The organism is Rhizobium sp. BT-226, from assembly GCF_025847085.2.
In the GTDB taxonomy this organism is placed as follows: Bacteria; Pseudomonadota; Alphaproteobacteria; order Rhizobiales; family Rhizobiaceae; genus Rhizobium; species Rhizobium sophorae.
In genome coordinates this window covers 1,792,271-1,848,946 of record NZ_JAOYTI010000002.1, presented here as the reverse complement: position 1 = coordinate 1,848,946, position 56,676 = coordinate 1,792,271, and the positions used below count along the sequence as shown (strand labels likewise).

The following is a 56,676-nucleotide window of genomic DNA, read 5'->3' as shown; positions in this document are numbered from 1 at the left end:
CGAGTTCGGCAAGCTGCACACCCTTGGCGCCGGCTTCCAGGCCATAGGGCCACGGCGCATCTTCGACGACATGGCGGATGAACATTTCCCACTGCGCCTTGAAGCCGTTGTCGAAGGCCTGCGTGTCCGGAACCTCGTCCCAGGTCTTGTAGAAGTCGATCGTCTGCGGTTGGTCCGGGTTCCACACCGGCTTCGGCGTGTTGACGCGGTGCTGGCTCCAGCATTTCGTCAGGCCGGCGACGGCCGAACCATGTGTGCCGTCGACCTGGAAGGTGACGAGGTCGTCGCGGCGGACGCGAACGGCCCAGGAGGAATTGATCTGCGCGATAGCGCCGCCTTCGAGCTCGAAGGTCGCATAGGCCGCATCGTCGGTGTCGCAATCATAGGGCTCGCCCTGCTCGTCGATGCGCCGGCCGATATGAGTGGCGCCGAGGCAGGAGACAGCCTTGACCTCCCCGAACAGATTGTCGAGCACGTAGCGCCAGTGGCAGAGCATGTCGAGGATGATGCCGCCGCCGTCGCCCTTGCGGTAGTTCCAGGACGGGCGCTGCGCGGGCACGCCCCAATCGCCTTCGAAAACCCAGTAGCCGAATTCGCCGCGCACCGAGAGGATCTTGCCGAAGAAGCCGGAATCCCTGAGCAGCGCCAGCTTACGCAGGCCGGGCAGGAAGAGTTTGTCCTGCACGACGCCATGCTTGAGGCCGGAGCCGCGCGCCTTGCGGGCAAGTTCGAGTGCCACCTGCAGATCGTCGGAAATCGGCTTCTCGCAATAGACATGCTTGCCGGCATCGAGCGCCTTGGACAGAAGTTCGGCGCGCATCAGCGTCGTGCCAGCGTCGAAGAAGATCGTGTCGTCGGGATTGGCGAGCGCGGCATCCAGATCGGTCGACCAGCGCTTGATGTTATGCTTCTTCGCCAGCTCTTCCATCTTGGCGCCGTTGCGGCCGACGATGATCGGGTCGATCTCGAGTTTCTCACCCGATTTCAGCGCGATGCCGCCTTGGTCGCGGAAGGCGAGAATCGAGCGCACCAGGTGTTGATTGTAACCCATGCGGCCCGTGACGCCGTGCAAGATGATCCCCAAGCGTGCCATTTTTTCCTCCCAGCAAATTTTTGCGGCGGGAGCGGGCATCCTCGTCCGGTCCTCCCGAGCCGGTAACTAAACAGTTACTTGATGGCAGAAGAGCGGCGCGGCTGTCAATAGTCAAATCCGATTTTAGAAATTCAGCGCTTGATCGAGGCGAGCGTGACGTGGACGATATGTCTTTCCCAGGCATTGAGATGGGTCGGCTCGATCAGGTCGCGGCCGAAGATCGTCGAAAGCGTGTACTGGTTGGACAGGTAGAAATAACCGAGCGAGGCGATCGTCAGGTAGACATGCAGGGGATCGGCGGTCTCGATGAAGACCCCCTGCTTCTTTCCCCGCTCGAGCACGTCGGAAAGCTCGCCGATCAGATGCGAATGCAATTCCTTGAGCCGGACGGACTGGCGCAGCCAGCGGGCGCGATGCAGATTTTCCGTGCCGAGCAGGCTGAGGAATTCCGGGTGCTGCAGAAAGTAACGCCATGTGAAGAGCGCCAGTTCGCCAATGCCTTCCTCGGGGCTGCGGTCGCCGATATGCAGCGCGCGTTCGGCGGTGCGGATGCCGACATAAGCCTCTTCGAGCACTTTGAGGTAGAGCTGCTCCTTGTCTCCGAAATAATGATAGAGCATCCGCTTGTTGGTGCCGGCGCGCTCTGCAATGGCGTCGACACGAGCTCCGCCCATGCCGTTTTCGGCAAATTCCCGGGTTGCCGCGTCAAGGATAGCGGCGCGCGTCCGCTCCGGATCGCGTTGGGTCGTCCGTTCCGCGGGTGGGCGCCGAGACCTTTTCTTGTCCCCGTTCTCGCCGCTGTCGTTCATTTCTCCGCCTCCGCCTTCATATGTTGCGCTCATAAGCCTTCGGTGCGAAATTGTAAAAACCGAATTTGAAAGCCCCGCGAGCGACACCGCTTGACACGCTCGCCGCTTTGCCCGTAGCTTGTAACCAATTAGTTATTTATGCAAGGGTAACTAGGTTTCGGAAGCGTGTGGAGGCGCTTCCCTTTGGAGGAGGAAAAAATGAGCCTACGTGTAAGCAGACGTAATTTCGTTGCGGGAGGAGCGACGCTTCTTTCGCTCTCGGCGTTGGGAACCAGCGCTTTGGCACAGGAAACGCGCCTGCGTCTCCTGTGGTGGGGCTCGCAGCCGCGCGCGGATCGCACCAATAAGGTCTCGGAACTTTACAAGGCGAAAAATGCCGGCACCACCATCAACGGTGAGTTTCTCGGATGGGCCGATTATTGGCCACGACTTGCGACTCAGGTCGCCGGCCGCAACGCCCCCGACATCATCCAGATGGACTACCGCTATATTGTCGAATATGCCCGGCGCGGCGCCCTTGCCCCTCTGGAATCCTATATGCCGTCGAAGCTGCAGCTCGAGGATTTCGATCCTGCGCAGATCGAAGGCGGCAAGGTCGATGGCCATTTGTATGGTGTCAGTCTCGGCGCCAACTCGGCCGCAACCGTGGTGAACGCCGCGGCCTTCAAGGAAGCCGGCATCGATATGCCGACGCAGAAGACGACCTGGGAAGAATTCGGCAAGATCGGTGCTGAGATGACCAAGGCCGGTAAACGCAAGGGTTACTTCGGTTTTGCCGACGGCAGCGGTGTCGAACCGGCCCTTGAAAACTACCTCCGCCAACGCGGCAAGGCGCTCTATACGGCGGACTCGAAGATCGCTTTCGGTCCTGAGGAAGCTTCTGAATGGTTCGATATGTGGGCTAAGTTCCGCGAAGCCGGCGCTTGCGTCACCCCTGATATCCAGGCCCTATACAAGGATACGATCGATACCAGCCCCCTCACCGTAGGCAAGGCTGCTTGCGACTACGCACACAGCAACCAGTTCGTAGGCTATCAAGCCATGGTCAAGGATAAGTTGGCCCTGACCAACTACATGCGCATCACGCCGGACTCAAAGGGCGGTCATTACCGGAAGCCATCGATGTTCTTCTCCGTCTCGGCGCAGTCGAAGGTGATGGATCTGGCGGTCGACTACGTCAACTTCTTCGTCAAGAATCCGGATGCCGCGGTGATCCTCGACGTCGAGCGCGGCATTCCGGAATCGAAGGCAATGCGCGATGTCGTCGCCACCAAGCTCGACGAAACCGGCAAAGTTCCGCTCGACTATGTCGCCGGCCTCGGTGATCTTGCCGGCCCACTGCCGCCCCCGCCGCCAACCGGCGCAGGCGAAGGCCAGCTCATTCTGCGCAACATCGCCGAACAGGTAGCCTTCGGACAGCTGACTCCTTCGGATGGCGGTAAGCAGCTTGTCACCGAAATTACGCAGATTCTCGCTCGAGGCTGATCCCGTATGAGCAATGCGATGCGCACGCCCGCAGGGGCCATCAATGTGGAAAGATATCAGGGGGCCGTGGCCGAAGGACGCTTCCGGCGCCTTTGGAATGCCAATGCTCCCGGTTATCTCTTCCTTCTGCCATGGCTCGTCGGCTTTTTCGGGTTGACGCTCGGGCCGGCCCTGATGTCGCTTTACCTCTCCTTCACCGACTTCGACATGCTCCAGTCGCCGCGGTGGGTGGGAATGGCGAATTACGTGCGCATCGCCACGGCGGATCCGAAATTTTCGGCCGCCATGCACGTCACTTTAACCTATGTCGTCTTCTCGGTGCCGTTCAAGCTGACCTTCGCATTGCTGGTCGCCATGGCGCTGAATCGCGGCCTGCGCGGGTTGCCGATCTACCGTGCCATCTTCTATCTGCCGTCATTGCTGGGCGGCAGCGTGGCGATTGCCGTGCTCTGGCGTCAGCTTTTCGCCAGCGATGGCCTCGTCAATGCCGCGCTCTCGCATTTCGGCATCGAAGGTCCGAGCTGGATCTCGCATCCGAGCTATTCGATCTATACGCTGGTGGCTCTGTCCGTCTGGCAGTTCGGCTCGCCGATGATTATTTTCCTGGCCGGCCTGCGACAGATCCCGCAGGATATGTATGAGGCGGCCAGCCTCGACGGCGCCTCCAAGTTCCGGCAATTCTACAAGATCACCCTGCCGCTTCTGACGCCGGTGATCTTCTTCAATGCCGTCGTCCAGACGATCGAAGCCTTCAAGGCCTTCACGCCGGCCTTCATCATATCAGGCGGAACCGGCGGTCCGATCAACTCGACGCTCTTCTACACGCTCTACCTCTATCAGGAAGCCTTCGGCAATTTCCGCATGGGCTACGCCTCGGCGCTCGCCTGGATCCTGGTGGTGATCATCGCGATCTTCACCGCCTTCTCCTTCCTGACCTCGCGTTACTGGGTGCACTACGATGACTGAGATGACCGCTTCCGTCACTGCTGCCAGGCCGCCATCTGATATCACCAAACGCAGCCTGCCGGCGTCGCTCATCATCCATGCGCTGCTGATCGCCGCTTCGCTTCTCATGCTTTATCCGCTGTTGTGGATGGTTTCGGCATCGGTCAGGCCGGAAAACGAGATCTTCTCGTCGACCTCGCTCATCCCGTCGTCGATCGATCTCTCCTCCTATGTCCGCGGCTGGAATGGCCTCGATATCAGCTTCGGCCGGTTCTTCTGGAATTCGCTCGTCATCTCGCTGCTGGTGGTGACCGGCAATGTCATCGCCTGTTCGCTGACGGCTTTCGCCTTTGCGCGGCTGCGTTTTGCCGGCCGGAATTTCTGGTTCGCGATCATGCTCGGCACGTTGATGATCCCCTATCACGTGACGCTGATCCCGCAATATGTGCTCTTTCTCGATCTCGGCTGGGTCAACACCATCCTGCCGCTTGTGGTGCCGAAGTTCCTGGCAAGCGATGCCTTCTTCATCTTCCTGATGGTGCAGTTCTTCCGCGGCATCCCGCGCGAACTCGACGAGGCGGCGATGATGGATGGCTGCAGCGCCTGGCGCATCTACTGGAAGATCATGCTGCCGCTGTCGCTGCCGGTGCTGGCGACGGCCGCCATCTTCTCCTTCATCTGGACTTGGGACGATTTCTTCGGCCCGCTGATCTACCTGAACGATATGAACACCTATACGATCCAGCTCGGCCTGCGCACCTTCGTGGATTCCACTAGCGCATCGGATTGGGGCGGTTTGTTCGCCATGTCGACCCTGACGCTCGTGCCGGTGTTCTTCTTCTTCCTGTTCTTCCAACGCCTGCTGATCGAGGGCATCGCCACGACGGGCATGAAGCGTTGATGGCGATGACGGGAAAGAGCGACATGAGCATCAGGACGGTCGCGATCGTTGGCTGCGGTATCGGCCGCTCCCATATCGTCGAGGGTTACCTGCCGCATTCCGACAAGTTCAAGGTCGTGGCGATTTGCGACCTGAACGAGCAGCGCATGGCAGCGGTCGGCGACGAGTTCGGCATCGAACGGCGCACCACTTCTTTTGCAGAACTGCTGGCTGACGACACGATCGACATCATCGATATCTGCACCCCTCCCGGCATTCATCTGGAACAGGTGGTCGCAGCACTTGCCGCCGGTAAACATGTCGTCTGCGAAAAGCCGCTGACGGGCTCGCTTGCGGCCGTCGATACCATCATGGCAGCAGAAAAGACCGCCAAGGGCGTGCTGATGCCGATCTTCCAGTACCGTTACGGCGACGGCATTCAGAAGGCCAAACGGATCATCGACGCCGGTATCGCCGGCAAGCCCTATACCGCTTCGGTCGAAACCTTCTGGCTGCGCAAGCCGGAATATTACGCCGTTCCTTGGCGCGGCAAATGGGCGACGGAACTCGGCGGCGTTCTCGTCACCCACGCGCTGCACCTGCACGACATGCTGATGCATCTGATGGGTCCGGCGGCAAGGGTCTTCGGCCGCGTCGCCACCCGCGTCAACGATATCGAGGTCGAGGATTGTGCCTCCGCCAGCCTGCTGATGGAAAGCGGCGCCTTTGTCTCGCTGTCCTGCACGCTTGGTTCGCAGGAACAGTTGAGCCGGCTCAGGCTGCACTTCGAGAATGTCACTTTCGAGAGCAGCCACGAGCCCTATACGCCCGGCAAGGATCCCTGGAAGATCATCGCCGCGAATGACGACGTGCGGGCGCAGATCGACAAAGTGGTTGGCGACTGGCAGCCGGTCGCGCCACGTTTCACCACGCAAATGGGCCAGTTCCATGCCTTTTTGAGCGGCCATGCGCCGCTGCCGGTAACGACCCGGGACGCGCGCCGCGCGCTGGAACTCGTCACCGCCATCTACCAGTCTTCCGACAGCGGCGCCGACGTGCCGCTGCCGGTCGGTCCCGATAGTCCGAAATACGCCGATTGGCGCGCAAGAACGAAGTAACCGATAAATAAAACGAGAGGGTTTTGAGAAGATGGCAACCAGTGTCGTTCTTCAGAAGGTCGAGAAGCGCTACGGCGCGATGGATGTGATCCATGGCATCGACCTGACGATCGATCCCGGCGAATTCGTCGTTTTCGTCGGCCCCTCCGGCTGCGGAAAATCGACCCTTCTGCGCATGATTGCCGGCCTCGAGGAGATTTCGGGCGGCGCGCTGCTGCTCGACAGCGAGCGCATGAACGAGGTGGCGCCGGCCAAGCGCGGCATCGCCATGGTTTTCCAGTCCTATGCGCTCTATCCGCATATGTCGGTCTACAAGAACCTCGCCTTCGGCCTGGAGACGGCCGGTTACAAGAAGGCCGAGATCCAGCCGAAGGTGAAGCGCGCCGCCGAGATCCTGCAGATCGAGAAGCTGTTGGAGCGCAAGCCGAAGGCGCTCTCCGGCGGCCAGCGCCAGCGTGTCGCCATCGGCCGGGCCATCGTGCGCGAGCCGCGGATCTTCCTGTTCGACGAGCCGCTGTCGAACCTCGATGCCGAACTGCGCGTGCAGATGCGCGTCGAGATCTCCCGCCTGCACCGCAGCCTTGGCAATACGATGATCTATGTCACCCATGACCAGGTCGAAGCCATGACGATGGCGGACAAGATCGTGGTGCTGAATTCGGGCCGCATCGAGCAGGTCGGCGCGCCGCTCGATCTTTACAACAACCCGGCCAACCGCTTCGTCGCCGGCTTCATCGGCAGCCCGAAGATGAATTTCCTGAAGGCGCGCATCGAGCAGGTCGGCGAGACCGAAACCAGCATCCATGTCTGCGGCAATTCTGTCCGCCTGCCGCGCCGGCTGAGAGGCGAGGCGGGACAGGAGGTCACCTTCGGTATCCGTCCCGAGCATCTTTCGCTGGCCGAAGGCGCAATCACGCTCTCGACCGTCAACGTCGATCTCGTCGAAAATCTCGGCGGCGCCACCATGCTCTACACCACGACGCCGGATAACCAGCTCCTGACCGTTGCGCTCGACGGCCAGCAGAAGGTGGAGCGCGGCGCCAATGTTAAGACCTTCTTTGATCCGGCCCGCTGCCACGTCTTCGATGCCGCCGGCAAGACGATCTAATCCCGCTGCTTGACAGCCGATCCCCCTCTGCCCCATCATTTCCAGATGGGCAAGGGGGATAGCATGACGCCTGAAGATAGGATTCATGCGCTTGGCATCTGGCAGGGCCCGATCGACATTTCGCCGCTAGCAGGCGGCATCACCAATCGGAACTATCTGGTCAGCGATGCCGTCGCGCGTTGCGTGGTGAGACTCGGCACCGATATCCCGATCCATCACATCAACAGGCAGAACGAGCTTGCTGCAAGCTGTGCGGCGCATGCCGCCGGCATTTCACCTGCCGTCATCCATCATTCGCCGGGCGTGCTGGTGCTCGAATATATCGAGGCGCGAGCGCTTTCGCCGCAGGATATCAGGACGCCGGAAACGCTGGCCCGGGTCGTGCCGCTGGTGCGTGCCTGCCACCGCGACATTGCCCGGCATTTCCGCGGCCAGGCGATGATCTTCTGGGTCTTCCACGTCATCCGCGATTACGCCGCCAATCTGAAGGCGTCTGAAAGCGCCTATCTTCCTCTGCTGCCGGGGCTCGTTGGCCGAGCAGGGACGCTGGAAGAGGCGGCAGGACCTTTCGAGATCGCCTTCGGCCACAACGACCTGCTGGCCGCCAACTTTCTCGATGACGGCAAGAGGCTCTGGCTGATCGACTGGGACTATGCCGGTTTCAACACGCCGCTTTTCGATCTTGGCGGATTGGCCTCCAACAATGAACTCTCGCAAGCGGCCGAGCGCACGATGCTGGAGACCTATTTCGACCGGCCACTGACCGATGATCTCGCCACGCGCTATGCCGCGATGAAATGTGCCTCGCTGCTGCGCGAGACGCTCTGGAGCATGATTTCGGAAATTCATTCCAGCATCGATTTCGATTACGCCGGCTACACGGCCGAAAATCTCGCGCGCTTCGAACGCGCCTATCACGCCTTTGAACAGGACCGATAAATGACGAAGGAATTACCGAAGACGGCGAAAGCCGTGGTCATCGGCGGCGGCATCATCGGCTGCTCGACAGCCTATCATCTCGGCAAGCTCGGCTGGACCGATACCGTGCTGCTGGAGCGCAAGAAGCTTACCTCGGGCACCACCTTCCATGCCGCCGGCCTCGTCGGCCAGCTGCGCACCAGCGCCAACATCACCCAGCTTCTCGGCTATTCCGTCGATCTCTACAAGCGGCTGGAAGAGGAAACTGGCCTCAGCACCGGCTGGAAGATGAATGGCGGCCTGCGCCTTGCCTGCAACGAGGAACGCTGGACCGAGGTCCGGCGCCAAGCGACCGCCGCCCAGTCCTTCGGCCTCGAAATGCAATTGCTGACCCCGCAGGAAGCCTTCGATCTCTGGCCGCTGATGACGGTTGACGATCTCGTCGGCGCCGCCTTCCTCCCGACCGATGGCCAGGCCAATCCCTCCGACATTACCCAGGCGCTGGCGAAAGGCGCCCGCATGTCGGGCGTTTCGATCTTCGAGGATACCGAGGTCATCGACCTTGAAATCGACAAGGGGAAGATCCGCGCCGTCATCACGGCGCGAGGGCGCATCGAATGCGAGCGCGTCGTCGTCTGCGCCGGCCAATGGACGCGCGCCTTTGCCGCCCGCTTCGGCGTCAACGTGCCGCTGGTCTCCGTCGAGCACCAATACATCATCACCGAATCCTTCGGCGTGCCCTCCAATCTGCCGACGCTGCGCGATCCCGATCGGCTGACCTATTACAAGGAAGAGGTCGGCGGCATCGTCATGGGCGGCTACGAGCCGAATCCCATTCCCTGGGCGAAAGACGGTATCCCCGATGGTTTCCACTACACGCTGCTGGACAGCAATTTCGACCATTTCGAACAGATCATGGAACAGGCGCTCGGCCGCGTTCCGGCGCTGGAAAATGTTGGCGTCAAGCAGCTGCTGAACGGCCCGGAAAGCTTCACGCCCGACGGCAACTTCATTCTCGGCGAGGCGCCGGAGCTGAGGAATTTCTTCGTCGGCGCCGGTTTCAACGCCTTCGGCATCGCTTCGGCCGGCGGAGCCGGCATGGCGCTGGCCGAATGGGTGACGAAGGGCGAGCCGCCCTATGATCTCTGGCCGGTCGATATCCGCCGTTTCGGCCGTCCGCATTTCGATACCGACTGGGTGCGGACACGCACGCTCGAAGCCTATGGCAAGCATTACGCCATGGCCTGGCCGTTCGAGGAACATTCGAGCGGCCGCCCTTGCCGCAAATCGCCGCTCTATGACCGGCTGAAGGCGCAGGGCGCCTGTTTCGGCGAAAAGCTCGGCTGGGAACGACCGAACTGGTTTGCCGATCTCTTCGCCAACGAGGAGCCGAAGGATATCTACAGCTACGGCCGCCAGAACTGGTTCGACGCCGTTGGCCGCGAACACAAGGCGGTGCGCGAAGCGGCCGTCATCTTCGACCAGACGTCCTTTGCCAAATTCGTGCTGAAGGGCGGGGATGCCGAGGCAGCCTTGTCCTGGATCGCCTCCAACGATGTCGCAAGGCCTGTGGGATCGCTCGTTTACACACAGATGCTCAACGACAAGGGCGGCATCGAATGTGATGTGACGGTCGCCCGCATCGCCGAGAACGAATATTACATCGTCACCGGTACCGGTTTCGCCACCCATGACTTCGACTGGATCGCACGCAATATACCGGCGGAGATGCATGCCGAGTTGGTCGACGTCACCTCCGCCTATTCCGTGCTGTCGCTGATGGGTCCGAATTCCCGCGCCGTGCTGGAAAAGGTGACGGGCAGCGACGTCTCGAATGCGGCCTTCCCCTTCGGCAAGGTCAGGACCATCGGCATTGCAGGCTGCCCCGTGCGGGCGCTGCGCATCACCTATGTCGGCGAACTCGGCTACGAACTGCATATTCCCATTGAATATGCGACCACGGTCTACGACGTGCTGATGGCATCAGGCGGCGAGCTCGGCCTCGTCAATGCCGGCTACCGCGCCATTGAGAGCTGCCGCCTGGAAAAAGGTTATCGCGCCTGGGGGTCGGATATCGGTCCCGACCATACGCCTGTTGAAGCCGGTCTCGGCTGGGCGGTGAAGATGCGGAAGAATATTCCGTTCCGCGGCCGTGAGGCGATCGACCAGCAGCTTTCGGGTGGGGTGAAGAAACGCCTCGCCTGCTTCATTCCGGAGGATGCCGATGCCGTCTTGCTCGGCCGTGAAACGATCTATCGCAACGGCAAGCGCGTCGGCTGGCTGTCGAGCGGCGGCTTCGGTTATACGCTGGGCAAGCCGATCGGTTACGGCTACGTCCGCAATCCCGACGGCGTGACGGAAGATTTCGTCCTCTCCGGCACCTATGAGCTTGATGTCGCGCGGGAACGCATCCCCTGCAAGGTATCGCTGTCGCCGCTCTACGATCCCGATATGGCGCGGGTGAGGGCCTGACAACACAGGTGACCCGGGAGAGGGCGTGCCGTGTGGTACCCCCCTCTGCCCTGCCGGGCATCTCCCCCACAGGTGGGGAGATCGGCAGGAGGTTGGATCATCGTTTCCTCTCTACCGTATTGGGAATCGTCCTACCTTCATTGTTTGGGGAAGCCATCTCGCCCATCCGATCTCCCCCCTTGTGGGGGGTACCGCATGGCACACCCTCTCTTTCGCCAGCAAGTTCCAAATCTCAAAACAGCGGCAACCGGTCATCCTGGATCAGGATCTCCAGCTTGTCAGCCACATCCTGCGTCCAGGCCCGGTGGCCTGTCAAAGCCGCCGGGAAAAGTCCGGGAAGGGTAAAGAGAGCCGCCGAGATCGCAAGGCCGGTGCGCGGGACTTCGGCGATGAGGGCGGCGATTTCGGCGGCGCGGGGATCGCGCAGCTCGAAGCGTTCGCCGTTGCCATGCTCGCCGATCGCATAGCGCATCCATGCCGCAACGGCGATTGCATAGGTCTCTGCCCTGTCGCCATGCGCCAGCGCCTCGCTTGCCGGTTCCAGCAGCCGCTGCGGCAGTTTCTGCGTGCCGTCCATGGCGATCTGATAGGTGCGATGTGCGATCGCCTTGTTTGCAAAGCGCGCTATCAATTCATTGGCGTAGGCATCGAGATCGATGCCGGGCACAGCGTCGAGCGTTCTGGCGGCCGCATGCATGTGGCGGTAGGCAAGTGCTGCCAGAGCTGCATCATCCATCACGTCGCGGATGAATTCATAGCCGCCGATATAACCGAGATAGGCAAGCAGCGAATGCGCGCCGTTCAGCATCCGTAGCTTCATCTTCTCGTAGGAGGAGACCTCCTCGACCATCAGTGCGCCGCGTACCTTTTCCCAGGCCGGCCGGCCATTGGCGAAATGGTCTTCGATGACCCATTGCGTAAAGGGTTCGGTCTCGATCGCCGCCATATCCGTGCGGCCCGTCAGCCGTTCGGCATCGGCATAGGTCGCCTCGGTGCTGGCCGGTGTGATGCGGTCGACCATCGTCGACGGGAAGGGCACATTCGCTTCGATCCAGCGATGCAGGTCGGGGTCGATGCGGGAGGTGAATTCGAGCACGAGGCGTTTTAGAACCGCGCCGTTGCTCGGCAGGTTGTCGCAGCTCAGCGGCGTAAAGGGTGCGATCCCCTTCTGCCGGCGGCGCGCAAGGCCTTCGACGAGGTAGCCGATGACGCCGCGCGGCGCATGCCGGCTGGCGAGATCGGCGAAGATATCGGGGTGCTTCAGGTCGAGGCCGCCGGTTGCCGGATCGAAACCATAGGCCTTTTCCGTCACCGTCATGCTGACGATGCGGATAGCGGGATCTTCGAGCCGCGCCAGCAGGCCAGCCGGATCGCGCGGCGCCACATGTGCCTTCAGGATCGAGCCGACCACCTCAGCCGTCGTGCCTGAGGTATCGCGGATCAACGTTGTATAGAGCCCGTTCTGGGCGCTCAGATTGTCGGCGACATCGGGCGTGCGCAGGCTTGCCACCTCGATGCCCCAGTCGCCGCCTGCGGCTGCGAGCGCGCCGTCCGTGAAGGGCGCGAAATGGGCGCGGAAGAAGGCGCCCGGGCCGAGATGCAGGATGCCGGCCTTCAGCGCATTCCTGTCATAGGCGGGAAGTTTCGCCGTCGGCGCGAGGCCGGTCAGGTTTTGTAGTCTGTCGCTCACAGCTTGTAGGCCTTCTTTGCATTGCCATAGGAGAGCTCGCCTGCGATGATCTCGGCTTCCCGCTTGGAAATCCGGTGCTCGGCGGCGAGCTGGGCAAGGAAGCGGCAGACTTCGCGGCGCCAGACGTCATGACGCGCCGGGATCGATAGCAGCGCCCGCGTATCGTCGTTGAAACCCGCCATATTGGCAAAACCCGCCGTCTCCACAACCTGGTCGAGGTAACGGCGGATGCCGAGCGGGCTGTCGTGGAACCACCAGGGCGGGCCGATCATCAGGCAGGGCCAATGGCCAGCCATCGGCGCCAGCTCGCGTGCATAGGTCGTCTCGTCGAGCGTGAAGAGCAGCACACGCAAACCCGGTGCGTGGCCATATTTTGATAGCAGGGCATTCAAGCCGCCGACCCAGTCCGTGCTTGTCGGGATATCGGCGCCCATATTGGGGCCGCGGGTCGAGAAAAGCCCGCGGTCGGTATTGCGCCTGGAGCCGGCATGGATCTGCATCACCATGCCGTCTTCGGCCGAAAGCCCGGCCATCTCGGTCATCATCTGGCCACGAAAGAACTCGGCCTCCTCGGCCGAAAGCGGCCCCTTCAGCGCCTTCTCGAGCAGCGCCTGTTTTTCCGCAAGCGGCAGGTCGGCAGTGAAAGCGGTGGGCACGCCGTGATCGGTCGCGGTGGCGCCGAACTGGCGGAAATAGGCGCGCCGGCGCCGATGCGCCTCGATAAGACCGTCCCAGCGTGTTACCTCAGTGCCGGTGATCTCTCCGAACTTGATGAGATTGTCGCGGAAGCCGACGGCATCGGGATCGGTGACGCTGTCCGGCCTGTAGGTGGTGCGCACGTTGCCGATCCAGCCGTCGGCCGCCATCTTCTGGTGATGCGCCAGAGGATCGAGCGCTCCATCCGTCGTCGCGATCGTTTCGATGCCGAATCGCTGATGCAGCGCCCGCGGGCGGAATTCCGGAAGGGCAAGCTGGGCATTGATATGATCGTAGAGCGCATCGGCATTGTCTGATGTCAGCGGCTCGGTGCAGCCGAGCACGGCCGACATGGCGTGGTCGACCCAGAGGCTCGAAGGCGTCCCGCGGAAAAGGCGGTAGTGTGCGGCAAAAGTCCGCCAGATCGCCCGTCCCGTTGCCACCGGCTTGCCGTCGAGCCGCGGCACGCCGAGCTCGTCCAATGTGACGCCGACGCTGTGCAGCATGCGGAAGAGATAGTGATCGGGAATGACCAGCAGCGAGGCCGCGTCTTCAAAGGGCTTGTCGTCGGCGAACCAGGAGGGTTCGGTATGCCCGTGCGGACTGACGATCGGAAGATTGCGCACCGTCTCGTAGAGGTCGCGCGCGATGGTCCGTGTTGCCGGATCAGCCGGAAAAAGCCGGTCCGGATGAAGAAAGCCGTTTCCTGCATCCATCAGTATTCCTCCCTGATGGATAACGGCCTACCCCACAACATCAGGCACGGCAAGGTCTTTTAGTAACCAAACGGTACAGTTTTGCGCATGGCCGCGCCGGGCATGGAAAGCATTGACGAGGCGACCTATTTCCGCTTTGCAGAACCATCTGTTCTGCCGGTTTCGGCAAAGGAGGATGTAGAGCCTTTCCGGGTTAGATTGTAGCATTCTGTTGGCTCAAACGGAGTCGGATGGTCGACCGGCCGGCGCGCGTCGTAGCCCGGTTCTACGGCCAAGCCGGCCGGTCGAGCAGGCGGCCCGTTTCAGCCAACCCGAAGGGCCGGGCATCTTTTCGCCAGGGCAAAGGCGATCGGCTCGGACGTACCAAGAGGTATGCCCTTCGCCAATCGCCTTTGCCCTGACGAAAATCTGCTCCGGCAGAATGCTGCAATCTAACCCGGAAAGGCTCTCATGTCCGACGAGACGAACCGCATCACCCGGCTGGAAGAAATGCTGGCCTACCAGGCAAAGACGATCGAAGAGCTTTCCGATCAGCTCGCCGAGCAATGGAAAACGGTCGAGCAGATGCGCACCAAGCTCGACCGGCTGACCGAACGCTTCCTGTCGCTGGAGGAGCAGTCGTTGGACGCGCCAGCGATCACCCGCCCGCCGCATTATTGACGACACGCGGCTGAATGCCGCGTGCCCTTCTCACTAGGATGGTGAATCAAACGCCGCCGATGCAGAGATATTTCATTTCCAGATAGTCGTTGGCGCCGTGCCGCGAGCCTTCGCGGCCGAGACCGGATTGCTTGATGCCGCCGAAGGGTGCCGTCTCGGATGACATCAGGCCGGTATTGATGCCGATCATGCCGTATTCCAGCGCTTCCGCCACCCGCCAGACCTTCTTCAGATCGCCGGCGTAGAAGTAGGCGGCGAGGCCGAACTCCGTGTCGTTGGCCTGTTGAATGACATCCTCGACCGTGTCGAAGCGAAAGAGCGGCGCCACCGGCCCGAAGGTCTCCTCGCGCGCCACCTTCATGCCGCGTGCAACGCCTGTCAGCACCGTCGGCGTGAAGAAGGTGCCGGCGCCGTCGATGCGCTTGCCGCCGGTCAGCACCTTGGCGCCCTTGGCAAGCGCGTCGCTGACATGATCTTCCACCTTGGCAAGGCCTTGCTCGTCGATCAGCGGCCCGATCACGACACCCGGCTTGAAACCGTCGCCGACCGACATCTCGGCGACCTTGCCGGCAAGCTTGGCCGCGAAGGCGTCATAGACGTTCGACTGGACATAGAGGCGGTTGGCGCAGACGCAGGTCTGACCGGCATTGCGGTATTTCGAAGCGATCGCGCCCTCGACGGCAGCGTCGAGATCGGCATCGTCGAAGACGATGAAGGGCGCGTTGCCGCCGAGCTCCAGGCTCACCTTCTTGATCTGGTCGGCGCACTGCCGCATCAGGATGCGGCCGACCTCCGTCGAACCGGTGAAGCTGATCTTGCGCACCTTTTCGTTGCCGCAGAGCTCGCGGCCGATTGCCGGACCGTCGACCCCGACGATGACGTTGAAGACGCCGGCCGGAATGCCGGCCTGCTCGGCGAGCACGGCAAGCGCGATCGCCGTCAGCGGCGTCTGCTCGGCGGGCTTCGAGACCACGGTGCAGCCGACGGCAAGCGCTGGGGCGATCTTGCGGGTGATCATCGCCGCCGGGAAATTCCACGGCGTAATCGTGCCGACGACGCCGACCGGCTGCTTGATGACGATCATCCGTTTATCGTCGGAAGGCGCGGGGATCGTCTCGCCGTAGATGCGCTTTGCTTCCTCCGCATACCATTCGATATAGGCCGCGGCGTAAAGGATCTCGCCGCGCGCTTCCGGGAACGGCTTGCCCATTTCGGCGGTCAGGATTGCCGCGAGTTCGTCAGCATTGGCAACCATCAGGTCGAACCATTTGCGCAGGATCGCGCTGCGCTCCTTGGCCGGGCGGGCAGCCCAGCCCGGCTGGGCGGCATGGGCTGCGTCGATCGCCGCCCGCGTCTCTGCCGCACCCATATCGGGCAGCGAGGCGAGCAATTCGCCGGTTGCCGGGTTCAGCACGTCGAAAGTCCTCGTGGCATCGCCTGATGTCCAGACGCCGTCGATATAGCCGGCATCGCGCAGCAAGGGCGAGGAGAAGGGAACGTGTCTGGTCAGTGCAGTGGTGAAAGCCATGTCATATCCTCCTTGGGAGTGCGGCTGCCGGTTGCCGGCAGCCATTGAAATCCGGTTCGGGTGCGCTTAACGGCCCGCGCTTGCTTCCAGCATCGAAGCTTCGAGGATATCGAGCGCTTCGCCGAGGATCTCGTCCTGGATGGTGATCGGCGCGAGGAAGCGGATGACGTTTCCGTGGACGCCGCAGGTGAGCAGGATCAGGCCCTTGTCGAGCGCGATCAGCCGCACCCGGTTGGCGAATTCCGCGCTCGGCAGTCCCGTCGTCCGGTCGTTGAATTCGACGGCGTTCATGAAGCCCGGTCCGCGGATATCGACGATCTCCGGCACCGTCTCGCGCAACGATTCCAGCCGCTGCTTCAGCCGTCCGCCAAGCTGGTTGGCGCGGTTGCAGAGATCTTCGTCAGCAATGACGTCGAGCACGGCGTGGGCAGCGGCGATCCCGAGCGGATTGCCGCCATAGGTGCCGCCGAGCCCGCCCGGTCCTGGCGCATCCATGATTGCGGCGCGGCCGGTGACGGCGGCGAGCGGAAAACCGCCGGCAAGGCTCTTTGCCATCGTCGTCAGGTCGGGCGCTACCTCGTGGTGATCCATTGCGAACATCCTGCCGGTGCGGGCAAAACCGGTCTGCACCTCGTCGGCGATCAGCAGGATGCCGTGCTGGTCGCAGAGCTCGCGCAGCGCCTTCATGAAGGCGGCGGGTGCGGAGTAGAATCCGCCTTCGCCTTGTACCGGCTCGATGATGATGGCCGCGACGCGCTGCGGATCGACATCGGCGGCGAAGAGCTTCTTCAGCGCCGCCAGCGACTGGTCGGCGGTGACGCCATGCAGCTCGACTGGGAAGGGAATATGGAAGACATCGCCGGGCATCGCGCCGAAACCGACTTTGTAGGGCACGACCTTGCCGGTCAGCGCCATGCCCATGAAGGTGCGGCCATGGAAGCCGCCGCCAAAGGCGATGACGGCCGAGCGGCCGGTTGCGGCGCGCGCGATCTTGACGGCGTTCTCGACAGCTTCGGCGCCCGTCGTGACGAAGATCGTCTTCTTCTCGAAATCACCAGGCAGCAGCGCGTTCAGCCGTTCGGCAAGGTGGACGTAGCTTTCGTAGGGCACCACCTGATGGCAGGTATGGGTGAAGCGGTCGAGCTGATCCTTGACCGCTGCGATGACCCGAGGATGGCGGTGGCCGGTGTTGAGAACGGCGATGCCGGCGGCAAAATCGATGTAACGGCGGCCTTCCTTGTCCCAGATCTCCGCATTCTCTGCACGATCGGCATAGATCTGAGTGGTCATGCCGACGCCGCGTGAAATAGCGGCGTTCTTCCGGTCGGTAAGGCTTGTCGCGTTCATTGGTGGCTCCTGCGCGGAAAGGGTTTGAAAGTTATCTTGTATAATTTCTGCAAGATGCATATAAAACTCCTACATTTTTCCTGCAAGAAAACAAGAGGCATTTTTTGCTTCAAACATCACGCTTTTTGATGGAGGCTCTGGGCGATTGGAATCGGGGATAGTTTCGGATGAATGATATTGGGCCTGTACGCTACAAGGTGGCGGAAGCCGCGCGGCTGGCGGGTGTTTCGGCCTCGACGCTGCGCCTCTGGGAAAGCCAGGGTCTGGTGGTTCCCGGTCGTTCGGAAACCGGCCATCGGCAATACAGCGCCGACGATGTGGCGCGGCTGAAGCGCATCTCCTGGTATCGTGTCGAGCGCGGCCTCAATCCCGCGGCAATCCGCGAGGCGCTGGAGAGTGAGGAACCTTCCGCCGACGGCGCCGAGGCAAGCCAGGATACCGGCCTCGGCCGCAAGCTGCGCAGCCTGCGCCATGCGAGCGGCAAGACACTCGATCAGGTGGCCGGCGACATCGGCGTCACCTCGTCGACGCTCTCGACGCTGGAGCGCACCTCGCAGGGCGTTAGCTTCAAGACGCTGCACGATCTGGCAGAGTATTACGGAACCACCGTCTCGCGCCTCTCAGGTGAGAAAAGCGGGGACGTGTCAGAGCTGGTGCGCGCCGGCGAATGGCGCGCTTGGCCGGAAACGACGCCGGGTGTCGCGGTGCAGCTCCTCGCCGAAGGCCGCCGGATGATGGATTGCCATCGTTTCGTGCTGGCGCCGGGTGCTGCCAGCGAGGGCGCTTATCGCCACGAGGGCGAGGAATTCATGCATGTTCTGTCCGGCCGGCTCGAACTGGTGCTCGACGGCGATCAATTCTTCGATCTCGGACCCGGCGATTCACTCTATTTCGAAAGCCGCCGCGATCATTCCTGGCGCAACCGCCACGATGGCGAAACCGTGCTTCTCTGGATCAATACGCCGCCGACATTCTGAACCGCAGCGCCTCGGCCCGAAAAAATCGAAATCGATTTCCGGAAAGCGCGATGCAGAGATTAAAAAAGGTAGAGCGTCCTTTGTGCGTCCAGAGGACACATGGCGCTCTACCGCAGCAAAGCGGTTTCGCACTCTGCGCCTTTGCGCTATAGCCCAAAGAGATGCATTCGTACGAAAGACAGTCTCATGGCAGCGACCATACGTTATCACGAAGGCGATATTTCCGCGGTCGATGCCGCCCGCTACACCGGCGCGATTGCGATCGACACCGAAACGCTCGGTCTGGTGCCGCGCCGCGATCGGCTCTGCGTCGTCCAGCTTTCGCCGGGTGACGGCACCGCCGATATCATCCGCATCGCCGCCGGTCAGAAAGAGGCGCCCAATCTCGTCGCCCTGCTTGAAGACCCCACCCATCAGAAGATCTTTCATTACGGCCGCTTCGATATTGCCGTGCTCTTCCATACCTTCGGCGTCACCACGACACCGGTATTCTGCACCAAGATCGCCTCGCGCCTGATCCGGACTTATACGGATCGCCACGGCCTCAAGGACAATCTCAAGGAGATGCTCGACGTCGATGTCTCCAAGGCGCAGCAATCTTCCGATTGGGCGGCCGAGACGCTGTCTCCGGCCCAGCTCGAATATGCCGCCTCCGACGTGCTCTATCTGCATGCGTTGCGCGATAAGCTGACGGAACGGTTGATCCGCGACGGCCGCTACGATCATGCGACGGCCTGCTTCGAATTCCTGCCGACCCGCGCCAAGCTCGACCTGCTCGGCTGGGAAGAGGCCGATATCTTCGCCCACAGCTGAGCGAATTGCTTTCATTCTACGGTTGCGAATAGCCGTGCGGCAGGCTTGCCGGCGGCCGTTAGCGATTCGTTAACGCCTGTTCATTAATATTCCTGTTAATTTTTATGCATTTCGATGACGCCGGAACTGCGTCATGCGGACAGGAGGATCTGCTGGGATGCAAGGGGACCGGATGAGCGCGGTCCTTTTCTAGAGCCTGCTTTCATCGTCACTTTGCGAAAGGAGCATGCCATGTTGACTCCCGTTCGTGCAGCGTCCAATGCAAGCTTTTCGTCCCAGGGTCAGACAGCGGCGATCGTCGCCGGTGGTATCGGCCACTCGGTGATCGCCCCAGCACCTGTCAACGCCGTCGAAGCAGCAGACCTCAATTCCGCCATTGCCGGCAAGCTCAATATTCTGCTCCTTGCCGCGCGCGAGCGCATGGTCGAAGCCCTTTTCGATGTCATCGATGCGGCAGGCCGCTCGATCTCGCTGGATCGTGGCGAGGACGAGAGCAATCTTGCTTTCGCCTCCCGGCTTGCCGATGCCATCCGGCGGCTGCCAGCAGCCAGGATCGACGAGGTCGAGCGCCAGCTCACCGAGCAGGGGCATAGCGTGCCGCTCCGGACGATCGCCGAGGCCCTGAAGAACCCGACAGGCCCTGAGGCCGCCCGCATCGTCGCCTATCTGGAAATCGTCCGCTACAAGGATCGCGATCTCGCCGCCCGCGCCGTCGTCCGCTCCTATGGCCAGAACGATGCATCGCCGATGCGCGCCGAAGCTCGCCCCGAGATCCAGCTACATGAGGACAGCCTGCCTGCCGCCATTCGCCACCCGGCAGACAAGCTGCCCATGCCGGCCGATTCGCTGATCGAGGTCGCAACACCGGTGATTGTCGAGGAAGCGGCCATCGCCGAAGCCGTGGAAGCTGCCGATCCGGAAACGCCGAAGGGTGAAAACCGGGCTCAATCCGCCCCGACGACGGCAAAGGAGATCGCCCCGGAAAAATCTGGGTCGCAGGAGATCGAAACCGGGCAACCCTTGTCGACGGAAGCCGCAGCGGCAGACGAAACGCCGGAGCCGCCTGCCATCCAACCCCGCGCGACGCCGGAAAAGGTCGATCCTGTCATTCCCAGGAACTGGGCAGGAATTGTCGCCTCCATGACGGAAGAAGTCTCCGAGATAATCGCCACCATCATCCGCGAGCAGGACGTCGAAACCGTGCTGGAGGATGTTCCCGTCGAGGCGGCGGTGGAGATCGATACGATCCTCGACGACGCCGTCATCAGCGATGCGACCGAGACCTTGACCAGGCAGCCGGCCGAATTCACCGCACCCGATGCGCGCCAGTCCGCAGCACTCCGCCCATCGCAGATGGATATCGAGACCGTGGCTGCGGCTGTCCGTCAGCCGAAAGAAATCTCTGCGCAACCGCAGATGATGCCGGTTCCCGAGACGGCCGAGGCTTCCTATGTGCCGCTGGCGGCAAGGATGCCGGAGGGACTTGCCTATACCCAGCTGCCTTACCAGTTCGCTAAGGATACGCCATCGAACGAGAAGGCAGGGGAAACGCACCACCAGCATCAGCACCACCGTGACGACGCGCCTGAGGATCAGCAGCAGGCGCAGTCAGGCGGCGAGGATGCCGAGCCCGACGCTGAAGAAACCGACGCGTCGCCCACGCGGTGGGCGCCGAGGATGATCGATACCGAACCGTCGGCTCATCAGCCCGGCGCGGCCACTGATCCGGTTTATGCGCTCTATCAGCGCATGGTCGGCTGGGAATAGAGCAATTCCAGGAAAAGTGCGAAGCGGTTTTCCCAGGCAAAGCGCCAGGCGGTTTTGCCGCGAATTACGTAAAAACAAGAGGATAGAGCGGTTCTGCGCTCCGTTAAAAGCTGAACCGCTCTAGGATTTTTCCACTGCCTGAAAATGAAGAACCCGCCGGATCGCTCCGGCGGGTTCTTCAATTCGAAGGCGGATGCGAGGATTATTCGCCGCCGCGGTTCTTCAGGGCTGCGCCCAGGATGTCGCCGAGCGAAGCGCCGCTGTCGGACGAACCGAACTGGGCAACGGCTTCCTTCTCTTCCGCAATCTCCAGAGCCTTGATGGACAGCATGATCTTGCGGTCCTTCTTGGAGAAGTTGGTGACGCGGGCGTCGAACACCTGGCCGACCGAGAAGCGCTCAGGGCGCTGCTCGTCGCGGTCGCGGGCGAGGTCGGCGCGACGGATGAAGGAAGTGATGTCTTCGTGGTTGACGAGCTTCACTTCGACGCCGCCGTCGTTGACCGCGATCACTTCGCAGGAAACGACTGCATTCTTGCGCAGGTCGCCAGAAGCAGCGGCGTCGCCGACTGCATCCTTGCCGAGCTGCTTGATGCCGAGCGAGATGCGTTCCTTCTCGACATCGACGTCGAGAACGACGGCCTTGACGACGTCACCCTTGTTGAACTCCTCGATGACCTGTTCGCCCGGACGGTTCCAGTCGAGGTCGGAGAGGTGCACCATGCCGTCGACATCGCCGTCGAGGCCGATGAACAGGCCGAATTCGGTCTTGTTCTTGACTTCGCCTTCGACTTCAGTGCCGGCCGGATGGCTGCGGGCGAATGCTGCCCACGGGTTTTCCAGCGTCTGCTTGAGGCCGAGCGAAATACGGCGCTTGGACGGATCGACTTCGAGAACGACGACTTCGACTTCCTGGCTCGTGGACAGGATCTTGCCGGGGTGAACGTTCTTCTTGGTCCAGGACATTTCCGAGATGTGGATCAGGCCTTCGATGCCCGGCTCCAGCTCGACGAATGCACCGTAGTCGGTGATGTTCGTAACGGTACCGGAAATCTTCTTGCCTTCCGGATACTTGGCCTGGATGCCATCCCACGGATCGCTCTCGAGCTGCTTCATGCCGAGCGAGATACGGTGGGTTTCCTGGTTGATGCGGATGATCTGAACCTTGACCTGCTGGCCGATGTTCAGGATTTCCGACGGGTGGTTCACACGGCGCCATGCCATATCGGTGACGTGCAGCAGGCCGTCGATGCCGCCGAGGTCAACGAACGCACCGTAATCGGTGATGTTCTTGACGACGCCGTCGACAACCTGGCCTTCTTCGAGGTTCTGAACGATTTCAGAACGCTGCTCGGCACGGGATTCTTCCAGAACCGTACGGCGCGAAACCACGATGTTGCCGCGGCGCTTGTCCATCTTGAGGATTTCGAAGGGCTGCGGGTTGTGCATCAGCGGGGTCACGTCGCGGATCGGGCGAATATCGACCTGAGAACGCGGCAGGAAGGCGATCGCACCGTCGAGGTCGACCGTGAAGCCGCCCTTGACCTGGTTGAAGATCACGCCTTCGACGCGCTCGCCAGCTTCGAACTTGGCTTCGAGCTTGACCCAGCTTTCTTCGCGGCGAGCCTTCTCGCGCGACAGAACGGCTTCGCCAAGCGCGTTTTCGATGCGCTCGACATAAACTTCGACTTCGTCGCCGACCTTCAACAGGCCGTCCTTGGCGCGCGCGCCGAATTCCTTGAGCGCGATGCGGCCTTCAACCTTCAGGCCGACGTCGACAACGGCGACGTCCTTCTCGATGCCCGTGACGATGCCCTTGGTGACATAGCCTTCGGCCAGGTCGTTCTTGGCAAAGGACTCTTCGAGAAGAGCCGCGAAATCCTCGCGGGAGGGGGTGGCTACTGACATAAAATCTCCTGCGTGTCCTGAAACGGAAGCGGACACGTATGCGCCGGTTGGTTTGCGTTGAACGGGCCTGAACCCAGTCCGCCCTCTCTGACGAAGGCAATCCGGCGCTTGGACGGAATTTCAGGCTTGCTGTATTAGAAGCGATCCATGCTCAGAGCACGCAAAATCGCTTGAATTTAGGCATTTCGGCTCAAGACCGCATCGATGATCGATTGAGCAGCTTGAAACGCGGCCTCTATACTCATTTCCGACGTATCAAGCAAGTGCGCATCGTCAGCTGGTTTCAAAGGGCTGTCGGCCCGTCCCATGTCGCGTTCGTCGCGCCGCTTGACGTCCTCGAAAATCGCATCGAAATCCGCCGTCAGGCCTTTGCCGAGGATCTCGTCATAACGGCGTCTTGCGCGGACCTCCGGCGACGCCGTTACATAGAGCTTCACCGGCGCATCCGGGCAGACAACCGTGCCGATATCGCGCCCGTCGAGCACGGTTCCCGGCGCTTTCGCCGAAAACCGGCGTTGCGCCTCGACCAGGGCCCGGCGCACCGCCGGCATGACGGCAATCTTCGAGGCAGCTTCGCCGATCTCATGTTTGGAAAGTATATCGCGATCCAATCCAGCGAGTTCAACCTCTCTTGCGATCTTTTCCGCCACCGCCTCGTCGTCGAGCGGCAGGCCGGCATCGAGCACCGCCTTGGCCGTGGCGCGATAGGTCAGGCCGGTATCCAGATGATGGAAGCCGTAGCGCTCTGCGATGAGGCGCGAGAGCGTGCCCTTGCCCGCTGCCGCCGGGCCGTCGATGGCGATGGTGAAGGTCTCGTTCGTCATCAAATCAATCCTGCGGCAGCGCACGATCGCGGCGAAGGAGATCGTCTTTGCGGAAACTCGGCAGCTGGTACCATTATTCCGGCACCTCTTCGATCCTTGCCCCGAGACCCTTCATCAACGTCATGAATTCGGGAAAGCTGGTCGCGATCATCGCCGCGTCGTCGATCGTGACAGCATGCTCCGAGGCAAGCCCCATGACAAGGAAGCTCATGGCGATGCGATGGTCGAGATGTGTGCTGACCCTGCCGTCGGCAGCGTTGCCGAGGCCCTTGCCGTCTGGCCGGCCGCGCACGATGAGAAAATCCTCGCCCTCGTCGCAATCGACACCATTGAGTTTTAGCCCGTCGGCGACGGCGGAAAGACGGTCGGACTCCTTGACGCGCAATTCCTCAAGCCCCTTCATGGTGGTCACGCCCTCGGCGAAACAGGCAGCGACGGCGAGAATAGGATATTCATCGATCATCGACGGCGCGCGGTCTTCGGGAACGGTCACGCCCCTGAGCTCGGAATGGCGCACGCGCAGATCCGCCACGTCCTCGCCGCCGGCAAGACGTGCATTCAGCACCTCGATATCGGCCCCCATCTCCTGCAGCGTCAGGATCAGCCCGGTGCGGGTCGGGTTCATCAGCACGTTGACGATGGTGATGTCGGAGCCGGGGACAAGCAGCGCTGCAACCAGCGGGAAGGCGGTGGAAGAGGGATCGCCCGGAACGTCGATCACCTGGCCCGTCAGCTTGCCGCGCCCTTCGAGCCGGATTGTGCGTACACCCTCGCTATCCGTCTCGACGGAAAGGGCAGCACCAAAGCCCTGCAGCATCTTTTCGGTATGGTCGCGTGTCATCACCGGCTCGATGACCGTGGTGACACCCGGCGTATTGAGGCCGGCAAGCAGCACGGCCGATTTCACCTGGGCGGATGCCATCGGCACGCGATAACGGATCGGGCTCGGTGTTCCCGGGCCTCTGAGCGTCACCGGCAGCCTGTCGCCCTCGGAGGCGCTGACCTGGACGCCCATTTCGCACAGCGGATTGAGCACGCGGCCCATCGGCCGTTTCGAAAGCGAGGCGTCGCCTGTGAAGATGGAGTGAAAGTCGTAGGTGCCGACCAGGCCCATGGTCAGCCGCACGCCGGTGCCGGCATTGCCGAAGTCGAGCGGCGCGTCGGGCGCAAGCAGCGCACCGTTGCCGGTGCCGTCGATCACCCACTGCGCGCCCTCCTTGCGAATCCTGGCGCCCATCGCCTGCATCGCCCGGCCGGTATTGATCACGTCCTCGCCTTCGAGCAGGCCGGTGATCCGCGTTTGCCCGGAAGCAAGCCCGCCGAACATGAAGGAACGATGCGAGATCGACTTGTCGCCCGGAATACGGACGCTGCCCGAAAGGCCGGCGGATTTGCGGGCGGTGGCGGGCCTGGGCGCAGAGCCGTGCAGCATGCGTAATCCTTTGCAAATGCAGTCTATTTTTGCCGCAAGACAGGCTTGGCCGGTCGCAACTCCCGTCCGCTTCTGCAGCTGTTGCGGCTCGTTAACATAAACCCGCTGGGCGGTCATCCGCCGGCTTGCCAAAAACCCTGCGCTCGGATCGCAAAGTTTGGCTTTGACATGGGAAGCCACAGCGATTAAGGGGACCGGCTTATAAATTCCGATGGAACGCCGGCTTGAACGGCATCTGCCGAATCTCATATTCGGCTATTCACACGAGGCTTATAGTGGCGAAAGCGGAACTTGGAACCAAGCGTACCGATCCGGAAACCGGCAAGAAGTTTTATGATCTGAACCGGGATCCGATCGTCTCTCCTTATACCGGCAAGTCCTACCCTCTGTCCTTCTTCGAAGAAACCTCGGCGATCGCCGAAGTTGCCGAGGAAGACGAGGTCGCGGAAGTCGATACTGAAAACACCGAAGTCGAACTGGTTTCGCTCGAGGATGCCGATGACGCCGCCTCTGGCGACGACATCCCCGATATCGGCGACGACGATGTTGAAATCGAAGGCGACGACGACGACGATACCTTCCTTACACCCGACGAAGACGATGACGACGACGACATGAGCGATATCATCGGCGTGACCGGCGACGAAGACGAAGTCTGAGACTGCATTTCGGCCCGGCGAGGAAAAAATTCTCCGGGCCGCATTTTTTTAGGCTTGCTATCTCCGGAATCCGGAAGTAATAAGCCGCCACTCCGAAGGGCACGCGCCTTGAGGAACATCCCAGGACCGGCCAGACCGGACCACCTTGATGGGGCTATAGCTCAGCTGGGAGAGCGCTTGCATGGCATGCAAGAGGTCAGCGGTTCGATCCCGCTTAGCTCCACCACGCTTTGCCCTTACGGGCTTCGCGTGGCGCAACCGCGAGAAACCGTTAGGCCGAAGCAGTGCCCGGCATAGCCTGGAGGGCGACGACGGGCTGAAGCGCTGATGTGGTACGTCTATATTCTCTGCAGCGCCGATTTTCCCGATCAGGAATACACCGGTTCTACCGCAGATCTGAAACAACGCTTTGCTGCTCACAATGCCGGAAAATCCGCCCACACTGCCAAATTCGCACCATGGAATTTGCTCTGGTACTGCGCCTTTCCCGACAAGCTCAAAGCCCTTGAATTCGAAACCTATCTGAAATCGCATTCCGGCAGCGCTTTTGCCAGCAAGAGATTGGTCCAGCCGAATCTGGATCCCGGTCGCCCGATCAATGGGAAGACCGATTCTGATTCTGGCTAAGCTCTACCATTCCACCTCTACTCCGGCAGATCGCGCCGCAGCCCGCCGGCGCCTCGCGCTCTTCACAGCTCGGCGATAACAGCCGTCAGTCGCGTTACCACCAGCAGCACCAACAGCAGGACGGGAAAGGCGATTGCCCAGGAGACCACCCATGCGGAGGGCCACGTGGCGCGTACAGGGGTGGTCAGGCCCTCATGCTGCCGGTCGCCGAGACGACGCAGGTCATGAGTATTGAAAGGGTAAGCGCTGCTCCCTTGTTTCCAACATTCGTTCCACTCTGTGCCGTCAAACGAAAGCTGAAAGGAAGGTACGACTCGTAGATACCGTGATTAAACATACTCCAATCCTAGTGACTCGACTCCGACGCGAAAGGGGTGCATGCTAGTTGCATTTTCTGGGGGTGTCTGTGATTAAGTTGTATTTTGTGTTCCTTTGTTCGCTTGTACTTGGGCTTCCATGTGCGCCACGCGCAGAAGATTCCGTCCTGTGGAAAGAAGTAAATGGATGGAGTGTACTCGCCGATCCTAGTCTCGGTAATGCCTGTTACATTGCTACGAGTTACCAGGAAGGCACGATGCTCCGACTGGGGTTTGATTTTTCTGGAAACCAGAAGAGCATTTACTTCGCCCTTGGAAATGCTCGTTGGAAATCATTGGAGGCGGGAAAGGAATACCCTATCAAGATTCAGTTTGACCACAGTCCAGTCTGGGATGCGACAGCAACCGCACGCGACCTTGGCACCTCCATGCTCCTTGTGGCGACAACAACGGATACCAACTTCGTACAGGAATTCGCAAAGAAGCTCACAGTCAGAGCTGAATTCAATGGTCGCCAGATTGCGAAGCTTCGGTTAGACCGGTCGGCAAAAGCGATAACCGAAATGTTGGATTGCCAGCATGCAGTCAACGCAGTGACAGCTAAATCCGCTCCATCACCATCGCAATCAGACCCTTTTGAACAGGCCCCTAAGAACCAAGTTAAGTCTTCCGACGATCCGTTTGATCTATAACGAAAGCGTCGTTTCCGATTGGTTCCGATCTCAAAACATCAACTGTGACGGTGTTATCAGTCCTTCGCGAAGCATAGGTCCAGCCCCGTCCCTAAATCGCCTTTGCTGATTCCTCAACGAAAGGAATTATCCTTGTTGTCGCAATCTCAGTGATTCGGCTTCAGGACCTTCAGCCAATGACCAGAGCAAGACGCCGCCGCATTATCCGAACCCGACGAACCCTGACCGGGCTCACCCTTGTCGGCTCGATCTCGTTTCTGGCCGGCATGACCGATGCCACCGGTCTTCTGCTGACCGGCGACTTTGTCTCCTTCATGACGGGGAACACGACGCGGGCGGCACTGGCCTTGAGCGAGGGCAATCTTTATCACGCCGCGGTCCTGATCTCCGCCATCGTCGTTTTCGTGCTTGGCAATGCGGCAGGCATCGTCATTTCCCATGTCTCGCAACGCCGCATTTTCGTGGTGCTTGGCTGCGTCGGGCTGGTTCTGGCGCTCGCCTCGATGATGACGGTGCAGAACATGCTGTTCGTGCGGTTCTATATGATCGTTTTTTCCATGGGGATGGTGAACGCCGCCGTCGAGCATATCGAAGGCCTGCCGATCGGCCTGACCTATGTGACCGGCGCCCTGTCGCGCTTCGGCCGCGGCATCGGTCGCTGGATCATCGGCGATCGTCATGTCGAATGGACGATCCAGATCGTGCCCTGGGGCGGCATGGTGCTCGGCGCGATCGTCGGCGCCGTGCTGACGCGGCTGACGGGCGCGCATGCATTGTGGCTGGTCTCCCTCTTCGCCATGGTGCTTGCGCTTGCCGCGATGCTTATCCCGCGGCCGCTTCAGCGGCGCTTTAACCAGAAGATTGCGCCGCATCGATCCGCCGTTGCGCGGATGAAATAGAACCGTCGCATTCCTGTTACCGTCGAATCGGATAGGAAGGACCGCCGCCAATCCTCGAGGAGTAGGTCTTGTTCGTCATTTCGAAGCTTGTCTGGATTTTCGCTCAGCCGCTGTCGCTGGCATTCTTCCTCGTCTTCTTGGCCCTCATTGCCGGCCTTCTGCGCTGGCGGATCTTAAGCATCCTCGGCGCGACTGGTTCGGCCCTCATCCTCTTCGTCACGCTCTACACCACGGTCGGCAACCTGCTGATGCAGGGCCTGGAGCAGCGCTTCGCAAAGCCGGCTGCCGATCCCGATAGCCTGCAGTGCATGATCGTGCTCGGCGGCGCCTTCGAAAACGAGGTGAACACGGTCCGCCACGGCATAGAATTCAACGCCGCGGCCGACCGCTTCGTCGAAGCCCTGCGGCTCGCGCAAAAATTTCCGCAGTCGCGCATTCTGGTATCGGGCGGCGACGGCTCCATCTCGGGTATCTATGAAGGCGATGCGGCGACATCCGAGCGTTTCTTCCCGCTCTTCGGCGTTGGCAGGGATCGCCTGATCGAGGAGAGACAATCGCGCACGACCTTCGAAAACGCCGTCAACACCAAGGAATTCCTGGCAAGCCAGGGCCTTTCCAATTGCCTGCTGATCACCTCGGGTTTTCATATGCCGCGATCCGTCGGCATCTTCCGCAAGCTCGGCATCGATATCGTGCCCTGGCCGACCGATTATCGTACCGACGGTGAGGTGCGGCCACGGCTCGATTTCACCCAGCCGAACCTCAATGCGCAGAACTTGGCAACCGCGATCCGCGAATGGTACGGCCTGGTCGGCTACTATCTCGCCGGCCGCACGTCGGAACTCTATCCAGGCTGAGAGCTATTTCTTCGAGATGGTGACGAATTTCGTGCCGCGGACACGCGCCGTCACGATGCAGGGATCACCTTCGGTGCGGTCGCAGAAGCGCGGATGCATCTTCATCGCCAGCACCATGTTGCCAAAGCGCTGGACGAAATCGTAGCCATAGATCTGCGCCGTCGCGATCATGAAATAACCGCCCTCGGCGACCTGCAGATAGAAATTATAGGTGCAGCCGTCGTCATTGCATTGCGGCCCCTTCTGCCCGTCGCAGGTCAGCTGGCCCTCGTTGACCACCGCGTCGATCAGGCCGTCATTGTTGATGTCCTGCCGGGTGACGAAGCCGTCGGCAAACTCGGCCGTCTTGCACTGCTCCTGGAAATGTTTCTTCTCGTAGATCTCAGGGTCGGAGATCAGCGATTGCTGACCGAAGGCGGCAGCCGGCATGGCAAGCAGCAGGACGATATTCAGAACGGCGAGCACCAGCGTTTTCACGGCTTTCCTCTTTCGGATAAAGGTCCCCAATGCATGTCGCCCAAAGTGTGCAGCGGTTTTGGGACAACGACATGCAGCAAACAAAGACTTCACCTTTATGGCCGCGCCGCCTTGCGCCGCCCTTGCCGCCGTGGTTCTTTCCGGAAATTGTTCGCCGGTTCCGGGGGCCGCATGTCCTTGCTCGTCTATCTCGATTATGCCGGCATTGCGCTGTTTGCCGCGACAGGCGCGCTCGCCGCCTCGCGCAAGCAACTGGACCTGATCGGTTTTTTGTTTTTCGCCATGGTGACGGGAACGGGCGGCGGCACCGTGCGCGATATCGTGCTCGGCCGCGTGCCGGTCTTCTGGGTGCTGAACCCCGCCTATATCCTCGTCTGCTGCATCGTGGGCGTCATTGTCTTCTTCACCGCCCACCTGCTGGAATCGCGCTATCGCCTGCTGATATGGCTGGATGCGATCGGCCTTGCCGCCTATTGCGTGATCGGCGCCGCCAAGGGCCTCGCCGCCACCGGTTCGCCCACGATTGCAATCGTCACCGGCACGCTGACGGCGACCTTCGGCGGCATCCTGCGCGATCTGATGGCAAACGAGCCTTCGGTGCTGTTGCGGCCGGAAATTTACGTGACCGCAGCCCTTATCGGCGCCGGTGTGTTCACGGCCGCCAATGCGCTCGGAATGCAGCTCTATCTGGCGTCTGCCTGCGGCGTCGCGGCGGCCTTTGCGGTGCGCGGTGGAGCCCTGTGGTTCGGCTGGACCTTCCCGACCTACAGGCACAAGCCCGGCCGACATCCCGACGATCTCATGTGAGGCCTATAATTTAGAAGTGTCGTCAGGCCTGCTTCGCCCGCAGGCGGATCACCACGTCGACATGGGCGATCTCCATGCCCTCAGGCGGTTCCGGCAGATTGGCGATCGTCAGGTTGCTGACGGGAATGTCGAGCACCTCGTTCTCGCCTTCGACGAAGAAATGGTGATGATCGGAAACATTGGTGTCGAAATAGGTCTTGGCGCTCTCGACGGCGAGAACGCGGATGAGACCGGCTTCCGTGAATTGGTGCAGCGTGTTGTAGACGGTTGCCAAGGACACCGGCACGCCGGCGGCAACCGCCTCTTCATGCAGTTCCTCGACGGTCAAATGCCGGTCGCCCTTGGCAAACAGGAGATCGCCGAGCGCGACGCGCTGGCGGGTGGGGCGCAGGCCTGCACCGCGCAGCCTTACCTCTATTGCGATCGGGAATGCACCCGTCATCAAAACCAACTCCGGTTATTCTGGCATAAAGCAATCATGTTTCTTTAAGCGGTATAACTTTTGCATCGGAGCCTTTCAATAGTTCAATGGGGACGGGAGCCCGATAAACGCGGCAAAAACGGGCTTTTGACGCAAATAGGTCTGGTCCCAGCCCTAGCCTTCCTGTATGCGACCACCAAATAATGGCGCAAGCCTGGTCCGGGGCGATGAATGAAGCTGCCTTGCTTGTGCTTCATTTTCTGAAGAACTTGGACTACACGTTCACATCCATCGGCTTGACGCGGGGGGAAAAAGAAACTTTATGACGACCAGACAGTCCAGCTTCTCGTATGAAGAACTTATCGCTTGCGCACATGGCGAGCTGTTCGGCCCCGGCAATGCGCAGTTGCCCCTGCCGCCCATGCTGATGGTTCATCGCATCACGGACATTTCCGAAACGGGCGGCACCTTCGATAAGGGCTACCTCAGAGCGGAATACGACGTACGCCCGGACGACTGGTATTTCCCGTGCCATTTCGAAGGCAATCCGATCATGCCGGGCTGCCTCGGTCTCGACGGCATGTGGCAGCTGACCGGTTTCTTTCTGGGTTGGCTCGGCGAAGAAGGCCGCGGCATGGCGCTTTCGACCGGCGAAGTGAAATTCAAGGGCATGGTCCGGCCACAGACGAAGCTGATCGAATATGGCATCGACTTCAAGCGTGTCATGCGCGGCCGTCTGGTCCTCGGCACTGCCGACGGCTGGTTAAAGGCGGACGGCGAGACCATATATCAGGCGGCCGATCTTCGCGTCGGTCTATCGAAAGACAAGACGGCCTGAAACCGCATTTCGAGCGGCTGACGAAAACAACAAAGGTTTGATCAGATGAGACGGGTAGTTGTCACAGGTCTGGGTGTCGTGTCCTCGATCGGAAACGACGCGGCCGAAGTCACCGAATCCTTGCGGCAGGCAAAGTCGGGTATCTCCTTTTCGAGCGATTTCGCCGAACATGGGTTCAAGTGCCAGGTCTGGGGCAGTCCGAAGCTCGGTTCGGCGGAGCTTGCCGAACTGGTCGACCGTCGCGCCATGCGTTTCCTGTCGCAGGGCGGCGCCTGGAACCATGTCGCCATGAAACAGGCGATCGCCGATTCCGGCCTGGAAGAGAAAGACTACGCTCAGAACGAGCGTACTGGCATCATCATGGGCTCTGGCGGTCCGTCCACTCGCACCCTGATCGAGGCCGCCGAAATCACCGTCAAGAACAACAGCCCGAAGCGCATCGGCCCCTTTGCCGTGCCGAAGGCGATGTCCTCGACTGCATCGGCCACGCTCGCCACCTGGTTCAAGATCCATGGCGTCAATTATTCGATCTCGTCGGCATGCTCGACGTCGGCGCATTGTATCGGCAATGCCACCGAAATGATCCAGTGGGGCAAGCAGGACGTGATGTTCGCCGGCGGCCACGAAGATCTCGACTGGACGATGTCCAACCTCTTCGACGCCATGGGCGCCATGTCCTCCAAGTACAACGACACGCCGGACAGCGCCTCGCGCGCCTATGACGTCAACCGCGACGGATTCGTCATCGCCGGCGGCGCCGGTGTGCTGGTGCTCGAGGAGCTGGAGCGCGCCAAGGCCCGCGGTGCCAAGATCTATGCCGAAGTCGTCGGCTACGGCGCAACCTCCGATGGATACGACATGGTCGCCCCCTCGGGTGAAGGCGCTATCCGCTGCATGCGCCAGGCGCTCGCCACCGTCAAAGGTGATGTCGACTACGTCAATACCCACGGAACCTCGACGCCGGTCGGCGACAGCAAGGAAATCGGCGCCATCCGCGAAGTATTCGGCTCAAAGATCCCGCATATCCAATCGACCAAGTCGCTGACCGGCCATTCGCTGGGCGCTGCAGGTGTGCAGGAATCGATCTATTCCCTACTGATGATGCAGCAAGGCTTCATCGGCGAAAGCGCCCATATCACCGAGCTCGATCCCGAATTCGAAGGCGTGCCGATCGTGCGCAAGCGTATCGACGACGCGAAGATCGACATTGCCCTCTCCAATTCCTTCGGCTTCGGCGGCACCAACGCCACGCTCGTCTTCCAGCGCTATAACGGATAATAACAATATGACGGGAATCATGCAGGGTAAGCGCGGGCTCGTCATGGGCGTCGCCAACAACCACTCGATCGCCTGGGGGATTTCAAAAGCTCTCGCCGCACAGGGTGCGGAACTCGCCTTCACCTATCAGGGCGATGCGCTCGGCAAGCGCGTCAAGCCGCTTGCTGCCGAGGTGAACTCGGATTTCGTCCTGCCCTGCGACGTCGAGGACATCGCCTCGATCGATGCCGTCGTCGACGCCATAAGCGAGCGCTGGGGCAAGCTCGATTTCATCGTCCATGCCATCGGCTTTTCCGACAAGAACGAGCTGAAGGGTCTCTACGCCGATACGACGCGGGAGAATTTCAGCCGCACCATGGTCATTTCCTGTTTCTCCTTCACCGAGATCGCCAAGCGCTGCGCTCCGTTGATGGAAGATGGTGGTGCGATGCTGACGCTGACCTATAATGGCTCGACGCGCGTCATCCCGAATTACAACGTCATGGGGGTTGCCAAGGCAGCGCTCGAGGCGTCGGTGCGTTATCTCGCCGCCGACTACGGCCCGCGCGGCATCCGCGTCAATGCCATTTCCGCCGGCCCGATCCGCACGCTTGCCGGCGCCGGCATCTCCGATGCGCGCGCGATCCTCTCCTGGAACCAGCGCAATGCGCCGCTACGCAAGACCGTGACCATTGATCAGGTCGGCAACTCGGCTCTCTACCTGCTTTCCGACCTTTCCGCCGGCGTCACCGGCGAAATCCACTTCGTCGACGCCGGCTTCAACGTCACCTCCATGCCGACGCTGGAAACGCTGCGCAAAGCGGACGTCGAGTAAACACTAGTCGATTGAAACTCAAAGGCTGTGCGCAGATGATGCGCACAGCCTTTTTCTATCGGCAAAAATGATCGTATCGCGGCCGCTTGAGCCTTATTTCTTCGCCCAGAGAACCTTGAACCGGGCGTTGCGGCAGGTTTCGCCGCTTTCCCTGAAATTCGCCGCCAGAACCGGCTCGTAAGGCAGGCCGCGATTGGCGACAAGCATCAGGCGGCCGCCGCCGCGAAGGGCGGATGCGGCAGTCTTGATCATTGCCTGGCCGAGCGCCGGCTCGGCCGCGTGCCCCTCATGGAAGGGCGGGTTCATGATGACGAGATCGTATTTATCCTTGACCGGCTCACCCGCCAGATCGTGCCAGAAGAAGCGCACAGGCGCGTTCGGGCAGTTTTGAGCCAGATTATCCCTGGCAGCCTCCAGAGCCGCGTGATCGGCCTCGTAGAGGTCGAGGCGCGTTAGTCCACGCGACTTCCGCGCCATCTCGACGGAGAGATAGCCCCATCCGGCCCCGAAATCTGCAACGTCGCCGGTGAAATCCTCAGGCAGGCGCGAGGCGAGCAGCTCCGATCCGGCATCGATGCGGTCATGCGAGAACATGCCTGGAGTCGCTTGGAAACGACCGTCGACGCGGACCGGCGCCTTTGCCAGCTTGGAGATAATCTCGTCGGCGTCCGCCGGCCGGCCAAACCAGAAGGCGACGCCATGATATTTCGGCATATGGTCGACGGCGAGACTGAAACCTTCCATTCGCTTGCGCAGTGGCTGGATGCCGTCTTCCTTGGCGCCGGCAACGACGATCAGGCCACCGAGCCGCGTTCGGGCGATAGCGGCAGCAAGATTGGCCTCGTTCTCACCTTTATGCTTGGTGCAGAGCACCAGAGCCGCATCATAGTCCTCGCCGTCGATCTCCGGCTTCGCGTCGATCCGCTGCGCCAGCAGCTGCCGGTAGAGCGGCCGGAAGCCTTGGACGGCGCTGAGCGAGGCGGCAAAGCCTTCCGGCAGCGCAAAGCCTGCCTCGGCGCCGAGGAAGAGCACGCGCTCGCCCTCGCCGGGCGCCGCGACTGTGCCGCTGGCAAAGGGATGGAACAGGGTCTTCAGCGTCTCGCTGCTCATGGTCTCGTCTCGTCTTCTCATATAAAAAAGGGCGCGGAAGCATTCCCGCGCCCGATATTAAATTTGGAAGGCGGCTTATTCGGCCGCTTCTTCCTTCTTCTTCTCGTTCGCAATTTCCTGGCCGGTGGCCTGGTCGACGACCTTCATCGACAGGCGAACCTTGCCGCGTTCGTCGAAGCCGAGCAGCTTGACCCAGACCTTGTCGCCTTCCTTGACGACGTCCTGCGTCTTGGCAACACGCTCGGAAGCAAGCTGCGAGATGTGGACGAGACCGTCACGGGCGCCGAAGAAGTTGACGAAGGCGCCGAAGTCGGCGGTCTTGACGACCGTGCCTTCGTAGACCTGGCCGATCTCAGGTTCGGCGACGATCGAGTGGATCCACTTGCGGGCCGCTTCGATCTCCTTGCCGGAGGAGGAGGCGATCTTGACGGTGCCGTCATCCTCGATGTTGATCTTCGCGCCGGTCTTTTCGACGATTTCGCGAATGACCTTGCCGCCGGAGCCGATGACTTCACGGATCTTGTCGACCGGGATGTTCATGACTTCGATGCGCGGAGCGAATTCGCCTAGCTGGCCGCGGCTTTCGGTGATGGCCTTGGACATTTCGCCGAGGATGTGGGCACGACCGCCCTGGGCCTGGCCAAGGGCGACCTTCATGATCTCTTCGGTGATACCGGCGATCTTGATGTCCATCTGCAGCGAGGTGATGCCGTCGGCGGTACCGGCGACCTTGAAGTCCATGTCGCCGAGGTGGTCTTCGTCACCGAGAATGTCGGAGAGGACAGCGAAGCGATCGCCTTCCAGGATCAGACCCATGGCGATACCGGCAACCGGCTTTGCCAGCGGAACGCCGGCGTCCATCAGAGCGAGCGAGGTGCCGCAGACGGTCGCCATCGAGGACGAGCCATTCGACTCGGTGATCTCGGAGACGACGCGCAGCGTGTAGGGGAACTGCTCAGGCGTCGGCAGCATCGGACGGATCGCGCGCCATGCGAGCTTGCCGTGGCCGATTTCGCGGCGACCTGGGGAGCCCATGCGGCCGGTCTCGCCAACCGAGTAGGGAGGGAAGTTGTAATGGAGCAGGAAGCGCTCCTTGTACATGCCCGTCAGGCTGTCGACATACTGCTCGTCTTCGCCGGTGCCAAGCGTGGCAACCACGATCGCCTGGGTTTCGCCGCGGGTGAAGAGCGCCGAACCATGGGTGCGCGGCAGAAGGCCGACTTCCGAAACGATCGGACGAACGGTTTCGAGGTCGCGGCCGTCGATGCGGCTCTTGGTGTCGAGGATGTTCCAGCGGACGATCTTTGCCTGCAGATGCTTGAAGATCGCGCCTACTTCCTCGGGCGTGTATCGGGCTTCGCCTTCCTCGGGAAGGAAGTGTGCCTTCACCTTCGCCTTGACGGCGTCGACGGCGGCGTAGCGGTCAGCCTTCTGGGTGATCTTGTAGGCTTCGCGAAGTTCGCCTTCGGCAAGGCCGAGCATCTCGGTTTCGAGAGCGGAGTAGTCTTCCGGCTGGAAGTCGCGCGGCTCCTTGGCGGCCACTTCGGCGAGCTTGATGATCGCGTCGAGAACCGGCTGGAAGCCCTTGTGCCCGAACATGACGGCGCCGAGCATGACGTCTTCGTTGAGTTCCTTGGCTTCGGATTCCACCATCAGCACGGCGTCGTAGGTGCCGGCGACGACGAGGTCGAGGCTCGATTCGTCCATCTCGTCGAGATGCGGGTTGAGAACGTATTCGCCGTTGATGTAGCCGACACGCGCACCACCGACCGGGCCCATGAAGGGAACGCCGGACAGCGTCAGTGCTGCCGAGGTGGCAACCATCGACAGCACGTCGGGATTGTTTTCAAGGTCGTGCTGGATGACGGTAACGACGACCTGCGTGTCGTTCTTGTAGCCTTCCGGGAAGAGCGGGCGGATCGGGCGGTCGATCAGGCGGGAAACGAGGGTCTCGTTCTCGCTCGGACGGCCTTCACGCTTGAAATAGCCGCCGGGGATCTTGCCGGCCGCGTAGGTCTTTTCCTGGTAGTTGACGGTGAGTGGGAAGAAGTCCTGGCCGGCCTTCGGCGCCTTGGCCGAGACGACGGTGGCGAGAACGACGGTTTCGCCGTAGGTGGCGAGAACCGCGCCGTCGGCCTGACGGGCGATCTTGCCGGTTTCGAGCTTCAGTGGGCGGCCGGCCCACTCGATTTCCACTGTGTGTGTATCAAACATGTCTTGTCCTTCAATGCGGGAGCACGCGCCATCGCCGATTGTCAGGCGCAGCGCACAGTCGACCGCAATCAATGTGACGTATCACGGGCAAGACAACGGGAGGCTTTTCATCCTCAGTTTCCTCGGGCGAGAAACCGGGCCAAAGCTCATTGACAAGCCCTGGCCGAAAGCATCCGGCAATCCTGCCCCATGACAGGTCAACGGTTGGTTTGGCAGATACGGCCCATCCGGGTCTGCCGGTCGTTCCACCGCTAAAAGATAGGGCGCGGCTGGAACATTTCATCGGGAGCCTTGTCCCGAAACAGATCCGGCGGGCGCTCGGAAAGCGCCCGCCGGACAATCTTAGCGGCGGATACCCAGGCTGGTGATCAGCTTGGAATAGCGGCCTTCATCCTTCTTCTTGAGATAATCAAGAAGCGAGCGGCGGCTCGAAACCATCGTCAGCAGGCCACGGCGGGAATGGTTATCCTTCTTGTGGTCCTTGAAGTGTTCGGTCAGGTTGTTGATGCGTTCGGTCAGGATCGCGACCTGGACTTCCGGAGAACCGGTATCGCCTTCAACGGTCGCATATTCCTTGATCAGCGCAGACTTGCGCTCAGCAGTGATCGACATCGGGTGATCCTTTCTAAGAGGAGGAGATTAAAGTCGCCAAAAGCCGGGATGTCGTCCAGCTTTGGCCGTGAATGCAAACAGGCGTACCCGATGCTGGCGCTGCCTATAAACCAAATATGGATCGATGGAAAGAGGGGTCGTCCTTGGCGGCTTCAACGGCCCGCCATGGCGCCCCGGATCATCCCGTCATAGGCTGCAGGATCCTGCAGCATGGCGAAATGGCTCACATCTTTCAGGATGACGAGTTTGGCGCCCGGAATCTGTTTTGCCATCATTTCCGTATGGTCGAGCTTTACGGCTTCATCATGATCGCCGATGGCAAGTGTGACCGGCACCGAGATCTTGCCAAGATCGGCGGCCGTCCAGGTCGGCTGGGTTGCCCACATTTCGGAGATCTGCTTGACGAAGGCGTCGTATTCGTTCGGCGTCGGCGAAAGCTTCCGGTACTGCTCGCCGGCGACGTTGATGTAGTCGTTGAAGTTCTTATTGTCCATGACGTCAGCCTTGACGCCGTCCGTTGTGACGTTGGCCGCCTGGGCAATGACGCGCGTCAATTTTTCCGGGTGTTTCATCGCCATGTCGATGCCGATGATGCCGCCGTCCGACCATCCGACAAGCGTCACCTTGTCGATCTTCAGATAGTCGAGAAGTGCCACATAATCCGATGTCATCAGGTCGTAGCCGAAGGGCTGCTGGCTGCGCGTCGAACGTCCATGGCCGCGGCTGTCGGCAACGATGACCAGGTGGTCCTTGGCAAAATCGGCGACCTGGTGACCCCAGACCTCGGCATTTCCAAGTCCGCCGTGAATGAACAGGATGGGGTCGCCTTCGCCGTATTCGGCGTAATACATCCTGATGTCGTTCACTTTGGCCATGCCGCTCGTCTTTGCCGCCGGCATCGAAGGAAAGGCCGGGAGCTCGGCCCAGCGCTCGGCGGATCGAGCGCCGGCGACGGCGAGAAACATCGAAAAGAACGTCAGGATTCCGATAGCAGTTCCGCGCATGATCATTCCCTCTGTCTGGCCCCCATGGCCCCTCGGGCCGCTATGGCCCGACAGGGAAGATATCGCATCGCTACCGGCTGACAATCGCTGTCGTTGTCAGAAAGCAAGATAGGCTCAGGCGAAAACCCGCTTCGGGCGAAACTCGCCCTGACCGATCTCGCCGATCGCGATCAGCTTGCCGCGGGCCGTCGCATAGGCTTCGCTTTCGGCAACCGGCGCATCGCGGCCACGCACCAGGATCGGGTTGCCCATCTTCAGCCGGTGCGCCTGGTCGTCGTTGATGACGAGATGGGGCAGGGAGGATAGCGCTTCGCAGGTGTCGATCAGCAGCGCGTCGAGGGCCGCCAGGCGCTCGTCCATATCCTCGACCGCTTCCAGTGCCACGAGATCCGCGAGCGGCACCATGGCCTCTTCCGCAAAAGGCGCGACGAAGGTGCGCCGCAGCCCGGACACATGGCCGTAGCAGCCGAGCTCGCGGCCGAAATCGCGCGCCAGCGCCCTGACATAGGTACCCTTGCCGCATTCCACTTCGAAATGCGCGCTGTCGGCGTCCGGGCAGGCGAGCAAGGTCAGCCGGAAGATATCGACCTCACGCGAGGGGATTTCGACGGTTTCGCCTTCGCGCGCCAGATCATAGGCGCGTTCACCGGATATCTTGATAGCGGAAAACTGTGGCGGCACCTGGCTGATGGTGCCGATATATCCAGGCAGGATATCGCGAATCTGCTGTTCGCTCGGGCGTTTGTCCGAACTCTTGGTCACCTCGCCCTCGAGATCGTCGGTCGCACGCTCCTCGCCCCAGCTCACCGTGAATTCATAGATCTTGCGGCCGTCCATCACGTAGGGAACGGTCTTCGTCGCGTCGCCGAGCGCGATCGGCAGCATGCCGGAGGCGAGCGGATCGAGCGTACCGGCATGACCGGCCTTCTCAGCCTTATAGAGCCACTTGATCTTGGAAACGGCTTCCGTCGAGCCGAAATCCACCGGTTTGTCGAGGATCAGCCAGCCGGAAATCGGCCGGCCCTTGGGTTTGCGTGGTTTGGACATGCGTCTCTTCTGTTTATTGTTCGTCATTGTCGCCGTCGAGGTCGCGGCTCACCTCGGGCGAACGCAGCAGCTCGTCGATCTTCTTGTAGTTGTCGAAGCTCGTATCGTCGCGGAAGCGCACCTCCGGCATGTATTTCATCTGCCGGAGCTGCGGCCCGAGCCGGCCGCGGATGAACCTCGCATGGCGGTTCAACGCCTCGATGACGATACTGTGGTCGGAAACGCCGAGCGGCGTCACATAGGCGGTGGCGATCTTGAGGTCCGGCGACATGCGCACTTCCGAGATCGAGATCACGGTCGCCTCGATGACGTCGTCACGCACTTCGCCGCGCTGCAGCACCTGGGTGATAGCGGCGCGAACCTGTTCGCCAATGCGCAGCATGCGCTGTGAAGGCGCGGAAGAAGTTGCTCTGGTCATTGTTATCTCTGTTTGCCGATGCGGCTGGGAATCGAACCCGTCAAAGGAGAGCGTCCATGACTCTTTTGGTCGAAAAGGTCAAGTCGGCAGATGCCCGAAAGCCATCCGCCGGCTGGCGGATGGCTTTCGGAAAAGTTCAGGCGCAGCAGTTTAGAGCGTGCGCGTGATATGCTCGACGCGGAAGCACTCGATGACGTCGCCGGCGCGCATGTCCTCGTAGTTTTCGAAGGCCATGCCGCATTCCTGACCCATCGGCACTTCGGACACTTCGTCCTTGAAGCGCTTGAGCGTCTTGAGCTTGCCTTCGTGAACGACGACGTCGTTGCGGATGAGGCGGACGCCGGCACCACGTTCGACCTTGCCTTCGACGACACGGCAACCTGCGACCTTGCCGACCTTGGTGATGTTGAACACCTCGAGGATCTCGGCATTGCCGATGAAGGTTTCGCGCCGCTCCGGAGACAAGAGGCCCGACATCGCTGCCTTCACGTCATCCACGAGATCGTAGATGATGTTGTAGTAGCGGATCTCGATGCCTTCGCGCTCGGCGAACTGGCGTGCCTGCGTATTCGCACGAACGTTGAAGCCGATGATGGCCGCGTTCGAGGCTTCGGCGAGCGAGATATCCGACTCGGTGATGCCGCCGGCGCCCGAATGGACGATGCGGGCACGAACTTCGTCGGTGCCGAGCTTCTCCAGCGCGCCGGCAATTGCTTCGATCGAGCCCTGCACGTCGCCCTTGATGACCAGCGGGAACTCCTTGATGCCGACGCTCTGGCGCTGCATCATCATCTGTTCCAGCGAACCGCGCTGTCCCGACTGACGGGCAGCCGCCTTGTCGCGGGCCAGACGCTGGCGATATTCCGAGATTTCGCGGGCGCGGCTTTCGCTTTCGACGACGGCGAACTTGTCGCCCGCCTGCGGCGTGCCGGACAGACCGAGAACCTCGACCGGCGTTGCCGGACCAGCTTCCTTCACATGGTCGCCCTTGTCGGTGACGAGAGCGCGCACGCGGCCCCAGACGTCGCCGGCGACGATGATCTGACCCGGACGCAGCGTACCCTTCTGGACGAGCACGGTCGCGACCGAGCCACGGCCACGATCGAGCTGGGCTTCGATGACAGTGCCTTCCGCGGTCCGGTTCGCATTGGCCTTGAGATCGAGAATTTCCGCCTGCAGCAGGATCGCCTCGAGCAGCTTGTCGAGGTTCTTGCCGGTCTTGGCCGAAACTTCGACGTCAAGCACTTCGCCGCCCATGGATTCCACGAAGACTTCGTGCTGCAGCAGCTGGTTGCGGACCTTCTGCGGATCAGCCTCGTGCTTGTCGACCTTGTTGATCGCCACGATGATCGGAACACCGGCCGCCTTGGCGTGGTTGATCGATTCGATCGTCTGCGGCATCACGCTGTCGTCGGCTGCGACGACCAGGATCGCGATATCGGTCGCCTGCGCACCGCGGGCACGCATTGCCGTGAAGGCGGCGTGGCCGGGCGTATCGATGAAGGTGATCTTCTGACCGTTCTGCTCCACCTGATAGGCGCCGATATGCTGGGTGATGCCACCGGCTTCGCCGGAGACCACGTTGGCATGGCGGATGGCGTCGAGCAGCGAGGTCTTGCCGTGGTCGACATGGCCCATGATGGTAACGACGGGTGGGCGCGAAACCAGTTCGCCATCGTCGTCGGACACGTTGAAGATGCCGAGTTCGACGTCGGATTCCGACACGCGCCTGACCGTATGGCCGAATTCGCCGGCGATGAGTTCGGCAAGGTCGGCGTCGATGACGTCGCCCGGCTTCATCATCTGGCCTTCCTTCATCAGGTACTTGATGACGTCGACGGCGCGTTCGGACATGCGCTGCGACAGTTCCTGAATGGTGATGGTCTCGGGCAGAACCACCTCGCGGGAGATCTTCTCGCGGGTTTCCTGCATCTGACCGCGGCGGAACTTCTCCTGACGGCGACGCATTGCCGAGAGCGAACGACCGCGGGCATTGTCCTCGCCGTCGACGTTGGCAGTGGTGATCGTCAACTTGCCGCGGCGGCGCTCTTCATCCGTCTTCGGACGAGTCGTGACCGGCTTTGCGGGTTCCGGGCGAACAACGCGGCCACGGACCGGACCGCCGCGCGCTGCGCCACGATCGTCGTCTTCCTTTTCCTCGCGACGGCCGCGAACGGCGCCGGGGACGGCAGCGCCGGGTGCCGGACGGGCAGCAGGTGCTCCAGCCGCATCGGGCCGGCGTGCGGCCGGTGCCGACGATGCGGGCTGCGGCGGCCGTGGCGCGTCGGAGCGTGCCTCGGCCGGAGCCTGTTCTGCGACTGCGGGTTCGGCAACAGCAGGTGCTTCAGCCTGCCGGATAGCTTCTTCAGCGGCCCTGCGGGCAGCTTCTTCTGCTTCGGCGGCCTGGCGGATCACCTCTTCGGCGGCACGGCGCTTTTCTTCCTCGGCGCGGCGGATCGCATCCTGGGCGTCACGCGCCTGGGAGTCGGCAAGCGCGCGGCGGCGGGCGTCCATCTCTTCCGGCGACAGATGGTTCAGCACCACCGGGCGCGGACGATCGTTCTGGCGCGGCGGCTGGTGAGACTGCTGCGGCGGACGTTGGTTCGTCTGGTTGTTGTTGCCCTGCTGGACCCGCGGAGCCGGCGTCGGCTGCTGCGGACGCGCCTGCACGGGTGCGGGCGCCGGTTCGGCTGCGCGGACGGGGGCCGTCGGAGCGACGGGCGTGATCGGCTTTTCATCTTCCGGGCGCATCGGGCGCCGCTTACGGGTCTCGACGACGACCGCCTTGGTGCGACCTCGACCCATATCCTGGCGAACGGTGCCCTGGCTCATCCCCGATGGTTTCAGGGTGAGTGTCTTTTTGCCCGCTACGCTGATTGTCTTGTCGTCGTTACTATCGGTCATTCGTTCCCGTTCCTTCGGACAGGGAGCGATGACTAGATCAGACCCTGTCGTTCAATACTGTCGATCAATGAGGATGGGACCGGCCGATGCCGGTGACCGCCTCATTGTTTTTGCCGGCCAGCGCCGCCCGCTGCCCGGGACTGACCGCCAATACGGTACTGTTCGAGCATCTTTGCGCGCTTCACTACACCTTCACCCGCCTGCCCTGCAAGCACTGCGGCATGGATAAAAGCATTCTGGCCCATCAGGCCTTCCATTTCGCTCTCCGAGAAGAGACGGAAGGAAGGTATCTCCTCCTCGGTCTCCATTCCGAGGTGCCAGGCCTTGCGGGCCTGGTCGATTTTCCGGACGCCGTCGTCCGCTGCGCCAGTCGCGTGGAACACCGCAAGGGCTGCTCCGCTTCTGACCGCGGCATCCACTTTCGCGGACCCGCTGACGAACTGGCCGGCTTTCCGCGCCATGTTCATCATCTGCATCAATTGCGCCGCGAGCAGCCGATCGACGCTCGCGCCGAGATCGTCCGCCGCCTTCACATCCATTTTCAACGCGCGGGCGAAGAGCTTCTTCGCCACCGCCCTGTCGACCAGCGACCGGTCGATCTTCACCCAGCATCCGCGTCCCGGAAGCTCGCGCTTCAGGTCGGCGACAACTGTTCCATCGGGAGCGGCGACGAAGCGGATCAGCTCTTCCGGCGATCCGCTTTCGCGCGTCACGATGCACATACGTCCGTTCACGTCATAACCTGCAAGATCGTCGTCCTCGAGAGGAGCGTCCGGTTCATGCGCGGTCATCATGCTTCTTGTTCGGCTTCGGTGACCTCTTCTTCGGTCCCCTTCGCCAGGTCCTCTTGGGTGATCCAGCCAGCCGAAAGGCGGGCCTGGACGATCATCTGTTCGGCCTCGACGCGCGAGACGTCGAACTTCGAGAACAGACCCTCGAACTTCTTCGTTTCGCCGTTCTTGCGCTCCGTCCAACCGACGAGATCGTCGGCAGCGCAGCCGGCAAAGTCCTCGATCGTCTTGATACCGTCTTCGCCGAGCGCCACCATCATCTGGGCGGTCATGCCGTTGATTTCACGCAGTTCGTCCTCAACACCGAGCGCCTTGCGCTTCTCGTCCATCTCGGCTTCGAGACGCTCGAGGAATTCGCGGGCGCGTTGCTGGATTTCCTGCGCCGTCTCCTCGTCGAAACCGTCGATCGAAGAGATTTCGTCGAGATCGACATAAGCCAGTTCTTCAACCGCGGCAAAACCTTCCGAAGCCAGAACCTGGCCGACCATCTCGTCGACATCGAGCGAATCCATGAACAGGTTGGTGCGCTCGTTGAATTCCTTCTGGCGGCGTTCCGATTCCTCGGCCTCCGTCATGATGTCGATATCCCAGCCGGTCAGCTGCGAGGCGAGGCGGACGTTCTGGCCGCGGCGGCCGATCGCAAGCGACAGCTGCTCGTCTGGAACGACGACTTCGATACGCTCGGCATCCTCGTCGAGAACGACCTTGGCGACCTCAGCCGGCTGCAGGGCGTTGACGACGAAGGTCGCCGGGTCTTGGCTCCACGGAATGATGTCGATCTTTTCGCCCTGGAGCTCGCCGACGACAGCCTGAACGCGTGAGCCGCGCATACCGACGCAGGCGCCGACCGGATCGATCGAGCTGTCGTTCGAGATCACCGCGATCTTGGCGCGCGAACCCGGGTCGCGGGCGACCGACTTCACCTGGATGATGCCGTCGTAGATCTCCGGCACTTCCATGGTGAAGAGCTTCACCATGAACTGCGGATGCGTGCGCGACAGGAAGATCTGCGGGCCGCGCTGCTCGCGGCGGACATCATAGACGTAGGCACGGACGCGATCGCCATAGCGGACGTTTTCGCGCGGGATCATTTCGTCGCGGCGGATGATGCCTTCGCCACGGCCGAGATCGACGATGACGTTGCCGTATTCGACGCGCTTGACGGTGCCGTTGACGATTTCGCCGGTGCGATCCTTGAATTCGTCGAACTGGCGGTCGCGCTCGGCTTCACGCACTTTCTGGACGATCACCTGCTTGGCCGACTGTGCGGCGATGCGGCCGAAATCCATCGGCGGCAGCGGATCGGCGATGAAATCGCCGAGTGCGGCATCCGGGTTGCGGTCGCGGGCCAGCTCCAGCGGGATCTGGGTCGAATAATCCTCGGCCTTCTCGACGACTTCGAGCAGGCGCTGCAGGCGGATTTCGCCGGTCTTCGGATTGATGTCGGCCCGGATGTTCGACTCGGTGCCGTAACGGGAGCGTGCCGCCTTCTGGATGGCATCGGCCATTGCGGCCAGCACGATCTCGCGGTCGATGACTTTTTCGCGCGCCACTGCATCTGCGATCTGCAGAAGTTCGAGCCGGTTCGCACTGACTGCCATTGTCTTGTTTCTCCGTCTTTACTCGCCGGGTTCCCGTCCCTGGAGCGGTCTGTTGATCGGTTATTCTTCGTCGTCCGCTTCGTTCTGGTTGGCGGCCTGGGCTTTCGCCAGCTTGTCGGCGCGCAACGCGTCGCGGATCAGGTCGTCGGTCAGAATGAGCTTCGCATCGCTAAGCGCCGTGAAGGGAATGGTGACCTTCTGCTCTTCCCCATAGGCGATCTGGTCACGCTCAAGCGTGAAACCATCTGTGCCTGCTTCGACGATCTTGCCGCGGAAGCGCTTGCGATTGTCGATCAAGATCGACGTCTCGCATTTCACAAGGTGGCCCTGCCAGCGGACGAAATCGGATTTCCGCACCATCGGACGGTCGATGCCGGGCGAAGACACTTCCAGATGATACTCTTTATCGACCGGATCTTCCACATCGAGGACGGGAGAAATCGCCATCGAGACTTCTTCGCAATCCTGAACCGTCATCGTGCCGTCGTTGCGTTCGGCCATGACCTGCATCGTCGCGCCGTTCTGGTTCATCATGCGGACGCGGATAAGCCGGAAGCCCAGGTCGACGAGAACGGGTTCGATGATATCGGCAAGACGCTGGTCGAGTCCGGTTTCGGTAATCAGCCGCGGCTCACGTTCATTGTCTGCGTTTGTCAGATCCGACAAGCGGTGCGCTCCTCGCAATTTCATGCTTTTTCGGCGATCGCGCTAATAAAAAAGAGCGGGTCCTTGCGGCCCACTCTTCATCAAGCGATCAAGAATTTGAGAGGCATATAGTCGGGTTTTTCCGAAATTGCAAGGTCTGCGACCGATTCGGCCAATTCGCTTCCAGCGAGGTGAACAGCCTATGGCCAGCGCCGGTCTTGCGCATATATTGCCGTTGGCGCGCAATAACAAAAGCGGGAGAAATCGTGGCCTACACTTCGTCGACATTGGCGCCTTTGCGGCACGATACCTACCGCACAATCTGGTTCGCGAGCCTTTCTTCGAATTTCGGCGGCCTGATCCAGGCGGTGGGTGCTGCCTGGATGATGACGACGATCACCGCCTCGGAGGACATGGTGGCGCTGGTGCAGACCTCGACGGCGCTGCCGATCATGCTGTTTTCGCTGATATCGGGTGCGCTGGCCGACAATTATGACCGCCGCCGGGTCATGCTGACGGCGCAGTGCATGATGCTCACCGTCTCGGCACTGCTGACGGCCTCGGCCCTTCTCGGCTGGATCACACCCTGGCTGCTGCTCTTCTTCACCTTCCTGATCGGCTGCGGCACCGCGCTCAACAATCCCTCCTGGCAGGCCTCGGTCGGCGACATGGTGCCACGTGCCGATCTGCCGGCAGCGGTCACGCTGAACAGCATGGGTTTCAACATCACCCGCAGCGTCGGCCCGGCGATCGGCGGCGTCATCGTCGCCGCTGCCGGCGCGGCCGCGGCCTTCGCGGTGAATACGCTGAGTTATGTCGCCCTGATCTATGCCCTGCTGCGCTGGCGGCCAGCCGCCCCCGTCTCGACCCTGCCGCGGGAGGCGCTCGGCAGCGCCATCTTTGCCGGATTGCGCTATGTCTCGATGTCGCCCAATCTCGAAAAGGTCCTCGTCAGGGGGCTGCTCTTCGGCATCGGCGCCAGTTCGATCCTGGCGCTGCTGCCGGTCGTCGCCCTCGATCTCGTTGCCGGCGGCCCGCTGACCTATGGTTTTATGCTCGGCGCCTTCGGCATCGGCGCGATTGGCGGTGCGGTGCTGAATGCGAGGCTTCGCCAGGTGCTTTCCAGCGAGATGATCATCCGCCTCTCCTTTGCCGGCTTCGCATTGAGCGCGGTCATCGCAGCCGTGAGCCCGAGCGCCGTCTTGACCTCCGCCGGGCTGCTCGTTTCCGGCGCCTGCTGGGTCTCTGCACTATCGCTGTTCAACACCATCGTCCAGCTTTCGACGCCGCGCTGGGTGGTAGGCCGGGCGCTATCGCTTTATCAGACCGTCACCTTCGGCGGCATCGCCGGCGGCAGCTGGCTGTGGGGCGTAGCGGCCGATCGCTACGGCGTTGCCGATGCGCTGCTGATGTCATCCGTCGTCATGCTGCTCGGCATCGCCATCGGCCTGCGGTTTTCCATGCCGGCCTTCGCCTCGCTCAACCTCGATCCGCTGAATCGCTTCATCGAACCCGCCCTCAGTCTCGACATCACGCCGCGCAGCGGCCCGATCGTCATCCAAGTCGATTACGAGATTGCCGACGACGACCTTGCGGAATTCATGGCGCTGATGGGCGAGCGCCGCCGCATTCGCATCCGCGACGGCGCCCGCAATTGGGCGCTGATGCGCGATCTTGAAAATCCCGGGCTGTGGACGGAGACCTATCATACGCCGACCTGGGTCGAATATATAAGACACAACCAGCGGCGCACGCAGGCCGATGCCGAAAATATCGACAGGCTGCGCGCGCTCCATCGAGGCGAAGGCCCGCCTCATGTTCACCGCATGATCGAGCGCCAGGCCATTGCGCCAGGCGACGATGTCTTCCACAAAGTGCCGATCGATCTGCATCATTGAGAACAGTCAATGCATAATTTCAGGCTCGCCCGGCTATCCGATCTTGCCGCCATCGTCCGGCTTCTTGGCGATGACGATCTCGGCGGCGCCAGAGAAATCGTCTCCGATCCCGTCGATGCACGTTATCTCTCGGCCTTCGCCGCGATCGAGGCAGATGCCAACCAGCTATTGGCTGTCGCGACCGACGCGGCCGACCAGGTCGTCGGCTGTCTGCAACTGAGCTTTCTTCCCGGCCTCTCGAGGACGGGCATGTGGCGCGGCCAGATCGAAAGCGTGCGTGTGGCAAGGGATCTTCGCGGCTCGGGCCTCGGCGCGCAATTCATCGAATGGGCGATTGCTCAGTGCGCCGAGCGCGGCTGCGGCTTGGTGCAGCTGACATCGGACAAGGCGCGAGGAGATGCGATCCGCTTCTATGAGAGGCTCGGTTTCGTTGCCAGCCATGAAGGGCTGAAACGCACTCTCTAAAGCCGATTACTTCAGTTTGCCCTTCATCGCAGCCTCGGGAAAACATGTCGGCTTCATGTTGTTCTTTGCCTGCCACTGGCCGATCGAACGCCGGGTCTTGTAGCCCGGCAGGCCGTCGGAACCGCCGACATCATAGCCCTGCCGTTCCAGCGCCTTCTGCATGGCGGCGACATCCGAGCGCAGCATCTTGCCGACATCGCCCCATCTGCCCTGGAAGGCGCCGCCATTATAGGCGATCCGGTCGGCAAGATTGCCGATATAGAGCGCGTAGAGGTCGGAATTATTATATTCCTTGATGATGTAGAAATTCGGGGTGACGATGAATTCCGGCCCGTCGCGGCCAGCCGGAACCAGCATCATGCCCTCAGCCTTCATCTCGCCGGAGGGAAAGCCCTTGCCGGAGATGCGGTCGATGCCGAGCGAGGCCCAGTGCGACAGCGGCTTTGCCAGATCGGGTCCCTCCTGCGCGCAGGAGACGGCCTCCGGTATCGACACCTCGAAGCCCCAGTCGCGGTTGCGCTGCCAGCCTTTCTTGACCAGGTAATTGGCGATCGAGGCGAGCGTATCGGGCACCGAGGTCCAGATATTGCGGTGACCGTCGCCATCGAAATCCACGGCATATTTCAGATAGCTGGTCGGCATGAATTGCGGTTGGCCGAGAGCGCCCGCCCACGAACCCTTGAAGTTGGCAGGTGTGACGTCGCCGCCGTCGAGAATATGGAGTGCGGCCACCAGCTCGGTGCGGAACATCTCCTTGCGCGTCGACATGAAGGCCTTGGTCGCGAGCACCTCGATCGCCGAATTCGGGATCTTCGCCGCACCGAAGCCCGTCTCCCGGCCCCAGATGGCAAGCACGATCGAGCCTGGCACACCATAGGTCTTTTCGATCCGCTTCAGCGTCGAGCCATATTGGGCGGCAAAGCCGCGTCCCGTTGCGGCAAGTTTCTTCAGCTGGTCCTCGTTGAAATAGGGAGCGGGCGAGGAAAATTCGGCCTGCGTCTGCTTCTGTTCCTTCGGCGGCGGGAAACCGGGCGGCGCGAGATCGGGCAAGTTCCAGTTCAGCGTGATGCCGGAGAAAGCGGCTTGAAAGACCTTCTCCGAAATGCCGTTCGCCTTCGCTTCCGGCCAGAGGTCGCTCTGCACCCAGGTCTCGAACTGCGCTTCGACATCGGCTTTCGATGGGGCTGCGTATGAGGGGAGGGGGAGGAGAGCGGCGGTTATGGCGAGTGCGAAGATCCGGAGCCGCCGTGGACCATCTTTCGGCATATATAATCCCCTCATATCACCGTCCGCGCCCGAAGGGCCGCCGCAAGCGTGCCCTCGTCGAGATAGTCGAGCTCGCCGCCAACCGGCACGCCATGCGCCAGCCGCGTGATCTTCACGTCGAGCCCCTGCAACTGGTCGGTGATGTAATGCGCCGTCGTCTGTCCCTCAACCGTGGCATTGACCGCGATGATCAGTTCCCGGATGCCACCTTCGCCGATCCGGTCGATCAGGCCGCGAATGTTGAGATCGTCAGGACCGACCCCGTCGAGCGGCGACAGCGTGCCGCCGAGCACATGATAGGCGGCGTTCATCGCGCCTGCCCGTTCCAGCGCCCAGAGATCCGATACGTCCTCGACGACGATGATGACGGATTGGTCGCGTTGCATGTCGGTGCAGACAATACAGGGATCGACCGTATCGACATTGCCGCAGCGCGAGCAGATCTTCACCTTGTCATAGGCCTCGCCCATTGCATTCGACAGCGGGCCTAGCAGCTGGTCCTTCTTCTTGATCAGATGCAGTGCCGCCCGGCGCGCCGAGCGCGGTCCGAGGCCCGGCACCTTTGCCAGAAGCTGGATGAGTTTTTCGATTTCGGGGCCGGTGACTCGTTTTGCCATGCGCCGTTCTTAGCTGATATGGAACGAAAACGGAATCGCGGAAGGATCGGCCATCCCATGAAAATCCTGGCCTTATGCACCGGCCATCCGGAAAGACTGCCGGGCAAGAGTTACAAGACCGGCATCTTCAAACACGCCGTCAACGGCGCGGTGATGATCGACGCCGAAGGTCTTGTCGGCGATGCGATCTGCAATCGCAAACACCATGGCGGCGTCGACCAGGCGGTCTATGTCGAGGGATCGCTGACGCTCGACTGGTGGGCGCAGGAGCTGGGCCGACCCTACGAGGCCGGTACTTTCGGCGAGAACATGGTGATATCAGATCTGGACAATCGCGACGTCGCCGTCGGAGATCGCTTTGTCGTCGGCGATCTCGTCCTCGAGGTCACGTCATGCCGCATTCCCTGCGCCACCTTCGCCGCCAGGATGGCCGATCCGAAATTCGTCGCGCGCTATAAGGACGCCGCCCGTCCCGGCATCTATTGCCGCGTCATCAAAGGCGGTGTGGTCGAGGCCGGAATGCGGGTCGACCATCGACTTTTTACGGGAGAGAAGGTGACGATGCCGGAGTTGATCAAAACTTTCGGCCGGAGGCTTTCGGAGGCGGATCGGGCACGATATCTCGCATCGCCGATCCACTACAAGCTGAGAGCGTTGTTGGAAGCCGGGCGCTGACCACTGGGCATAGGCGGCGTATAGATCAGAACGGCAGCTTGAAGCCGGGTGGGATCGGCAGGCCGGCGGTCAGGGCCTTGGTCTTTTCGGCGGCCAGCGCCTCGGCCTTGTCCTTGGCGTCCTTGTGGGCGGCGACGATCAGGTCCTCGAGGATCTCCACATCGTCTTCCTTGAACAGCGACGGATCGATCTTCAGGCTCTTCAGCTCGCCCTTGCCCGTGATGACCACGGCGACGAGCCCGCCGCCCGCCTTGCCTTCGGCCGTGAGCTCGGCGATCTCCGCCTGCATCTGCTCCATCTTGGCCTGCATTTCCTTGACTTTGCCCATCATGCCCATGATGTCGCGCATCGTCTCGCTCCTTCTTGAAACCTAGAATTCTATATCGTCGCCCGGCAGGATGTCACCTTCCTCGGATTCGGCGGCGGCCGGCGGCGTCGCCTCGCCCTCCTCCTCCGGTTCGGGCGCCCGCACGCGCACGTCGATGATCTTGGCACCCGGAAAATGCGCAAGGATTGCCGCCACGTCAGGATCCTGGCGCGCGTCGATCACATGCTGTTCCCGGGTCCTGGCCTCCGCTTCGACAAGCGTCGGCTGGCCCTCGTCGCGGCTGAGGCTGACGATCCAGTGGATGCCGGTCCATTCCTTCAGCTTGACGGCAAGCTCGTTGAGCAGCGTCGTCGGTGCACCGGGAGCCAGGCTGACGTCGAGCCGGCCGGCTTCGATCCGGACGGGGCGCAGGAAGGTGCGCACCATCGCCTTCAGCTTTGGATCGCGTTTCTCGGTGGCGAGGTTGACGATATCACTGACCGAATTGACCGGGACGAGCGGCTTCAGGGCTTCCGCCGGTTTTGGTTCGATCCGCCCGACAGCCATCGTCTCTGGCTGGCTGCTCGGCACGGCACGCAAGATCGCCACCGGCGCCGAAGGCGGCGGCTGGCTCGGTGCGGTTTCCGCGGCGCGCGCCGCGACACTGTTCTGATAGGAAACCCGTGTCCCGTTGCCGCCGCCATTGCCGGACGGCGGAACCGCGGGCCGGGGGCCGGCATTGTCGCCCGAAAATTCGGCAAGCCGCCGCGCCGCATCCTCGGGCGCCGGCAGATGCGCGGCATGCGCAAGCCGGATCAGCACCATCTCGGCTGCCCCTGCCGTCCGCGACGAGCCTTCTGTCTCCGGAATGCCTTTGAGCAGCATCTGCCAGATCCGCGACAGCGTCGTCACCGCAACGCCCTTGGCAAATTCCGCCGCCTTGGTGCGTTCGACCTCGCTGAGCGAAGGATCGTTTGCCGCATCCGGCACATATTTCAGCCGCGTCACCAGATGGGTGAAATCGGCAAGGTCGGTCAGCACCACCACAGGATTGGCGCCGGCTTCGTACTGGTTCTGGAATTCGCCGAGGGCTGAGGCCACATCGCCTTTGACGATATGCTGGAAGAGATCGACGATCCGGGCGCGGTCGGCAAGGCCCAGCATGCCGCGCACGGCTTCCGCCTGCACGACGCCTGCGCCATGAGCGATCGCCTGGTCGAGCAGCGACAGGCCGTCACGCGCCGAGCCTTCGGCCGCACGCGCGATCATCGCCAGCGCGTCCGCTTCCGCCTCGATGCCCTCCTTGGCCGCGATCGTCGTAAACAGCCCGACGAGATCCGACGCACTGATGCGGCGCAGGTCGAAGCGCTGGCAGCGCGACAGCACGGTGATCGGCACCTTGCGGATTTCTGTGGTAGCGAAGATGAACTTCACATGCTCCGGCGGCTCTTCCAGCGTCTTCAACAGGCCGTTGAAGGCTTGCGTCGACAGCATGTGCACTTCGTCGATGATATAGACTTTGTAGCGCGCCGAAACCGGCCGGTAGCGCACTTGCTCGATGATCTCGCGGATATCGTCGATACCGGTATGGGAGGCGGCATCCATCTCGATCACGTCGACATGCCGGCCTTCCATGATCGCCTGGCAGTGTTCGCCCGGCGTGCGTAAGTCGATCGTCGGCTTGTCGATTTCCGATGTTTTGTAGTTCAGTGCCCGCGCCAGGATGCGCGCCGTCGTCGTCTTGCCCACACCGCGCACACCCGTCAGCATGTAGGCTTGCGCGATGCGGCCGGTTTCGAAGGCGTTGGTGAGGGTGCGGACCATCGGCTCCTGGCCGACCATCAGGTCCGTGAAATCCTTGGGGCGGTATTTGCGAGCCAGCACTCGGTATCCGGTGCCCGTCGAGGCGGCATCTTTTGATTGTCGCTCGGTGTCGCTCATCGCCCTGCTTGTCGCCCGGACTGTCGGGCACTTCGTGGAGAGAAGGTGGGAGGCTGGCACGATGACCCGTGCCGGGCTCGTTAGGGCTGCTTCCTTCCGGACCTGACCCGGTTGGCGAGTGGCTCGTCCACCACCAACCTCCCGGATGCACATATCGGCAATATCGTCATCAAAAGCAAGCCAACATGCAAAAAAACTGCTAGTCGTAGGAAAAGACAGGAGGAATGCCCTTTGAACGGTTTCGTGCTCGATCCCCGGCTGGAAAATGACAGCGTCAGCATCATGGTCACCGGCCTCTGCGATCTGAGATTGTCGAAGGACGCCCGCTGGCCCTGGCTCATTCTTGTGCCGCGCCGGGCTGATATAACCGAAATCTTCGAACTGACGCCGCTCGACCAGGTGCTGCTTGCCTTCGAGACGGAGCTGGTCGCCAAGGCGCTGAAGAAGATCACCGGCGCGACAAAAATCAATGTCGGGGCTCTTGGCAACATCGTCCGCCAGCTTCATGTTCATGTCATTGCCCGCTTCGAAGGCGATGCCAACTGGCCGGGTCCCGTCTGGGGCTTCGGGCGCGCGGAGCCCTACGAAGAAGGAAAGAGAGACGAATTTACAGCGAAGCTGCGGGAAGCCCTTTCATCATGAGTCATTCGCTTTTCGATTCGGATGTGCCGCATCCGGAACCCAGCAATCTCACGGCCTTTGCCGCCAACGACCTCAACCGCGATTCCGAGCATCGCGACGAACAATCCGTCGAAAAGGCGCTGGCCAAGGACGGCACGCACATCTTCGCCTTCGCCGGGGATAAGCTGGTGCTGAAGCATGACGGCCAAGTGCTCGATCCGCTCTTTGCCCGCTACGAGCTGCAGGAATTGCAGCCGAACTGGGACGAAACCATACTTCTCGGCTACCGCAAATCAGGCGAGCCGCGCCTTGCCGTTCCCGTCAGCATCGACGTCGACGACCTCACCAGTCACTACAAGCCTGCCGACGGCCGCACGCTGTTTCGCGAAATGCTGATCGACGAAGTGTTGCTCGGCGAATTCGCCCAGGCCGCAAGCCTCATCCGCTGGAATGGCGACAACCGCTTCTGCGGCCGCTGCGGCTCGGCGATGGAAATCCACATCGGCGGCTACAAGCGTGTCTGCGCCGCCTGCGAGCACATGATTTTCCCCCGCACCGACCCTGTCGTCATCATGCTGACGGTTGACGAGCAGCGCGACCTCTGCCTGCTCGGCCGCAGCCCGCATTTCGCACCGGGCATGTATTCCTGTCTTGCCGGCTTCCTCGAACCCGGCGAGACCATCGAGAACGCCGTGCGTCGGGAAACGCTGGAGGAATCGGGCATCCGCACCGGCCGTATCCGCTACCACGCCTCGCAGCCCTGGCCGATGCCGCATTCCCTGATGATCGGCTGTTACGCCGAGGCGAAATCCACCGAAATCAGCCGCGACGAGACCGAACTGGAAGATTGCCGCTGGTTCACCCGCGAGGAAACGATCGAGATGCTGGAACGCCCGAGCGCGACAGGCAGGGCCTCGCCGCCGAAAGGGGCGATCGCCCACCGCCTGATGCGCGACTGGGTGGAGTGGAAGCGGTAGCGCCATGCCGGTCGCCCGCTCGGAACGGCTGCTGACGCTGCTACAGACGCTCCGGCGTTACCGGCGGCCGGTGACCGGCACGGTGCTTGCCCAGGAGACCGGCGTCAGCCTGCGCACGCTCTATCGCGATATTGCCAGCCTGCAGGCCCAGGGCGCGATGATAGAAGGTGAAGCCGGCATCGGCTATGTGCTGAAGCCCGGCTTCATGCTGCCGCCGATGATGTTTTCCGAAGAAGAGCTGGAGGCATTGGTGCTCGGCTCGCGCTGGGTGGCCCGCGCCGCCGAGCCGCGCCTTGCCCGCGCCGGCGCCGATGCGCTGGCCAAGATAGCCGCCGTGCTGCCGGCCGATATGCGCGAGATGATCGATTCGGCAGCGCTTTTCGTCGGTCCCAAACGCAGGGACGAGGACAAGGCTGACGTCTCGGCCATCCGCAAGGCTATCCGCATGGAGCGGATTCTCGAACTGCATTATGGTGACGAGCAGGGCCGTATTTCGCGCCGCCGCGTCTGGCCATTCGGGCTCGGCTATTACGAGCATGTGCGCGTCCTCATGGCCTGGTGCGAACTGCGCCAGGATTTTCGCCATTTTCGCACCGACCGCATCATCGACATGGCGTTGCACGAGGTGCGCTATCCGCGCCGCCGCACGGTTCTCCTCAAGGAATGGCGCGAGACGCAGGACGTACCGGTCGAGAACTGAACGCTGCTGCCATAAACTGTCAGCAGGTGGAGTTATTATCAGTACACTTCACCAGGAAGGAGTACTGATCATGGTAACGCCTCCAGCCATTCATTTCACCAACGACCGTTTTGCAGCCGAGTCCTTTGCCGATGTCATTTCGGCCGAGACTTTTGCCGATGTCCGCCAGTCAGCGCGCTCCGGCCTGCTGCACGTGGTCACGAGCGTTTTCCGCTTTCGCAGGGGAGATCGCACCAGCCTCGACCTTGAAGCGACACCGGATTACCTGAAGCGCGACCTCGGCTTCATCGACGGACGCGACCCGCACTGCGAGGACCGTTTCCCGCTCTAAAGCATATCGCGCAAAAGCGCAGCGGTTTTGCGACAACGAGATGCGCGACCGCTTTAGGTCGCCTATCCTTATCAACATTCTACTCGACGAGAACGGGCGTTGCGATCGCAACTCCGTCGATTGTCTGCTGCCATGATTTGTCAGCAGACGATCTCTCGCGGCGCCATTCTTAAACAACGGGAGAACCGAAATGACCAGCCCCAATCTCATCATTCTTTACGTCAAGGACCCGGGTGAAAGCGCCAGCTTCTACCGGAATCTGCTGAACCGCGAACCGGCCGTGGAAGCGCCGAATTTCGTCGCTTTTCCGCTTGAGGGCGGTTTCACGCTCGGTCTCTGGCGGCGCAGCAAGGTCGAGCCGCAGCCCTCCGCCATCGGCAATCGCGGCGAAGTGGCGTTCATGGTCGAAGGAGAAAATGCCGTCGCCAGGCATTATGAAGACTGGCGCCAGCGCGGCCTGCCGATCGCCCAGGAACTGACCGAATTGGATTTCGGCCCGACCTTCGTCGTGCTCGATCCGGATGGGCATCGGCTGCGTGTCTGTGAGCCGGATAAATAATTCAGGCGACTTGCGGGGCTTGCCTTGGAGCATGATGCCGAAAAGTATCAGCGGTTTTCGGACAACATCATGCTCTAACTATTTAATTTAGAACAGGATGACT

At 61.5% G+C, this 56,676-nt stretch carries 54 protein-coding genes, 1 tRNA gene and 1 other RNA gene (1 of these 56 running past the window's edge); 29 read left to right on the top strand and 27 right to left on the bottom strand.

All coding sequences use genetic code 11. The annotated features are described in order from the left end of the window. A protein-coding gene (locus tag OIU37_RS19390) for a Gfo/Idh/MocA family protein (RefSeq protein WP_168317293.1) crosses the window boundary here: on the bottom strand, positions 1–1,093 show its 5' portion. 56 nt of this gene lie to the left of the window's left edge; 1,093 of the gene's 1,149 nt are visible here — the first part of the coding sequence; it begins with the start codon at positions 1,091–1,093; its stop codon lies off the left edge, out of view. A gap of 131 nt (positions 1,094–1,224) precedes the next feature. Further along, a complete protein-coding gene (locus OIU37_RS19385; RefSeq protein WP_168290922.1) occupies positions 1,225–1,902 on the bottom strand; it encodes a TetR/AcrR family transcriptional regulator in 678 nt (225 codons plus the stop codon). A gap of 198 nt (positions 1,903–2,100) precedes the next feature. Between OIU37_RS19385 and OIU37_RS19380 the strand changes: the two genes are divergently transcribed. The 7 genes from OIU37_RS19380 (at position 2,101) to OIU37_RS19350 (ending at position 10,828) form a co-directional block, all read left to right on the top strand. Continuing rightward, positions 2,101–3,387: an ABC transporter substrate-binding protein gene (locus OIU37_RS19380; protein WP_168317292.1), complete on the top strand. Its 1,287-nt coding sequence runs from the start codon at positions 2,101–2,103 to the stop codon at positions 3,385–3,387. A 6-nt stretch (positions 3,388–3,393) separates the two neighbouring features. Further along, entirely contained in the window at positions 3,394–4,353 is a 960-nt protein-coding gene (locus OIU37_RS19375) for a carbohydrate ABC transporter permease (protein ID WP_168312050.1), read from the top strand. Next, a complete protein-coding gene (locus OIU37_RS19370; protein ID WP_131643888.1) occupies positions 4,346–5,233 on the top strand; it encodes a carbohydrate ABC transporter permease in 888 nt (295 codons plus the stop codon). The genes OIU37_RS19375 and OIU37_RS19370 overlap by 8 nt, the downstream gene beginning before the upstream one ends. Further along, positions 5,233–6,330: a Gfo/Idh/MocA family protein gene (locus OIU37_RS19365; protein WP_264258440.1), complete on the top strand. Its 1,098-nt coding sequence runs from the start codon at positions 5,233–5,235 to the stop codon at positions 6,328–6,330. Before OIU37_RS19370 ends, OIU37_RS19365 begins: the two co-directional genes overlap by 1 nt. Positions 6,331–6,361: 31 nt before the next feature. Then, complete coding sequence (locus OIU37_RS19360) at positions 6,362–7,438, top strand: ABC transporter ATP-binding protein (RefSeq protein ID WP_264258439.1); 1,077 nt, start codon at positions 6,362–6,364, stop codon at positions 7,436–7,438. A gap of 63 nt (positions 7,439–7,501) precedes the next feature. Beyond that, positions 7,502–8,377 (top strand): choline/ethanolamine kinase family protein, encoded by an 876-nt coding sequence (locus OIU37_RS19355; protein WP_264258438.1) that lies wholly within the window; start codon positions 7,502–7,504, stop codon positions 8,375–8,377. Beyond that, on the top strand, positions 8,378–10,828 hold the full coding sequence (locus tag OIU37_RS19350) for an FAD-dependent oxidoreductase (protein ID WP_264258436.1): 2,451 nt from the start codon (positions 8,378–8,380) through the stop codon (positions 10,826–10,828). Between the two features lie 232 nt (positions 10,829–11,060). Here the strand turns inward: OIU37_RS19350 and OIU37_RS19345 are convergent, their stop codons facing one another. Continuing rightward, entirely contained in the window at positions 11,061–12,518 is a 1,458-nt protein-coding gene (locus tag OIU37_RS19345; RefSeq protein WP_264258434.1) for a mannitol dehydrogenase family protein, read from the bottom strand. Next, on the bottom strand, positions 12,515–13,930 hold the full coding sequence (uxaC, locus tag OIU37_RS19340; protein WP_264258433.1) for a glucuronate isomerase: 1,416 nt from the start codon (positions 13,928–13,930) through the stop codon (positions 12,515–12,517). Before uxaC ends, OIU37_RS19345 begins: the two co-directional genes overlap by 4 nt. Positions 13,931–14,380: 450 nt before the next feature. On the opposite strand from uxaC, the gene OIU37_RS19335 reads away from it, so the two are divergent. After that, positions 14,381–14,590, top strand: a complete 210-nt coding sequence (locus OIU37_RS19335; RefSeq protein WP_168312057.1) for a SlyX family protein — start codon at positions 14,381–14,383, stop codon at positions 14,588–14,590. Between the two features lie 46 nt (positions 14,591–14,636). On the opposite strand, the gene OIU37_RS19330 is transcribed toward OIU37_RS19335, so the two are convergent. Next, positions 14,637–16,118 carry an NAD-dependent succinate-semialdehyde dehydrogenase gene (locus OIU37_RS19330; protein ID WP_168312058.1) on the bottom strand — a complete coding sequence of 494 codons (1,482 nt, stop codon included), beginning with the start codon at positions 16,116–16,118 and terminating at the stop codon, positions 14,637–14,639. Between the two features lie 66 nt (positions 16,119–16,184). Then, entirely contained in the window at positions 16,185–17,465 is a 1,281-nt protein-coding gene (locus OIU37_RS19325; protein ID WP_065281747.1) for a 4-aminobutyrate--2-oxoglutarate transaminase, read from the bottom strand. A 167-nt stretch (positions 17,466–17,632) separates the two neighbouring features. Between OIU37_RS19325 and OIU37_RS19320 the strand changes: the two genes are divergently transcribed. The 3 genes from OIU37_RS19320 (at position 17,633) to OIU37_RS19310 (ending at position 21,022) form a co-directional block, all read left to right on the top strand. Beyond that, the gene (locus OIU37_RS19320; protein ID WP_168312059.1) at positions 17,633–18,442 is read left to right on the top strand and encodes a MerR family transcriptional regulator; all 810 of its coding nucleotides are present in this window, start codon (positions 17,633–17,635) and stop codon (positions 18,440–18,442) included. A gap of 186 nt (positions 18,443–18,628) precedes the next feature. Beyond that, positions 18,629–19,255, top strand: a complete 627-nt coding sequence (locus OIU37_RS19315) for a ribonuclease D (RefSeq protein WP_168312060.1) — start codon at positions 18,629–18,631, stop codon at positions 19,253–19,255. A gap of 231 nt (positions 19,256–19,486) precedes the next feature. Further along, entirely contained in the window at positions 19,487–21,022 is a 1,536-nt protein-coding gene (locus OIU37_RS19310; RefSeq protein ID WP_264258430.1) for a hypothetical protein, read from the top strand. 202 nt (positions 21,023–21,224) lie between these two features. Here OIU37_RS19310 and rpsA read toward each other — a convergent pair whose 3' ends face one another. The 3 genes from rpsA to aroA all read right to left on the bottom strand — a co-directional run bounded on the left by rpsA (position 21,225) and on the right by aroA (position 25,184). After that, positions 21,225–22,928 carry a 30S ribosomal protein S1 gene (rpsA, locus tag OIU37_RS19305; RefSeq protein ID WP_003544285.1) on the bottom strand — a complete coding sequence of 568 codons (1,704 nt, stop codon included), beginning with the start codon at positions 22,926–22,928 and terminating at the stop codon, positions 21,225–21,227. A 176-nt stretch (positions 22,929–23,104) separates the two neighbouring features. Next, complete coding sequence (cmk, locus tag OIU37_RS19300) at positions 23,105–23,752, bottom strand: (d)CMP kinase (protein WP_168312062.1); 648 nt, start codon at positions 23,750–23,752, stop codon at positions 23,105–23,107. Between the two features lie 73 nt (positions 23,753–23,825). After that, positions 23,826–25,184 carry a 3-phosphoshikimate 1-carboxyvinyltransferase gene (gene aroA, locus OIU37_RS19295; protein WP_264258428.1) on the bottom strand — a complete coding sequence of 453 codons (1,359 nt, stop codon included), beginning with the start codon at positions 25,182–25,184 and terminating at the stop codon, positions 23,826–23,828. A 275-nt stretch (positions 25,185–25,459) separates the two neighbouring features. Between aroA and OIU37_RS19290 the strand changes: the two genes are divergently transcribed. The 3 genes from OIU37_RS19290 to OIU37_RS19280 all read left to right on the top strand — a co-directional run bounded on the left by OIU37_RS19290 (position 25,460) and on the right by OIU37_RS19280 (position 26,470). Then, complete coding sequence (locus tag OIU37_RS19290) at positions 25,460–25,843, top strand: TIGR02300 family protein (RefSeq protein ID WP_011649932.1); 384 nt, start codon at positions 25,460–25,462, stop codon at positions 25,841–25,843. 150 nt (positions 25,844–25,993) lie between these two features. Beyond that, positions 25,994–26,069: transfer RNA gene (locus OIU37_RS19285), tRNA-Ala, on the top strand. 101 nt (positions 26,070–26,170) lie between these two features. Beyond that, on the top strand, positions 26,171–26,470 hold the full coding sequence (locus OIU37_RS19280) for a GIY-YIG nuclease family protein (RefSeq protein WP_264258427.1): 300 nt from the start codon (positions 26,171–26,173) through the stop codon (positions 26,468–26,470). Between the two features lie 62 nt (positions 26,471–26,532). On the opposite strand, the gene OIU37_RS19275 is transcribed toward OIU37_RS19280, so the two are convergent. Next, positions 26,533–26,619 carry a hypothetical protein gene (locus OIU37_RS19275; RefSeq protein ID WP_264258502.1) on the bottom strand — a complete coding sequence of 29 codons (87 nt, stop codon included), beginning with the start codon at positions 26,617–26,619 and terminating at the stop codon, positions 26,533–26,535. A gap of 425 nt (positions 26,620–27,044) precedes the next feature. On the opposite strand from OIU37_RS19275, the gene OIU37_RS19270 reads away from it, so the two are divergent. The 3 genes from OIU37_RS19270 (at position 27,045) to OIU37_RS19260 (ending at position 29,235) form a co-directional block, all read left to right on the top strand. Further along, positions 27,045–27,479, top strand: coding sequence for a hypothetical protein (locus tag OIU37_RS19270; protein ID WP_264258425.1), 435 nt, complete (start codon positions 27,045–27,047; stop codon positions 27,477–27,479). A 176-nt stretch (positions 27,480–27,655) separates the two neighbouring features. After that, the gene (locus OIU37_RS19265; protein ID WP_264258424.1) at positions 27,656–28,378 is read left to right on the top strand and encodes a YoaK family protein; all 723 of its coding nucleotides are present in this window, start codon (positions 27,656–27,658) and stop codon (positions 28,376–28,378) included. A gap of 68 nt (positions 28,379–28,446) precedes the next feature. Then, complete coding sequence (locus OIU37_RS19260; RefSeq protein WP_264258423.1) at positions 28,447–29,235, top strand: YdcF family protein; 789 nt, start codon at positions 28,447–28,449, stop codon at positions 29,233–29,235. 3 nt (positions 29,236–29,238) lie between these two features. Here the strand turns inward: OIU37_RS19260 and OIU37_RS19255 are convergent, their stop codons facing one another. Beyond that, positions 29,239–29,712, bottom strand: a complete 474-nt coding sequence (locus tag OIU37_RS19255; RefSeq protein WP_168312067.1) for a hypothetical protein — start codon at positions 29,710–29,712, stop codon at positions 29,239–29,241. Positions 29,713–29,883: 171 nt separating this feature from the next. Between OIU37_RS19255 and OIU37_RS19250 the strand changes: the two genes are divergently transcribed. Beyond that, on the top strand, positions 29,884–30,519 hold the full coding sequence (locus OIU37_RS19250) for a trimeric intracellular cation channel family protein (RefSeq protein ID WP_264258422.1): 636 nt from the start codon (positions 29,884–29,886) through the stop codon (positions 30,517–30,519). Positions 30,520–30,541: 22 nt separating this feature from the next. On the opposite strand, the gene irrA is transcribed toward OIU37_RS19250, so the two are convergent. Next, positions 30,542–30,961 (bottom strand): iron response transcriptional regulator IrrA, encoded by a 420-nt coding sequence (gene irrA, locus OIU37_RS19245; RefSeq protein ID WP_168312069.1) that lies wholly within the window; start codon positions 30,959–30,961, stop codon positions 30,542–30,544. A gap of 301 nt (positions 30,962–31,262) precedes the next feature. Between irrA and fabA the strand changes: the two genes are divergently transcribed. Genes fabA through fabI form a run of 3 tightly spaced genes read left to right on the top strand, consistent with a single transcriptional unit; the run spans position 31,263 to position 33,870 of the window. Next, positions 31,263–31,778, top strand: a complete 516-nt coding sequence (gene fabA / locus OIU37_RS19240; RefSeq protein WP_017962726.1) for a 3-hydroxyacyl-[acyl-carrier-protein] dehydratase FabA — start codon at positions 31,263–31,265, stop codon at positions 31,776–31,778. Positions 31,779–31,823: 45 nt separating this feature from the next. Then, the gene (gene fabB / locus OIU37_RS19235; RefSeq protein WP_168312070.1) at positions 31,824–33,056 is read left to right on the top strand and encodes a beta-ketoacyl-ACP synthase I; all 1,233 of its coding nucleotides are present in this window, start codon (positions 31,824–31,826) and stop codon (positions 33,054–33,056) included. A 7-nt stretch (positions 33,057–33,063) separates the two neighbouring features. Further along, the gene (fabI, locus tag OIU37_RS19230; protein WP_168312071.1) at positions 33,064–33,870 is read left to right on the top strand and encodes an enoyl-ACP reductase FabI; all 807 of its coding nucleotides are present in this window, start codon (positions 33,064–33,066) and stop codon (positions 33,868–33,870) included. Between the two features lie 93 nt (positions 33,871–33,963). On the opposite strand, the gene OIU37_RS19225 is transcribed toward fabI, so the two are convergent. The 10 genes from OIU37_RS19225 to rimP form a co-directional block, all read right to left on the bottom strand. Continuing rightward, a complete protein-coding gene (locus OIU37_RS19225) occupies positions 33,964–34,980 on the bottom strand; it encodes a class I SAM-dependent methyltransferase (RefSeq protein WP_264258420.1) in 1,017 nt (338 codons plus the stop codon). Positions 34,981–35,055: 75 nt separating this feature from the next. Further along, entirely contained in the window at positions 35,056–37,194 is a 2,139-nt protein-coding gene (gene pnp, locus OIU37_RS19220; protein WP_264258419.1) for a polyribonucleotide nucleotidyltransferase, read from the bottom strand. Positions 37,195–37,536: 342 nt separating this feature from the next. Beyond that, positions 37,537–37,806, bottom strand: a complete 270-nt coding sequence (gene rpsO / locus OIU37_RS19215; RefSeq protein WP_003544317.1) for a 30S ribosomal protein S15 — start codon at positions 37,804–37,806, stop codon at positions 37,537–37,539. 152 nt (positions 37,807–37,958) lie between these two features. Further along, on the bottom strand, positions 37,959–38,810 hold the full coding sequence (locus tag OIU37_RS19210; protein WP_264258416.1) for an alpha/beta fold hydrolase: 852 nt from the start codon (positions 38,808–38,810) through the stop codon (positions 37,959–37,961). 114 nt (positions 38,811–38,924) lie between these two features. Next, positions 38,925–39,857, bottom strand: coding sequence for a tRNA pseudouridine(55) synthase TruB (gene truB / locus OIU37_RS19205; protein ID WP_180694182.1), 933 nt, complete (start codon positions 39,855–39,857; stop codon positions 38,925–38,927). Between the two features lie 13 nt (positions 39,858–39,870). Beyond that, entirely contained in the window at positions 39,871–40,275 is a 405-nt protein-coding gene (gene rbfA, locus OIU37_RS19200; protein ID WP_129422267.1) for a 30S ribosome-binding factor RbfA, read from the bottom strand. A gap of 150 nt (positions 40,276–40,425) precedes the next feature. Then, on the bottom strand, positions 40,426–43,179 hold the full coding sequence (gene infB, locus OIU37_RS19195) for a translation initiation factor IF-2 (protein WP_264258415.1): 2,754 nt from the start codon (positions 43,177–43,179) through the stop codon (positions 40,426–40,428). A gap of 101 nt (positions 43,180–43,280) precedes the next feature. Beyond that, complete coding sequence (locus OIU37_RS19190) at positions 43,281–43,973, bottom strand: RNA-binding protein (protein WP_171376589.1); 693 nt, start codon at positions 43,971–43,973, stop codon at positions 43,281–43,283. Beyond that, positions 43,970–45,571: a transcription termination factor NusA gene (nusA, locus tag OIU37_RS19185; RefSeq protein WP_171602071.1), complete on the bottom strand. Its 1,602-nt coding sequence runs from the start codon at positions 45,569–45,571 to the stop codon at positions 43,970–43,972. Before nusA ends, OIU37_RS19190 begins: the two co-directional genes overlap by 4 nt. Before the next feature lie 60 nt (positions 45,572–45,631). Then, positions 45,632–46,237, bottom strand: a complete 606-nt coding sequence (rimP, locus tag OIU37_RS19180; protein WP_003544329.1) for a ribosome maturation factor RimP — start codon at positions 46,235–46,237, stop codon at positions 45,632–45,634. A gap of 197 nt (positions 46,238–46,434) precedes the next feature. On the opposite strand from rimP, the gene OIU37_RS19175 reads away from it, so the two are divergent. Together OIU37_RS19175 and OIU37_RS19170 are read left to right on the top strand one after the other, a co-directional pair. Beyond that, the gene (locus OIU37_RS19175; RefSeq protein ID WP_171602070.1) at positions 46,435–48,114 is read left to right on the top strand and encodes an MFS transporter; all 1,680 of its coding nucleotides are present in this window, start codon (positions 46,435–46,437) and stop codon (positions 48,112–48,114) included. Positions 48,115–48,123: 9 nt separating this feature from the next. Then, positions 48,124–48,579, top strand: a complete 456-nt coding sequence (locus tag OIU37_RS19170; RefSeq protein ID WP_171602069.1) for a GNAT family N-acetyltransferase — start codon at positions 48,124–48,126, stop codon at positions 48,577–48,579. A 6-nt stretch (positions 48,580–48,585) separates the two neighbouring features. Here the strand turns inward: OIU37_RS19170 and OIU37_RS19165 are convergent, their stop codons facing one another. Next, positions 48,586–49,845 carry a lytic murein transglycosylase gene (locus tag OIU37_RS19165; RefSeq protein ID WP_264258412.1) on the bottom strand — a complete coding sequence of 420 codons (1,260 nt, stop codon included), beginning with the start codon at positions 49,843–49,845 and terminating at the stop codon, positions 48,586–48,588. Positions 49,846–49,856: 11 nt separating this feature from the next. Beyond that, entirely contained in the window at positions 49,857–50,462 is a 606-nt protein-coding gene (recR, locus tag OIU37_RS19160; protein WP_264258411.1) for a recombination mediator RecR, read from the bottom strand. Between the two features lie 57 nt (positions 50,463–50,519). Between recR and OIU37_RS19155 the strand changes: the two genes are divergently transcribed. Next, positions 50,520–51,137 carry an MOSC domain-containing protein gene (locus tag OIU37_RS19155; RefSeq protein ID WP_264258410.1) on the top strand — a complete coding sequence of 206 codons (618 nt, stop codon included), beginning with the start codon at positions 50,520–50,522 and terminating at the stop codon, positions 51,135–51,137. Between the two features lie 25 nt (positions 51,138–51,162). Here OIU37_RS19155 and OIU37_RS19150 read toward each other — a convergent pair whose 3' ends face one another. The 3 genes from OIU37_RS19150 to ffs all read right to left on the bottom strand — a co-directional run bounded on the left by OIU37_RS19150 (position 51,163) and on the right by ffs (position 53,527). Further along, positions 51,163–51,486: a YbaB/EbfC family nucleoid-associated protein gene (locus OIU37_RS19150; protein ID WP_003544342.1), complete on the bottom strand. Its 324-nt coding sequence runs from the start codon at positions 51,484–51,486 to the stop codon at positions 51,163–51,165. 21 nt (positions 51,487–51,507) lie between these two features. Continuing rightward, the gene (locus OIU37_RS19145; protein ID WP_264258409.1) at positions 51,508–53,385 is read right to left on the bottom strand and encodes a DNA polymerase III subunit gamma/tau; all 1,878 of its coding nucleotides are present in this window, start codon (positions 53,383–53,385) and stop codon (positions 51,508–51,510) included. A 45-nt stretch (positions 53,386–53,430) separates the two neighbouring features. Further along, an RNA gene (gene ffs / locus OIU37_RS19140) (signal recognition particle sRNA small type) lies at positions 53,431–53,527 on the bottom strand. 89 nt (positions 53,528–53,616) lie between these two features. Between ffs and OIU37_RS19135 the strand changes: the two genes are divergently transcribed. The 5 genes from OIU37_RS19135 (at position 53,617) to OIU37_RS19115 (ending at position 56,573) form a co-directional block, all read left to right on the top strand. Further along, on the top strand, positions 53,617–54,027 hold the full coding sequence (locus OIU37_RS19135; protein WP_240604355.1) for an HIT domain-containing protein: 411 nt from the start codon (positions 53,617–53,619) through the stop codon (positions 54,025–54,027). Continuing rightward, complete coding sequence (gene nudC / locus OIU37_RS19130; protein WP_180694174.1) at positions 54,024–54,983, top strand: NAD(+) diphosphatase; 960 nt, start codon at positions 54,024–54,026, stop codon at positions 54,981–54,983. Before OIU37_RS19135 ends, nudC begins: the two co-directional genes overlap by 4 nt. Positions 54,984–54,987: 4 nt before the next feature. Continuing rightward, entirely contained in the window at positions 54,988–55,683 is a 696-nt protein-coding gene (locus tag OIU37_RS19125) for a YafY family protein (RefSeq protein ID WP_264258408.1), read from the top strand. Positions 55,684–55,753: 70 nt separating this feature from the next. Beyond that, positions 55,754–56,014 (top strand): hypothetical protein, encoded by a 261-nt coding sequence (locus tag OIU37_RS19120; RefSeq protein WP_264258407.1) that lies wholly within the window; start codon positions 55,754–55,756, stop codon positions 56,012–56,014. A gap of 190 nt (positions 56,015–56,204) precedes the next feature. Then, positions 56,205–56,573 (top strand): VOC family protein, encoded by a 369-nt coding sequence (locus tag OIU37_RS19115; protein WP_003555800.1) that lies wholly within the window; start codon positions 56,205–56,207, stop codon positions 56,571–56,573. Positions 56,574–56,676: the final 103 nt, after the last annotated feature.

Coding starts and splice junctions, on each gene's coding strand:
- OIU37_RS19385 (WP_168290922.1), bottom strand. CDS start 1,902: ATGAACGACAGCGGCGAGAACGGGGACAAGAAAAGGTCTCGGCGCCCA.
- OIU37_RS19380 (WP_168317292.1), top strand. CDS start 2,101: ATGAGCCTACGTGTAAGCAGACGTAATTTCGTTGCGGGAGGAGCGACG.
- OIU37_RS19375 (WP_168312050.1), top strand. CDS start 3,394: ATGAGCAATGCGATGCGCACGCCCGCAGGGGCCATCAATGTGGAAAGA.
- OIU37_RS19370 (WP_131643888.1), top strand. CDS start 4,346: ATGACTGAGATGACCGCTTCCGTCACTGCTGCCAGGCCGCCATCTGAT.
- OIU37_RS19365 (WP_264258440.1), top strand. CDS start 5,233: ATGGCGATGACGGGAAAGAGCGACATGAGCATCAGGACGGTCGCGATC.
- OIU37_RS19360 (WP_264258439.1), top strand. CDS start 6,362: ATGGCAACCAGTGTCGTTCTTCAGAAGGTCGAGAAGCGCTACGGCGCG.
- OIU37_RS19355 (WP_264258438.1), top strand. CDS start 7,502: ATGACGCCTGAAGATAGGATTCATGCGCTTGGCATCTGGCAGGGCCCG.
- OIU37_RS19350 (WP_264258436.1), top strand. CDS start 8,378: ATGACGAAGGAATTACCGAAGACGGCGAAAGCCGTGGTCATCGGCGGC.
- uxaC (WP_264258433.1), bottom strand. CDS start 13,930: ATGGATGCAGGAAACGGCTTTCTTCATCCGGACCGGCTTTTTCCGGCT.
- OIU37_RS19335 (WP_168312057.1), top strand. CDS start 14,381: ATGTCCGACGAGACGAACCGCATCACCCGGCTGGAAGAAATGCTGGCC.
- OIU37_RS19330 (WP_168312058.1), bottom strand. CDS start 16,118: ATGGCTTTCACCACTGCACTGACCAGACACGTTCCCTTCTCCTCGCCC.
- OIU37_RS19325 (WP_065281747.1), bottom strand. CDS start 17,465: ATGAACGCGACAAGCCTTACCGACCGGAAGAACGCCGCTATTTCACGC.
- OIU37_RS19320 (WP_168312059.1), top strand. CDS start 17,633: ATGAATGATATTGGGCCTGTACGCTACAAGGTGGCGGAAGCCGCGCGG.
- OIU37_RS19315 (WP_168312060.1), top strand. CDS start 18,629: ATGGCAGCGACCATACGTTATCACGAAGGCGATATTTCCGCGGTCGAT.
- OIU37_RS19310 (WP_264258430.1), top strand. CDS start 19,487: ATGTTGACTCCCGTTCGTGCAGCGTCCAATGCAAGCTTTTCGTCCCAG.
- rpsA (WP_003544285.1), bottom strand. CDS start 22,928: ATGTCAGTAGCCACCCCCTCCCGCGAGGATTTCGCGGCTCTTCTCGAA.
- cmk (WP_168312062.1), bottom strand. CDS start 23,752: ATGACGAACGAGACCTTCACCATCGCCATCGACGGCCCGGCGGCAGCG.
- aroA (WP_264258428.1), bottom strand. CDS start 25,184: ATGCTGCACGGCTCTGCGCCCAGGCCCGCCACCGCCCGCAAATCCGCC.
- OIU37_RS19280 (WP_264258427.1), top strand. CDS start 26,171: ATGTGGTACGTCTATATTCTCTGCAGCGCCGATTTTCCCGATCAGGAA.
- OIU37_RS19270 (WP_264258425.1), top strand. CDS start 27,045: ATGCTCCGACTGGGGTTTGATTTTTCTGGAAACCAGAAGAGCATTTAC.
- OIU37_RS19265 (WP_264258424.1), top strand. CDS start 27,656: ATGACCAGAGCAAGACGCCGCCGCATTATCCGAACCCGACGAACCCTG.
- OIU37_RS19250 (WP_264258422.1), top strand. CDS start 29,884: ATGTCCTTGCTCGTCTATCTCGATTATGCCGGCATTGCGCTGTTTGCC.
- irrA (WP_168312069.1), bottom strand. CDS start 30,961: ATGACGGGTGCATTCCCGATCGCAATAGAGGTAAGGCTGCGCGGTGCA.
- fabA (WP_017962726.1), top strand. CDS start 31,263: ATGACGACCAGACAGTCCAGCTTCTCGTATGAAGAACTTATCGCTTGC.
- fabB (WP_168312070.1), top strand. CDS start 31,824: ATGAGACGGGTAGTTGTCACAGGTCTGGGTGTCGTGTCCTCGATCGGA.
- fabI (WP_168312071.1), top strand. CDS start 33,064: ATGACGGGAATCATGCAGGGTAAGCGCGGGCTCGTCATGGGCGTCGCC.
- OIU37_RS19225 (WP_264258420.1), bottom strand. CDS start 34,980: ATGAGCAGCGAGACGCTGAAGACCCTGTTCCATCCCTTTGCCAGCGGC.
- pnp (WP_264258419.1), bottom strand. CDS start 37,194: ATGTTTGATACACACACAGTGGAAATCGAGTGGGCCGGCCGCCCACTG.
- rpsO (WP_003544317.1), bottom strand. CDS start 37,806: ATGTCGATCACTGCTGAGCGCAAGTCTGCGCTGATCAAGGAATATGCG.
- OIU37_RS19210 (WP_264258416.1), bottom strand. CDS start 38,810: ATGCGCGGAACTGCTATCGGAATCCTGACGTTCTTTTCGATGTTTCTC.
- truB (WP_180694182.1), bottom strand. CDS start 39,857: ATGTCCAAACCACGCAAACCCAAGGGCCGGCCGATTTCCGGCTGGCTG.
- rbfA (WP_129422267.1), bottom strand. CDS start 40,275: ATGACCAGAGCAACTTCTTCCGCGCCTTCACAGCGCATGCTGCGCATT.
- infB (WP_264258415.1), bottom strand. CDS start 43,179: ATGACCGATAGTAACGACGACAAGACAATCAGCGTAGCGGGCAAAAAG.
- OIU37_RS19190 (WP_171376589.1), bottom strand. CDS start 43,973: ATGATGACCGCGCATGAACCGGACGCTCCTCTCGAGGACGACGATCTT.
- nusA (WP_171602071.1), bottom strand. CDS start 45,571: ATGGCAGTCAGTGCGAACCGGCTCGAACTTCTGCAGATCGCAGATGCA.
- OIU37_RS19170 (WP_171602069.1), top strand. CDS start 48,124: ATGCATAATTTCAGGCTCGCCCGGCTATCCGATCTTGCCGCCATCGTC.
- OIU37_RS19165 (WP_264258412.1), bottom strand. CDS start 49,845: ATGCCGAAAGATGGTCCACGGCGGCTCCGGATCTTCGCACTCGCCATA.
- recR (WP_264258411.1), bottom strand. CDS start 50,462: ATGGCAAAACGAGTCACCGGCCCCGAAATCGAAAAACTCATCCAGCTT.
- OIU37_RS19155 (WP_264258410.1), top strand. CDS start 50,520: ATGAAAATCCTGGCCTTATGCACCGGCCATCCGGAAAGACTGCCGGGC.
- OIU37_RS19150 (WP_003544342.1), bottom strand. CDS start 51,486: ATGCGCGACATCATGGGCATGATGGGCAAAGTCAAGGAAATGCAGGCC.
- OIU37_RS19145 (WP_264258409.1), bottom strand. CDS start 53,385: ATGAGCGACACCGAGCGACAATCAAAAGATGCCGCCTCGACGGGCACC.
- nudC (WP_180694174.1), top strand. CDS start 54,024: ATGAGTCATTCGCTTTTCGATTCGGATGTGCCGCATCCGGAACCCAGC.
- OIU37_RS19125 (WP_264258408.1), top strand. CDS start 54,988: ATGCCGGTCGCCCGCTCGGAACGGCTGCTGACGCTGCTACAGACGCTC.
- OIU37_RS19120 (WP_264258407.1), top strand. CDS start 55,754: ATGGTAACGCCTCCAGCCATTCATTTCACCAACGACCGTTTTGCAGCC.
- OIU37_RS19115 (WP_003555800.1), top strand. CDS start 56,205: ATGACCAGCCCCAATCTCATCATTCTTTACGTCAAGGACCCGGGTGAA.